Below are 56,495 nucleotides of genomic sequence, written 5' to 3' on the forward strand. Positions count from 1 at the left end.
ACCTGTCCACCGAGCACCTGCTCATCGGCATCGCCGCCAAGGGCGGACGGGCCGGCGAGCTCCTGGAGCAGCAGGGCGCCGGCGCCCGCCGGCTCCAGGACGCCTTCGAGAAGAGCCGCGGCTCGCGCAGGGTGACCACCGCCGACCCCGAGGGCTCCTACAAGGCCCTGGAGAAGTTCGGCACCGACTTCACCGCCGCCGCCCGCGAGGGCAAGCTCGACCCGGTCATCGGCCGTGACCACGAGATCCGGCGCGTCGTCCAGGTCCTCTCCCGCCGCACCAAGAACAACCCGGTGCTCATCGGCGAGCCCGGCGTCGGCAAGACCGCCGTCGTCGAGGGCCTCGCCCAGCGCATCGTGAAGGGCGACGTCCCGCTGTCGCTGCGGGACAAGCGCCTGGTCTCCCTCGACCTCGGCGCGATGGTGGCCGGCGCCAAGTACCGCGGCGAGTTCGAGGAGCGCCTGAAGACCGTCCTCTCCGAGATCAAGGAGAGCGACGGCCAGATCATCACCTTCATCGACGAGCTGCACACGGTCGTCGGCGCGGGCGCCGGCGGCGACTCCGCCATGGACGCCGGCAACATGCTCAAGCCGATGCTGGCCCGCGGCGAGCTGCGCATGGTCGGCGCCACCACCCTCGACGAGTACCGCGAGCGGATCGAGAAGGACCCCGCCCTGGAGCGCCGCTTCCAGCAGGTCCTGGTCGCCGAGCCGTCCGTCGAGGACACGGTGGCCATCCTGCGCGGGCTCAAGGGCCGCTACGAGGCCCACCACAAGGTCCAGATCGCCGACTCCGCGCTCGTCGCCGCCGCGACCCTCTCCGACCGGTACATCACCTCCCGCTTCCTGCCGGACAAGGCCATCGACCTCGTCGACGAGGCCGCCTCCCGGCTGCGCATGGAGATCGACTCGTCGCCCGTCGAGATCGACGAGCTCCAGCGCTCCGTCGACCGGCTCAAGATGGAGGAGCTCGCCCTCTCCAAGGAGACCGACGAGGCCAGCCGTCAGCGGCTGGAGAAGCTGCGCCGCGACCTCGCCGACCGCGAGGAGGAGCTGCGCGGCCTCACCGCCCGCTGGGAGAAGGAGAAGCAGTCCCTCAACCGGGTCGGCGAGCTCAAGGAGCGGCTCGACGAGCTGCGCGGCCGGGCCGAGCGCGCCCAGCGCGACGGCGACTTCGACACCGCCTCCATGCTGCTCTACGGGGAGATCCCGGCCCTGGAGCGCGAGCTGGCGGCCGCCAGCGAGGCCGAGGCCCAGCAGGAGGCGGCGAAGGACACCATGGTCAAGGAGGAGGTCGGCCCGGACGACATCGCCGACGTGGTCGGCTCCTGGACCGGCATCCCCGCGGGCCGCCTGCTGGAGGGCGAGACGCAGAAGCTGCTGCGCATGGAGGAGGAGCTCGGCCGGCGCCTGATCGGCCAGGGCGAGGCCGTCCGCGCGGTCTCGGACGCGGTGCGCCGCACCCGCGCCGGCATCGCCGACCCGGACCGCCCCACCGGCTCCTTCCTCTTCCTCGGCCCGACCGGCGTCGGCAAGACCGAGCTGGCGAAGGCGCTCGCCGACTTCCTCTTCGACGACGAGCGGGCGATGGTCCGCATCGACATGTCGGAGTACGGCGAGAAGCACTCCGTCGCCCGCCTGGTCGGCGCGCCGCCCGGCTATGTCGGCTACGAGGAGGGCGGCCAGCTCACCGAGGCCGTGCGCCGCCGCCCGTACTCCGTCGTCCTCCTGGACGAGGTGGAGAAGGCCCACCCCGAGGTCTTCGACATCCTGCTCCAGGTCCTCGACGACGGCCGGCTCACCGACGGCCAGGGCCGTACGGTCGACTTCCGCAACACGATCCTGATCCTCACCTCGAACCTGGGCAGCCAGTTCCTCATGGAGCCGCTGACCGGTGAGGACGTGAAGCGGGAGCAGGTCCTGGAGGTCGTCCGCGCCAGCTTCAAGCCGGAGTTCCTGAACCGGCTCGACGAGATCGTGGTCTTCTCCGCCCTGGATCAGGAGGAGCTGGCCCGCATCGCGCGGCTCCAGATCGATCGGCTGGCCCGCCGCCTGGCCGACCGGCGGCTCACCCTGGACGTCACGCCCGATGCGCTGGCCTGGCTCGCGCGGGAGGGCAACGACCCGGCGTACGGCGCCCGCCCGCTGCGCCGCCTCATCCAGACGGCCATCGGGGACCGCCTCGCCAAGGAGATCCTGGCGGGCGAGGTCCGGGACGGCGACACGGTCCGGGTGGACCGGTTCGAGGACGGGATCATCGTGGGACGGGCCGAGCAGGGGCCGGCTCGGTAGTCGAAGGCCCCGAGGTGGACGAGGGCGGTGTCGCCGCCCTCGTCCCGCACGGTGACGTCGACCGCGTAGGCGCCTCCGCCTTCGGGGCCCGGCTCGGCCTGGTGGCGCGGTCCGCCCTCCGACACCTCGGCCGAGGGACAGGTTCCGGCCACCCGGCCCGCCACCTCGGACCGGGGCACACCCCCACGGCGATCCGAATTCACGGGCGCGGACGCCGCTCACGGTCCTTCCCGATGCCCCCCATAGGGCGAGATCATGTCAGCCCGCAGCTGATCGCGCCGTGGGGACTTGCCACATACCGCCTGGCATGGGGGAGGATGGCGGGCATCCGTACGAAGGGAAAACCCGGTGAGCATCGACCCGTCCTCGATTCCTAATTTCGGGGCCCAGCCCCAGCCTCAGGCAGCAGGACCGGCGGGCCCCGTCGTTCCCGACCAGGACCTGGTCAAGCAGCTCCTCGACCAGATGGAGCTGAAGTACGTCGTCGACGACGAGGGTGACCTCGCGGCGCCGTGGGAGGAATTCCGCACGTACTTCATGTTCCGCGGCGAGGGCGAGCAGCAGGTCTTCTCGGTCCGCACGTTCTACGACCGCCCGCACGCGGCCGACGACCGCGCCAAGATCCTCGACGCGATCGACGACTGGAACCGGCGCACCCTGTGGCCCAAGGTCTACACCCACCTGCACGAGGAGGAGGACGGCTCCGCCACCCTCCGTCTCATCGGTGAGGCCCAGATGCTGATCGGCACCGGTGTGTCGCTCGAGCACTTCGTGTCCTCCACCGTCAGCTGGGTCCGCGCGTCGATCGAGTTCGACAAGTGGCTCGTCGAGCAGTTCGGTCTGGAGTCCCCGGAGGACAAGCAGTCCGGCGACGGCGACGCCGAGTAGTCACAGGGCCATGCGCGCCAGCGTCAGCACGTAGGGCGCGTAGCCGAACGAGAGCCCGGCCAGGCCCGCGATCACCACGATCGCGGCGCCCGGCCGGGCTCTCGTCATGGCGCCGGCGAGCGGCAGCAGCAGCGGGAAGGCCGGCAGCAGGAACCGCGGCTTCGACTCGAAGAAGCCCGAGCCGCCGACCGTGATCAGCACGAGCACGCCCGTGTAGACGAGGACCGGCAGCGGCGGGCGCTCGACGAACGCGAGCAGCGCGAAGAGCAGCACTCCGGCCGCCGTGATGAGCAGCGCCATGGCGAAGCCGAACTGAGTCGGGCCCTTCAGCATGTCGCGGACGAAGCGCAGTGCGCCCCGCCCGAGGTCGAAGCGGGAGGTCCAGCCGTCCTGGACGGCGAAGTAGCCGCCGAGCAGATCGCCGCGCCGGCCGCCGACCCACAGCAGGTACGAGAGCCAGCCTGCCGGCGCGAGCGCGGCGCCGGCCCACACCCGCGGGGCGGCCCGGCCGCGGGCCCGCCACAGCTCCACGGCCGCGGCGGCGAGGACGGCGGCGGCGATGGCGATCCCGTTGGGCCGGGAGAGCCCGGCGAGCGTGGCGAGGACGCCCGCCCACAGCCAGCGGCGGGTCAGCAGCGCGTACAGCGCCCAGGCGGCGAACGCGGTCATGAGCGGCTCGGTGTACGCCATGGACAGCACGATCGAGTGCGGGAGCAGCCCCCACAGCAGCACCGTGAGGACGGCGGTGGGCCGGCCGCGCAGCCGTTCCGCGACGAGGTAGATCCCCCAGGCCGCGGCGCCCGCGGCGAGCCAGGACAGCAGCAGTCCGGCCGTGCCGCCGGTGACGGGCAGCACGGCCGTGACGGCCCGGACGAGCCCCGGATAGAGCGGGAAGAAGGCCAGGTCGGACTGGACCACCCCGTCCGGCCAGAACAGGGTGCGCCCGTAGCCGTTCGCGGCGATCCGGGTGTACCAGCGCGAGTCCCAGGACTGCGCGAGCAGCGCCCGCGGCGACCGCCCGATGTGCCAGGCCCACAGCGCGAGCACCAGTATTCCGGTGAGCCGGGCGACGGCGAACAGCCCGAGGGCGGGCGCCGCGCGGTGCAGCGAGGCCCGCCAGCGGGGCACCCGCCGGACGGAAGCGACGGCGGGTGCCGGGCGGTCGAGGGTCTCGGCGGACAGGACGCACCTCCGTGCAGCGGAAAACCGGTCGTTACCCGACAAATCGGTTTACCTGACCGGCGCTACGGCGCGGAGGGGGCGCGCGGGTCAGAGGCGGCGGATCACCCGGAGCTTGTCGGTGTAGTGATCGCTCGTCGATCCGTCGAGGATCGACTTGCCGCCCACGTCGCCCATGGTGGGGCCGTCGGGCGACATGCGGCTGGACACGAAGCGGAGCTTGCCGGCCTGGTCGTGACCCAGGTAGATGCCCGTGTGGGAGACGGCGCCGGCGGTGTTCACCCAGAAGAGCAGGTCGCCGATCCGCAGCTGGTCGAGCGACGGTGCCGCGCTGCTCCCCCTGACGACCTCGACCCCCGGGCTGTAGTCGGCCTGGGAGTCCGCCTCACGCGGCAGGTGGCGGCGGGTCACCTTGTCGGGCGTGAGGCCCATCGGGACGCCCATGTGGTAGCCGTACACCATCCGGACGAAGCCCGAGCAGTCGAGACACCGCCGCATGGGCGGGTCCTCCAGCTTGCCCGTCTCGCCGGTCGGGAAGGGCCAGTCGGGAATGTCCAGGTAGTCGTTGAAGTCCGCTCCCACCTCGTGCTCCCCCGCCCCGTTCACCGGGCTGTACCGGGCCCTGCCGAGCACCTGCACCATGCGCGGTGTCCCCGCGGCGTCCGGCACCACGCCGGTGACCGCGGGCGCGTACGGAAGGTACATGGCGGCGTACGCGAGCGCGTCCGGCGAGGTGTCGCCCGCCCAGGCGGTGACCCGCTGCGCCAGCGCGGGCGTCCAGGTGCCGTCGAAGGGCTCCGGCAGCACCCTCACCCAGGTGTCGTGGGTGACGACGGGCGGGTCGGCCCAGGTCGCCTCCTCGACGAGGAAGTCGTAGACCCGGGCCTCCACGCCCGTGGTCGCGCCCGTGGCGGCCTGGGCCCGCACGCCGACGGCACCGGCGCCGAGGGCGGTGTCCGGGTCCGGGTCGCGCACGATGAAGAGCCATCCGGGGACCGGATCGCCGTTCTTCCAGGCGCGGGCCCGGAGCAGGGTGCCGGTCTTCTCGACCTGCACCCACCAGTGGTCGAAGGCCGCGAAGCCGGTGCCGACCGTGACGGCCGGGGCGAGGACGGTGACGTCGTCGTCCAGGGCCTTCTCGAGGACGAGCTGGACGTCCCCGGCCGGGGTGACGATCAGGCGTGCCCGGTAGTGGGTGGAGAGGGCCGACAGGGAGAAGGTGAGGGCGAGCGAGAGGGGCGCGCCGACGGGCTTCTTGTCGAAGGAGAAGCGGGCGCGGGCGCGGACGTCCCCGATCTTGTCGTCGGAGAGGACGGAATGGCGGCTCGGACCGGCCGTCATGAGCTTGATGACGGCGCGGCCTTCCTCCACCTTGTAGTCCCCGATGTTGGCGTCCTTCTCGTCGTCGGGGGACCAGGAGCCGCCGTCAGGAGACATGCCCCAGCCGGTGGTGCCTGTGGTCAGCGTCCGGTCGAACGCGTCCGTGACCGTGCGCTTCTGCTCGGTGAACCAGCGCCTGGGTCCACGCAGCGTCACCGTCCGCGCCCCGGTCGTCAGGGTCGCGAGGACGCCCCCGCCGTCCGAGACCTCCAGACCGCCGGCGATCGTACGGGTCGTCAGCGCCCCGGCCGGGTGGGCCGTGAAATGCCACGGGTCGGTCGGGTCGATCAGCATCGGCAGCCGGGCCGGCGACGGCGGCGCGGGGAGCGGTTCGGCCGGAGGAACGGTCACGGACGGGACGGCCGACGGCGCGGCCGCCGCGGACGGCGCCGCGGCCAACGGCAGCGCCCCGCCGGCCGCCATGCCGGCCAGGGTCGCCAGGGCCGCTCTGCGGCTGGGTGAGAACTTCGGTGCGGACATGCGTGGGTACCCCCCGGTGAACAGAACACCCGATCGGATGATCAAGCGAGGGGGACCCTATCCGCGCCGCCCTGGCCGCCCCCCCCGTCAGCCCGTCTGCAGCCCCTTCAGCCGCTCCACCGCCTCCTCGAGCACATCGGTCCTCTTGCAGAACGCGAACCGCACGAACGGCGCGCCCTCCTCGCGGTGGTCGTAGAAGACCGCGTTGGGGATCGCGACCACGCCCGCGCGTTCGGGCAGGGCCCGGCAGAAGGCGAAGCCGTCGGTCTCGCCGAGGGGGCGGATGTCGGTGGTGACGAAGTAGGTGCCGGCCGGGCGGTGCACGCCGAAGCCGGCGGCGGCGAGGCCCTCGCTCAGCAGGTCGCGCTTGGCCTGGAGCTCGGCGCGCAGGCCGTCGGTGTACGTGTCGGGCAGCCGGAGCGCCTCGGCGACCGCGTACTGGAAGGGGCCGGAGGACACGTACGTGAGGAACTGCTTGGCCGAGCGGACGGCGCTCGTCAGTTCGGGGGTGGCGGTGATCCAGCCGACCTTCCAGCCGGTGAAGGAGTACGTCTTGCCGGCCGATCCGATGGTGACCGTGCGCTCGCGCATCCCGGGCAGGCTCGCGATCGGCACGTGCTCGGCCCCGTCGAAGACCAGGTGCTCGTACACCTCGTCGGTGACGACGAGCAGGTCGCGCTCCTGGGCGAGCTCGGCGATCGCGGTCAGTTCGGCCCGGCTGAGGACGGTGCCGGTGGGGTTGTGCGGGGTGTTGAGCAGGATCAGCCGGGTCCGCTCGGTGACCGCCGCCTTCAGCTCGTCCAGGTCGAGGGCGAAGGCCCCGTCGTGCGGGCGGAGGGTGACCGGGACCCGGGTGCCGCCGGCCAGGGCGATGCAGGCGGCGTACGAGTCGTAGTACGGCTCCAGCGCGATGACCTCGTCACCGGGCTCGACGAGCGCGAGCAGCGCGGCGGCGATCGCCTCGGTGGCGCCGGCGGTGACCAGGACCTCGGCGTCGGGGTCGTAGCCGAGGCCGTAGCGCCGCCGCTGGTGGTCGGCGATCGCGGTGCGCAGCTCGGGGACGCCGGGACCCGGCGGGTACTGGTTGCCGCGCCCCTCGCGCAGGGCCCGCACGGCGGCCTCGCGGATCTCCTCGGGGCCGTCGGTGTCGGGGAAGCCCTGGCCCAGGTTGATCGAACCGGTCCGGGCGGCGAGCGCGGACATCTCGGCGAAGATCGTCGTACCGAACTCCGCGAGCCGGCGATTGAGCAGCGGTCGTGTCATGCCCGCCATCCTGGGCCGAAGCTCTGGACTTGCTCAAGTGCGCTTCGGGTCTGTCCGGGCCGGGAATCCCCCTCGCAGAGAGCCCGTCGAGGCTCCTTCATCGCAGTAATGACGGGGGACGACATGGAATTCTTCGTGATCTTCGGACTCATCGTCCTGGTGGTCGTCGGCTTCTCGGCGGCCGCGGGCGGGGGCTCGCGCAACCGGCGGCGGCGCCGGCGCGGCGGCTGGTCGAGCGGCTCCTCCTCTTCCTCTTCCTCCTCTTCCTCCTCGAGCGGAGGGTGCGGCGGGGGCTCGTCGTGCGGAAGCTCGTGCGGTTCGTCGTGCGGCGGGGGCTGCGGCGGAAGCTGACGGGCCGGAAGCGCGGGAAGGCAACGCCCGTCGTACGCGCTTCCGTTGAGCATGTGTGGGAACCACGCGATCGATTCCGACTGAACAGTTGAACCGTGGGGCCCCCGAGGGGATGGAAACCACGTCAAGTTGGGTAAAAACGCTGTGAGCTGCCCACGGTTCATGATTCCCTCGCTGTCGAGAACATCCAGCCCTCGGACCGTGTGTGGACCCGAGCCGGCGATCCCCACTCCCGGTCGAAACCCTTCACCGGGACGCCCCGGCCCACCCGTCAAACCGTGTTTGCGGAGCCGATCCATGCTCACGACCCTGAAAACCTCCTACACCGATACGCGCGCGGCCGACCTGGCCTGGGCGCTGGGGCGCGACCCGCTGCCCGCGCTCGCCGTGCTCGATCTCGAACTCGCCGGGGCCAAGCTGCAGTTGCGGCTCCTCGGCGCCTCCCACCAGGTGCTCCTGGAGGAGGAGGACCGCAACTGCTCGGAGACCGTGGCCTGCATGCCCGGCAGCAGCACCCCGCTGCCGCTGGGCGTGTCCAAGCGGGTCGGCGAGTGGGAGTACGAGTTCGCGGCCCGCGTCGAGACCCTCACCCAGGGCTCGTTCGCGGGGCGCGCGCAGGAGTTGCTCGCTCTCGTCGCCGACCATCCGCACGGCCTCGCGGGGACCTTCCCCGGCTCGCCGCACGCCTTCACGGCGATGCTGGCGCAGCGCCACGAGGGCCAGGTGCGCTGGCGCACCTGGCACGCCTACCCGCAGGAAGGGCAGCTGGTGGTGACCAGAACCCGGATCGGCGCCCGTATGCCCGTTGTGCTCTGACGCGCCGTACATATGCCTCGGATGCACTCGTGTGGGTGACAGGCGGCGCAACAGCTGTGACGTAGCGTTACGGGCATGATCGACCCGCCCGTGACCATGACCCTGCCGCCCAAGTGGGCGGCGCGGCTGCCCGAGCGGCCGGGCGCGGTGCGGTATCCGGTGCTCGTGGTGGTCTTCGTCTGCGCCGCCTGCGGTCTGGTGTACGAGCTCGAACTGGTCGCGCTCGCCTCCTACTTGATCGGCGACTCGGTCACCCAGGCGTCCGTCGTGCTGTCCGTCATGGTCTTCGCGATGGGCGTCGGCTCGCTGCTCGCCAAGCGGCTGCGCTGCCGTGCGGCGGTCGGCTTCGGGCTGGTCGAGGGCGGTCTGGCGCTGGTCGGCGGCTGTTCGGCGATGGTGCTCTACGCGGCCTTCGCCTGGCTGGGCGACTCCCAGTACGTGCTCGTGGCGTTCTCGCTGGCCATCGGGGTGCTCATCGGCGCGGAGATCCCGCTGCTGATGTCGCTCATCCAGCGGGCGGAGGCGCGCGGTGCCGTGCACCGGCGGGAGCAGCACGACCCGGCCGGCACGGTCGCCGACCTGTTCGCCGCGGACTACGTCGGCGCGCTCGTCGGCGGGCTCGCCTTCCCGTTCCTGCTGCTGCCCTGGCTCGGCCAGCTCACCGGCGCGCTGGTCACCGGCGCCGTCAACGCGGTGGCGGGCGGCGGGCTGGTGCTGTGGCTGTTCCGGCCCGAACTGACGTCCCGTTCGCGGCTGCTGCTCGTCGGTGCCAACCTCTCCGTGCTCGCCGTCCTCGCCACCGCGACCGTCCTCGTCGACGACTTCGAGCAGGCCGCTCGCCGGGCGGTGTACGGCGACAGCATCCGGGTCGCCGTCCACACCGAGCTCCAGGAGGTCGTCGTCACCGGCGAGCGCGGCGGCCCGCCCGACCTCTTCCTGGACGGCCGGCTGCGCGTCGACGGCCAGGACGAGTACCGGTACCACGAGGCCCTGGTGCACCCCGCGATGAACGGTCCGCACGCGCGCGTGCTGATCCTCGGCGGCGGCGACGGCCTCGCCGCCCGCGAGGTGCTGCGCTATCCCGACGTCCGCGAGGTCACCGTGGTCGAGCTCGACCCGGGCGTGGTCCGGCTCGCGAGCACCGCCCCCGACCTGACCGCGCTCAACGCCGACGCCTTCCGCGATCCGCGCGTCACCGTCGCCTACGGGGACGCCTTCAGCTGGCTCCGCGGCTCCCGCCCCGTGCAGGAACGGTACGACGTGGTGATCTCCGACCTCCCGGACCCCGGCATCACCCCGAGCGCCAAGCTCTACTCGGAGGAGTTCTACGGACTCGCGGCCGGCTCCCTCGCCGCCGACGGGCGGCTCGTCGTGCACGCCGGCTCGGCGGACGCCCGCCCCCGCACGTACTGGACGGTCGACGCGACCCTGCGCGCGGCGGGCTTCGCCACCCGCCCGTACGGCGCGGCGGGCCGGGCCTCCGGGCTCACGGCCGGACCCGACCGGGCGGCCCGCTCCTGGGGCACGGCGAAGTGGGGCTTCCTCCTGGCCGCTCCCGGCCCGCGGCCGCCCGCCCTGGCCCTGCCCACCGACGTCCCGCGGCTGCGCTCCCTCACCTCCGGCTCCCTGCTGGCGGCGGAGGACCACATCGAACGCACCCGCACGGAGGACGGCCTCCGCTCGTCGACCCTGGTGCACCCCCGCTACTGAGCGGCACGCGGGGACGGCGGGCCCCGTGGGCCACGGGTACGACGCCCTCCCCCCGCTCCGGCGCCGCCCGTGTGCAAACAGGCGACGGGCGGTCCCCGGCTGAGTAGGCTCGGCTTCCATGGAGCATGAGGTGTTCGTTCCGGTCCCGGCCGAGGTCCTGCGCGCCACGCTGGCGGACCCGGCCCGGGTGGCGCGCTGCGTCCCCGGGTTCCAGCAGGACGCCGACGGGGAGGAGGGCCCGCTCGCGGGTCGCCTGAAGGTCCGCGTCGGTGGCAACACCATCACGTACCGGGGCGCGCTGCGGATCGCCGAGCACGCCGGGCGTTTCGCCGTCGACGGCGAGGGCACCGAGGTCCGTGGCAAGGGCACGGCGACGCTCGCCCTCACCGTCGCGCTCACCCCCGTGGCCGAGGGCACCACGATCGGCTTCGCCGGCCGGGTGACGGCGGCCGGGCGGCTCGCCGACGCGGACGCCGAGGCCCGGGCGGCGGCCGGGGCCCGTCTCCTCGACCGGTTCGCGGAGGCGCTGGCCGCCGTCGCGGACGTGGAGGCCGAGATCGCGGCCGAGGCGGCGGACGCCGAGCTCGACGCGGTGGACCTGGACGGGGTCGACGACGGCGTGGAGGAGCCGGGCGGTGCCTCCGTCTTCGACACCCCGGTCCCGCCGCCGTCCCTGGACCCGCTCGCGGACGAGGAGTTCGCCGACCAGACCGGCGCCGGCCGCCCCGCGGAGGCGGCGCACGCCCGCCGCACCATGATCGGCCGGAGCGCGGAGGAGGTCGACCACGCCCCGCCGCGCGGCCGCTACGCCCCCGTTCCGGCCGCCGAGAACTCCAGCGCCGGCGCGACCCTGCGCTGGATCGCCCCCGCCGCCGCGCTCGCGCTGGCCTCCGCGGTCGTCGTGAGCCGCGCGCTGCGCCGCCGCCGCTGAGCGGGGCCCCGGCCTCGGGGCGCTCGTTCGGATCAGGGCCTAGGGTCGTCCCGTGACCAATCTGACGCGACTGACGGCCGGTGACGCCGAGTTGACCATCGACCCGGAGCACGGCTGCCGGATCGACAGCCTCCGGATCGGAGGCACCGAACTGCTGCTCCAGGGAGCCCGTTACGGCTGCTTCGTGATGGCGCCGTGGGCGGGCCGCACCGGGAACGGGCGTTTCCGCAACGGCGGCACCGTCCACCAGCTCCCGGTCAGCGAGCACGCGGCGCCGCACGCGATGCACGGCACCGTCCGTGACGTGCCGTGGAAGACGGCGTACGCGACGGACACGACGGCGGCGTTCACCACGGAGCTGGCCGCGCCCTGGCCGTACGCGGGCACGGTGACCCAGACCGTGGAGCTGACCGAGGACTCCCTCACGCTCCAGCTCGGTGTCGAGACGGCCGGGGACTCCTTCCCGGCGCAGGCCGGCTGGCACCCCTGGTTCCACCGCACCCTCGACGGCGACTCCCGCGAGGTGGAGATCGCCTTCCACCCCGGCTGGCAGGAGGAGCGCGGCGAGGACCACCTGCCCACCGGCCGCCGGATCGATCCGACGCCCCGCCCCTGGGACGACTGCTTCGGGATGCCGGACGGCGTCGACGTGACCCTCACCTGGCCGGAGCGGCTGGAGCTGAGGATCACCAGCAGGGCCGAGTGGGTCGTGATCTACGACGAGCCGGCCGACGCGGTCTGTGTCGAGCCGCAGTCCGGCCCCCCGAACGGCCTCAACACCCACCCGCGCCTGGTCACCCCCATCGACCCGCTGGAGGTCGCGACGACCTGGCACTGGCGCGGCCTGTGACCGGGCGGCTTTAAGCTCATGAGCATGACTGACGTACGCGCTGAGCTGCTCCAGCAGATCAAGGACAAGGCCGTGGTGCACGGCAAGGTGACCCTCTCCTCGGGTCTTGAGGCCGACTACTACGTCGATCTGCGCCGGATCACGCTCGACGGGGCGGCCGCGCCGCTCGTCGGCCAGGTCATGCTCGAACTGACCAAGGACCTGGAGTTCGACGCGGTCGGCGGACTGACCCTGGGCGCCGACCCGGTCGCGACCTCGATGCTGCACGCCTCCGCCGGGCGCGGCGAGCGCCTGGACGCCTTCGTGGTCCGCAAGGCCGCCAAGGCGCACGGCATGCAGCGCCAGGTCGAGGGCCCGGACATCAAGGGCCGCCGCGTTCTGATCGTCGAGGACACCTCGACCACCGGCGGCTCGCCGCTGACCGCCGTCGAGGCGGCGCGCGCGGCGGGCGCCGAGGTCGTGGCCGTCGCGACGATCGTCGACCGGGCCACCGGGGCCGGCGAGAAGATCAGCACGACCGCCGGGGTGCCCTACCTCTATGCGTACGCGCTCGACGAGCTCGGTCTGGCGTAACCGGAGCCATCGCTTCGAAGTCGTGACCTAGGTCCCGGTTCGGCAGTAAAACCGTCCTGACCTGGTGTTTTGTCGAAGGGCGGGGTGTTTCACGTGAAACACCCCGCCCTTCGTCGTGCCGGGCCTGTGGGAGCCCGCACAAGAGTCTGGAAGGATGGGGGCGACGATGACGTCGCCCCCCAGGTCAGGGACAGCAACGCACACACCCGCACATCACAAGGAGCGGACGAATGCCCATCGCAACCCCCGAGGTCTACAACGAGATGCTCGACCGGGCGAAGGCAGGCAAGTTCGCCTACCCGGCCATCAACGTCACCTCGTCCCAGACCCTCCACGCCGCCCTCCGCGGCTTCGCGGAGGCCGAGAGCGACGGCATCATCCAGATCTCGACCGGTGGCGCCGAGTTCCTGGGCGGCCAGTACAGCAAGGACATGGTCACGGGCGCCGTCGCCCTGGCCGAGTTCGCGCACATCGTCGCCGCGAAGTACGACATCACGGTCGCGCTGCACACCGACCACTGCCCGAAGGACAAGCTGGACGGCTACGTCCGCCCGCTGCTCGACATCTCCGCCGAGCGCGTGGCCCGTGGTGAGAACCCGCTCTTCCAGTCGCACATGTGGGACGGCTCCGCCGAGACCCTGGCCGACAACCTGGCCATCGGCCAGGAGCTGCTCGCCAAGGCCGCCGCCGCCAAGATCATCCTCGAGGTCGAGATCACCCCGACCGGTGGCGAGGAGGACGGCGTCAGCCACGAGATCAACGACGAGCTGTACACCTCCGTCGACGACGCCATCCGCACCGCCGAGGCCCTGGGCCTGGGCGAGAAGGGCCGCTACCTGCTGGCCGCCTCCTTCGGCAACGTCCACGGCGTCTACAAGCCGGGCAACGTCGTGCTCCGCCCCGAGCTGCTCAAGGACCTCCAGGCGGGTGTCTCCGAGAAGTTCGGCAAGGCCTCCCCGTTCGACTTCGTCTTCCACGGCGGCTCCGGCTCGACCGCCGAGGAGATCGCCACCGCCATCGAGAACGGCGTGGTGAAGATGAACCTCGACACCGACACCCAGTACGCCTTCACCCGTCCGGTCGTGGACCACATGTTCCGCAACTACGACGGTGTCCTGAAGGTCGACGGCGAGGTCGGCAAGAAGTCCACCTACGACCCGCGCACCTGGGGCAAGCTCGCCGAGGCGGGCATGGCCCAGCGCGTCGGCGAGGCCTGCGCCGCGCTGCGCTCGGCCGGCCAGAAGCTGAAGTAGGCGGCTGCGTCAGCCTCTGAGACAAGCGGCTGAGGCAGCGCACTTGTACGGGAGGGCCCGGCGCCACGAGAGTGGTGCCGGGCCCGCCGTCGTGTCCGGCTACCTGGAGGATCACCCGTGGTGTTCGACTTCGACCGTGAGACCGACCGGCGCGGGACCTGGTCGGTCCAGTGGGACGGCATAGCCGACCGCTTCGGCGTCCCCGACCTGCTGCCGTTCACCATCTCGGACATGGACTTCGCCTCCCCGCCGGCCGTCCTCGACGCGCTCCGCGAGCGGATCGACCACGGGGTGTTCGGCTACACCGACTGGCGGCTCGGCGAGTTCCGGGAGGCCGTACGCGACTGGTACGGCCGCCGGTACGCCACGACGGTCGACCCCGAGGCGATGGTCTACGCCCCGTCGGTGCTCAACCAGCTCTCCCAGCTGCTCCGGATGTGGACCGAACCCGGCGACGGCGTCGTCGTCCACACCCCCACCTACGACGGCTTCCGCAAGGCGGTCACCGGCCTCGGCCGCGAGCTGCGCGGCGTTCCCGTCGGCGACCTCGACGCCCTCGAACGCGAGCTGGCCCGGCCCGACAGCCGGATGCTGCTGCTCTGCTCCCCGCACAACCCGACCGGCCGGGTGTGGCGCGCGGACGAGCTGAAGGAGTTCGCCCGGCTCGCCGAGCGGCACGGCGCGGCCGTCGTCAGCGACGAGATCCACGCCGACCTGACGGGCGAGGGCCACCGGCACGTGCCGTGGGCGGCGATCGCCGAGCCCGGACGCGGACGGCGCTGGGCGCTGATCACCTCCGGCACCAAGGCCTTCAACTTCCCCGCCCTCTCCGGCTCGTACGGCTTCCTCGGCGACCCCGACGAGCGGGTCGCGTTCGTCCGCCGCATGGAGACCGGCGAGGGCCTGGCCTCCCCGGCGGTGCTCTCGCTCACCGCCCACATCGCCGCCTACCGGCACGGCGCGCCCTGGCTGGACGCGCTGCGCGGCTATGTCGCCGGCACGATGGCCCTGGTCGAGGAGCGGCTGACGGCCGGCCTCCCGGACGTGGATTGGGCCCCGCCGGAGGCCGGCTACCTCGCCTGGATCGACCTGCGGCCCCTGGGCATCGACGAGACCGCCCTCCAGGAGGAGCTGGTGACGGCCGAGCGGGTCGCGATCATGCCCGGCGGGACCTACGGCACCCCCGGCTTCGTCCGCCTCAACGTCGGCTGTCCCCGGGCCAAGGCCGAGCGGGGCGTCGACGCGCTGGTGCGCGCGGCGGCGCGGCTGCGAAGTTGATGCCTCAACGGATACCCGGAGGCGGACCGTCCGAGGCGTGATCTAGGCTGCGTCCACCGCGCTTCGAACTGTGAAGCGCGCGGGATCATGTGGGGGGTCACACCATCGTGCGCAAGCGCACTCTCTCGGCCGCGACGGCGCTCGCGGTCCTTTTCAGCTCCGCGGCGCTGGTCGCGGGCACGGCGGGCACGGCGTCCGCCGACGGCAGCGTGAACCTGCCGCTGTCGTCCGTGGGCGACCTCGTCGTGGACGGCGTCCACCAGAAGGTCTTCGTCAGCGACCCGGCCGGCGGCAAGGTGCTCGTCACCGACTACGCGGGCACGGTCCTGGCGACCCTGTCCGACCTGCCGGGCGTCGCCGGCCTGGAGATCTCCGCCGACTCGTCGCGGGTCTACGCGGCCGTGGCCGGCAAGGGCGAGATCGCGTCCATCAGCACCGAGACGCCGACCGAGGCGGTCTCCTACGACCTCGGCGACGCCGAGAACCCGGCGGACCTGGCGATCGCCGGCGGCAAGATCTGGTTCGGCTACGGCAAGGCCAACGCCGGCAACATCGGTTCGCTGGACCTCTCCGGCGACGCGCCCGTGGTGGCGCTCGCCCAGGCGGCCGGCGGGAACTTCTACACGGCGCCCCTGCTCGGGGCGGACCCGGCCGCGCCGAGTCTGCTCGCCGTGGGCATCCCCGGGCTGAGCCCGGCCACCGGCATCCTCTACGACGTCTCGTCGGGCACGGCCACGGAGAAGGCCCGCCGGTTCGACATCGGCAGCACACTGCGCGAACTCGACATCACGCCCGACGGCAAGCAGGTCGTCGTGTCGAGCGCGGCTCCGTACTACCACCAGGCGTTCTCCACCACGGACCTGTCCGAGGCGACGCGCTACGCCACCACGTCGTACCCGAACGCCGTGGCCATCGCGTCCGACGGCACGATCGCGGCCGGCACCAGCTCGTGGTACGAGAAGGACGTCTACGTCTTCAAGCCGGGCGGCACGACGGTCGTCCACGACTTCGAGACCGGCCCGAACCTCGCCCCCGGCGCGCTCGCCTGGGCGCCCGACAACAGCAAGCTGTTCGCGGTGTCCGAGAGCTCCAACGGCTCGGCCCGACTGAACATCTTCGACGACCCGACCAAGGCCGGGGCGACGGTCGCCGTCAGCGCCCCGGGCTCGGCGTTCGTGCTCAAGCCGCTCACCGTCACCGGCACGGTCACGTCCCCGGTGGCGCTGCCCGCCGACACGCCCGTCACCGTGACCCGCTTCGACCCCGAGAACCCGCAGGGCAAGGACCTCGGCACCCGGACGCTCGACGCGAACGGCGCCTTCTCGTTCGAGGACACGCCGACCGCCGCCGGCAACGTCACGTACAAGGTGGCGTACGCGGGCGACGCCGAGCACGCGGCCGCCACCGGGACCGCGGCGGTCTACGTCATGCTGGCCGGGACGAGCGTCACCGTGAACGCCCCGGCGTCCGCGGCGCTGCTCAAGCCGCTCACCGTGACCGGCACCGCCACGTCCAGCGAGGCGCTGCCCGCGGGCACGCCCGTCGCCGTGACCCGCTTCGACGTCGAGAACCCGCAGGGCAAGTCGCTCGGCACCAAGACGCTCGGCGCGAACGGCGCCTTCTCCTTCGGGGACACGCCGACCGCCGCCGGCAACGTCACGTACCAGGTGACGTACGCGGGTGACGCCGGGCACGCGGCCTCCACCGGGACCGCGCTGGTCAAGGTCGCGGCGCTGAAGCCCGTCCTGACGCTGGACCGCAACGGCACGCTGGTGAACTACGGCACCACCGTCACCTACACGGCCACCCTCGGTCCGACGTACAAGAACCGCGTCGTCGAGATCTGGGCCGACCCGTGGGGCCCGGAGCCCAAGCGGCTGCTCAAGCGCGGCACGGTCAACTCGGCCGGCAAGCTGTCCGCGTCGATGTGGATGAGCCGTGACACCACGGTCACCGCCGTCTTCCCGGGCGACGCCCGCTACTCCTGGGCGCAGGCCAAGTCCGGCGTCTACACCAAGGCCGGTGTCTCGACCTCGCTGTCGCGGCACTACAAGTGGACCAGCATCGGCGGCACCTGGTACCAGACGTACCACCAGACCGCGGACCCGCTGTTCACCACCTGGCACAACGCCTACCCGAACCGCAGCACGCAGCTGGACGTCCAGTTCTGGTACGCGGGCGCCTGGCGGGACCTCGGGGCGGAGTACTTCGAGCTCGACCGGTACGGCAAGTCCTACGTGTCCTTCGACGGCGACGACCTGGCCGGCTACCGCTTCCGGATGCGTTCGGCGTACATCGACGGCGCCTCCGGCGACAACGTGAACGCCACCGTCTACGGCCCGTGGAAGTACTTCAACTTCACGCGCTGACGGCTCCGAGCGGTCGCTTTCACAGAGGCCCCGTCCACCGGTTCCGGTGGGCGGGGCCCCTCCGTTCGCGGGACGATGCTGGCATGGACATCCGGCTCGCCTCGGGGACGGGGCGGTGGATCGTGTTCACCACCGTTCTCGCCTCGGGAATGGCGCTGCTCGATTCCACCGTCGTGAACATCGCCCTGCCCCACATCGGCGAGGACCTGGGCGCCGATCTGGCCGCCCTGCAGTGGACCGTCAACGCCTACATGCTCACGCTGGCGGGCCTGATCCTGCTCGGCGGTTCGCTCGGCGACCGGTACGGTCGGCGCCGGGTGTTCGTGACCGGGGTGGTGTGGTTCGCGGCCGCCTCGCTGCTGTGCGGGCTCGCGCCGAACGCCGGTGTGCTGATCGCCGCCCGGGCCTTCCAGGGCGTCGGCGGGGCGCTGCTCACGCCCGGCTCGCTGGCGCTGATCCAGGCGAGCTTCCACGAGGACGACCGGGCCCGGGCGGTCGGGCTGTGGTCCGGCTTCGGCGGGGTGGGGGCGGCGATCGGGCCGTTCGTCGGCGGCTGGCTGGTGGACGGCCCCGGCTGGCGCTGGGTGTTCCTGCTGAACGTGCCGCTCGCGCTGGTCTGCGTGCCCGTCGCGCTGCGGCACGTGCCGGAGTCCCGCGACCAGACCGCGCACGGCCGTTTCGACGTGCTCGGCGCGGCCCTCGGGGCCGTCGCGCTCGGCCTGGTGACGTACGCGCTGATCGACGAGGCGTGGTGGGCGGGGGCGGCCGGGCTCGTGGTGGGGGTCTGGTTCGTCCTGGTGGAGCGGCGGCGCGGCGAGGACGCGATGGTGCCGCCGTCGATCTTCGGCTCCCGGACCTTCACCGCGGTGAACCTGGTGACCCTCTGCGTGTACGCGGGGTTCAGCGGCTTCTTCTTCCTGGCCGCGCTGCAGCTCCAGGTGGTGTCCGGCTACTCGGCGCTCGCCGCCGGCACGGCGCTGCTGCCGACGACCGTCCTGATGCTGCTGCTCTCCGCGAAGTCCGGCGAGCTCGGCGAGAAGACCGGGCCGCGGCTGCCGCTCACCGTGGGGCCGCTGCTGTGCGCGGCGGGGATGCTCCTGATGCTGCGGGTGGGGGAGGACGCGGACTACCTGACGGACGTGCTGCCCGCGATGCTCGTGCTCGGACTCGGCATGACGACCCTGGTGGCCCCGCTCACGGCGACCGTGCTGGCCTCGGTGGACGTGGCCCGGGCGGGCCTGGCCAGCGGCATCAACAACGCCGCGGCCCGGGCGGCCGGCCTGGTCGCGGTGGCCGCGCTGCCGCTGCTCGCGGGCATGAGCCCGGAGGCGTACCGCTCGGCGGAGGAGTTCGGCGACACGTTCCGGCGGGCGATGCCGATCCTCGCCGGGGTCCTGGTGGCCGGCGCGATCCTGGCCTGGGCCACCCTGCGCACCCCGGCGGAGGCGGCCTGCCACCCGGGCTGCAAGGTGCACTGCGGGGTGACGGCCCCGCCCCTGGAGCCGGGCGAGCCGGGGCAGGGCGCCGCCGCACCGCCGAGGGAGAGCTGAGGCAGACTGGGCCTCATGGCACTCCACGAGAACCTGCTGGGGGGACCGCCCCCCACCCACCTGCCCGACGACCCGGAGCCGCGTGAGCTCCTGGCGTCCGGCGCCGCGCCGGCCGACGTCGCGGCGAAGTACCCGACCTCCTCGCTCGCCTGGGCCCAGCTCGCGGACGACGCGTACGAGGGCGGCCGGGTGATCGAGTCGTACGCCTACGCCCGTACCGGCTACCACCGGGGCCTCGACGCCCTGCGCCGCAACGGTTGGAAGGGCCACGGGCCGGTCCCGTGGGAGCACGAGCCGAACCGCGGCTTCCTGCGGGCGCTGCACGCGCTGGCGCGGGCGGCCGGCGAGATCGGCGAGAAGGACGAGTACGAGCGCTGCACGACCTTCCTGCGCGACTCGTCGGAGACGGCCGCCGACACCCTCGGCTGACCTGCCCGGACACCCGGATCGTCCCCGCCCCGGGGCGGGGACGATCCGGACAGGGCCTCCCGTGGCGTTCGAGCGCGTTCGAAAGGGTCGGTACGATCCTTCGGACCGCATGCAGGGGGGAACTGTCTTGGGGAAGCGTGCCGCGACGGGCAGTCGCAGACGAAACAGGAGAAAACGGTCCTCGAAGGGGCGGCTGCTCCTTCCCGTGCTCGCCCTGGCGCTCGCCTCGCTGGGCTGCGGGGCCGCGCTGGCGCACTTCCGGGGCGGGGACGACGGGCGGGACACCGCCGCCGGCCCGCCGCGGCCGACGGCCACCACCGGGTCCCCGGCCCCGGCTCCGGCGCCGCCGAGCCCGAAGCCCACGCCCTCCCCGAAGCCCAAGCCGAAACCGAAGCCCACGCCGAAGCGGACCGCGGTGCCGCAGGCCGGCGCCGGGAGCTTCACGACCGCCCAGGCCACCGGCCAGGCCGTCGGCAACGGGGGCGAGCTGCGCCGCTACCGCGTGCAGGTCGAGGACGGCATCGAGCTCTCCGCCCGTGAGGCCGCCACCGAGATCGAGCGGATCCTGGCGCACCCGCGCGGCTGGGCCGCGCACGGCCGCGGGCGCTTCCAGCTGGTGACCGAGAACGCCGACTTCGTCATCCGGATCGCGACCCCCGACACGGCCGACAGACTCTGCGCCGCCAACGGGATGAACACCCACGGCGAGCTGAACTGCGAGACCACCTCCGGCGTGGTGGTCAACCTCAAGCGCTGGATGCTCGGCTCCCCCACCTTCGCGGGCCCCGCCCACGAGTACCGGCATCTGATCATCAACCACGAGGTCGGGCACGAGATCGGCATCCGGCAGCACATGGGCTGTCCGGGCCCCGGCCGGCTCGCGCCCGTCATGATGCAGCAGATCAAGGGCTTGAACGGTTGCCGTTCGAACGCTTATCCGTATGACGAAGAAGGGATCTACATCACCGGGCCGATCGTGTCATGATGCGCTTGGAAGGCCGCGCGACGAAGCAGGCCTCCCGAGGGGACCGGGGCTCCCGTGCCGGAACGGCCGAGAGGAGCGGACCGCTACCCGGAAGTTCGTATCAGGAGACAGAAATGTCAGCCTCCCCAGGTTCTCCCGATGCCTCCGGAGCCGGTGCGGTCGCCGAAGACGCGCCGAACCTCGACTTCGCGGGCACCACGCCGTACGAGGACTACGTCCAGGCGGACGTCCTCACCCACCTCCAGCACCTGCGCTCGGACGACCCCGGCGAGATGGTCTTCCTCGTCACCACCCAGGTCATGGAACTGTGGTTCACGGTGATCGTCCACGAGTGGGAGACCGCCGGCCGCGCCCTGCGCGCCGACGACCTGCCCGTCGCCATGGACGCCCTCAAGCGCTCCGTCCGCGAGCTGGAGGCCCTCAACCACTCCTGGCGCCCGCTCGCCCAGCTCACCCCCGCCCAGTTCAACTCCTACCGCGGCGCCCTCGGCGAGGGCTCCGGCTTCCAGTCGGCGATGTACCGGCGCATGGAGTTCCTGCTCGGCGAGAAGTCGGCGTCCATGCTGGTGCCGCACCGCGGCGCCCCCCGCGTCCACGCCGAGCTGGAGAAGGCCCTCCAGGAGCCCAGCCTCTACGACGAGACGCTGCGACTGCTCGCCCGGCGCGGGCTGCCCGTCCCGGCCGAGGTCCTCGACCGTGACCGGGCGCTGCGCTACGAGCCCTCCGCCGAGGTCGAGCGGATCTGGGCCGGGATCTACGCCGACCCCGACCAGAACGCCGAACTCGTGCGCCTCGGCGAGGCCTTGAGCGACGTCGCCGAACTGGTCTGGCGCTGGCGCAACGACCACCTGGTGGCCACCCGGCGTGCCATGGGCGCCAAGACCGGCACCGGCGGCTCGGCGGGCGTGGCCTGGCTGGAGAAGCGCGCGCAGAAGAACGTGTTCCCCGAGCTGTGGACGGCGCGCAGCCATGTCTGAGTCCTTCGAGGAGCGCGCCAGGGCGCTCGACACCGCCGACGAGCTCGGCAAACACCGCGAGAAGTTCGCCCTCGACTCCACCGTCTACCTCGACGGCAACTCGCTGGGCGCGCTGCCCGCGCACGTCCCCGCGCGCATGGCCGACGTCATCGCCCGCGAGTGGGGCGAGCTGCGCATCCGCTCCTGGGACGAGTCCGGCTGGTGGACCGCGCCCGAGCGGATCGGCGACCGGATCGCCCCGCTCGTCGGGGCGGCCGAGGGCCAGATCGTGGTCGGCGACTCGACGAGCGTGAACGTCTTCAAGGCGGTCGTCGCGGGCGCCCGGCTCGCCGCCGAGGGCCGTGACGAGATCCTCGTCGACGCGACGACCTTTCCCACGGACGGGTACATCGCCGAGTCCGCGGCGCGCCTGACCGGTCACCGGATCGTGCCGCTCGACCCCGCCGACATCCCCGGCGCGGCCGGCGACCGCACCGCCCTCGCCCTGGTCAACCACGTCGACTACCGCACCGGCCGGCTCCAGGACCTGCCCGGCATCACCGCCGCGCTCCACGCGGCGGGCGCGCTCGCCGTCTGGGACCTGTGCCACAGCGCGGGCGCGCTGCCGGTCGGCCTGGACGCGCACGGCGTCGACCTGGCGGTCGGCTGCACGTACAAGTACCTCAACGGCGGCCCCGGCGCGCCCGCGTACCTGTACGTCGCCGAGCGGCACCAGGGCCGCTTCGACTCGCCGCTGCCGGGCTGGAACTCGCACGCCGACCCCTTCGGGATGACCCCGGGCTACCGGGCCGCCGAGGGCGCGCTGCGCGGCCGGGTCGGCACCCCCGACATCCTGTCGATGTCCGCCCTGGAGGCGGCCCTCGACGTGTGGGACGGGGTGCGGATCGAGGACGTACGGGCCAAGTCCCTCGCGCTCACGGACTTCTTCCTGGAGTGCGTGCGGGCCTACGCCCCCGAGGGCCGGGTGGTCTCCGTGACCCCCGAGGAGCACACCGCCCGCGGCAGCCAGGTGGCGCTGCGCTGCGCCGAGGCGCCCGCGGTCATGGCGGAGCTGATCCGCCGGGGCGTGGTGGGCGATCTGCGCCGCCCGGACGTCCTGCGGTTCGGCTTCACGCCGCTGTACGTGGGCTTCGCGGACGCGGAGCGGGCGGCGCGGGTGCTCGCCGAGGTCCTCCGCGACATCCCGGCGGAGGCCCCCGTGGCCGCCTCGTCCGCACCGGTGGTCATGCCTCCGGCATAGGTCGGATGATCGCCTGGTCTGTGGGGGCCGTACTCCTGATACGGTCCCCGCAGGTCAGGCCAATCGGCCCTGTCTGAGGAGAGGTTGGAAGCAGCATGCCGGACCCCGCCGCGCGCGATGCCGCCGAAGAAGCATCGGCCTTCTCGCACCCGGCCGTCGCCCCGGACGCCTCCGCCGCGTACGGCGCGCACCCCGACCAGGTGGTCGACTTCTACGCCCCGCGCGACGGACGGCAGAGCGCGCCCCTGGTCGTCGCCCTGCACGGCGGCGCCTGGCGGGCCCCGTACGACCGGCAGCATCTGACTCCTTTCGTGGACTTCCTCGCCCGGCGCGGTTTCGCCGTGGCGAACGTCGAGTACCGGCGCGGCAGCGACATCCCGCGGCAGGGCGGGGCGGCCCCGGTGGCCGGCCGCTGGCCGGAGACCTTCGACGACGTGGCGGCGGCGCTGGACGCCGTGCAGGACCTGGCGGCGCGGCACCTGCCGCAGGCCGACCCGCGCCGGACCGTCCTGACCGGCCACTCCGCGGGCGGGCACCTGGCCCTGTGGGCCGCCGCCCGGCACGTCCTGCCGGCCGGCTCGCCCTGGCGTCTGTCCGCCGCCCCCGCCCTGCGCGGAGTCGTGGCGCTCGCCCCGATCGCCCACTTCGAGCGGTCGGTGGAGCTGGGCGTGTGCGGCGGGGCCGTCACCGAACTCCTGGGCGGAGACGCCCACTTCGAGGCCCGCGCGGCCCACGCGGACCCGGCCCTGCTGCTCCCGACCGGTATCGCCACGACCGTCGTCCAGGGCCGTACCGACGTCGTCGTCCCGGCCGCCGTCGCCGACGCCTACGTGGACGCGGCGGCCAAGGCGGGCGAGACCGTCGGCTTCACCCTGCTGGAGGACGTGGGCCACTTCCCCCTCATCGACCCGGCGGCGGACGCGTGCGCGGTGGTCGCGGAGGAGATCGCCCAGCTCGCCTGGTGACGGGCGGGGGAGCCGCGTAGTCCTCAAGGGGGACCCGCCGGGATCCGTACGCAGCGGGACGACCGCCGGCGCCGCCGCCCGTACGGTGGTCCGCGTGACTTCGACGCGGACCACCGAACCCGACCCGAGCCGCAGCCCCGAGCTCCGCCTGACGCTGAAGGCGCTCGGCGGTCTGCGAGCCGATCTCTTCGACGACGCCTTCGCCTACCGGCCGCTGCCACGGATGGACACCTCGCGCGGCCCGCTCCGGTTCCTGCCGGAGCGGATACGCGACGAGCTCGGCGTGCTGCCGCACCTCGTCGTCGGCTTCACGGCGGTGATCGTCTTCTTCCTCGGCTTCGAGCGGGCCCGGGACTCCATCGGCCCGGTCGTGTTCGTGTACGCCGTCGTGCCGGCCGTGACCGTGCTGGTCACCCTGTTCCGCCCGGTGCTGGCGTTCTGGGCCTCGCTCGCCGCCACCCCGGTCATCGCCTACCTGGGCAGCTACGAGGACGGCTGGCCGTGGGCGCCGAACTCGTTCGCCGCGCAGCTCGTCGTCCTCGTCGTCGTCGCCCTGCGCACCCGGCCGCGCACCGCGGGCTGGATGTGGCTGGTCACCGCCGGGTACGCGGTCTTCGTCTCGCTCTTCCTCAACGGCCCGAGCTTCGACAACGACGCCGTGCCGCTGCTCTTCACCTCCGGCGTCTGCCTGCTGCTCGTCACGACCTCCCAGGTCCGCCGCCAGGCCGCCCGCGAGGTCACCGCCCAGCAGTCCGTGACCGCCGTCGAGCGGTCGAAGCGGACGCTCCTGGAGGAGCGCACGACGATCGCCCGTGAGCTGCACGACGTCGTCGCCCACCACATGTCGGTGGTCGCCATCCAGGCCGAGGCCGCCCCGTACCGGGTGGAGAACCCGCCGCCGGAGCTGGAGCAGGCCTTCGTCACCATCCGCGAGAACGCCGTCGCCGCCCTCACCGAGCTGCGCCGCATCCTCGGCGTCGTACGGGCCGAGGACTACGAGGCGCCGGACGCCCCGCAGCCGACCCTGGCCGACCTGGACGGCCTGGTCGCCAACGTGCGCGAGGCCGGGCTGGAGGTGGAGATCACGGTGACGGGCGCGGTGCGCGAACTGCCGCAGGGCGTGGAGCTGTCCGCGTACCGGATCGTGCAGGAGGCCCTGTCGAACGTGCTGCGGCACGCGCCGGGCGCCGCCGCCCGCGTCGAGGTGAGCCACGTCCTGGGCGGCCTCGGCCTGCGCATCGTGAACGGGGCCGCGCGGGGCCTGGTGAAGCCCTCGCCCGGCGCCGGCCACGGCATCACCGGAATGCGCGAGCGGGTCGCCATGCTCGGCGGCGAGATGACCGCCGAGGCCACCGCCGACGGCGGCTACGAGGTGGCCGTCTTCGTTCCCGTCGCCGCCGGCCGTGAGGAGCCCCAGCCGTGATCCGCGTACTGATCGTCGACGACCAGATGATGGTCCGCGAGGGCTTCTCGGTGCTCCTCGGCGCCATGCCGGACATCGAGGTCGTCGGCGAGGCGGTCAACGGCCGGGAGGCCGTCGCGCAGGTCGCCGCGCTCCGGCCGGACGTGGTCCTCATGGACATCCGCATGCCGGAGCTGAACGGCATCGACGCGACCCGCGAGATCGTCGCGGCGAACGCCGACGCCAAGGTGCTCGTGCTGACCACCTTCGACCTGGACGAGTACGTGTACCAGGCGCTGCGCGCCGGGGCCTCCGGCTTCCTGCTCAAGGACGCCTCGGCCCGGCAGCTGGCGGAGGGCGTCCGGGTGGTCGCGGCGGGCGAGGCGCTGCTCGCGCCGACCGTCACCAAGCGGCTGATCACCGAGTTCGCCCGGTCGGCCGCGAGCTCGCCGCGGCCGTCGGCGACCGCGCAGGTCGGGGAGCTGACCGAGCGCGAGACGGAGGTCCTCGTCCTCATCGCGCAGGGCCTGTCGAACGCCGAGATCGCCGACCACCTCGTCGTCGCCGAGTCCACGATCAAGACGCATGTGAGCCGGATCCTGGTGAAGCTGGGCCTGCGGGACCGGACACAGGCGGCGGTCTTCGCGTACGAGGCGCGCCTGGTGGAGGTCGGCCGGTAGCGTCCGGGCATGGACGCAGCCGACTCCGTAGACGCCGCTTTCGACCCCTGGTCGCCCGGGTTCGTCGCCGACCCGTATCCCGCGTACGAACGCCTGCGCGCCGCCGGTCGCGCCCACTGGTACGCGCCCACCCGCCAGTGGCTGATCCCGCACCACGAGGACGTGTCGGCGCTGCTGCGGGACCGGCGCCTGGGCCGTACCTACACGCACCGCTTCAGCCACGAGGAGTTCGGGCGGGAGGCGCCGGACGCCGCCCACGAGCCCTTCCACACCCTCAACGACCACGGTCTGCTCGATCTGGAGGGCGCCGACCACGCCCGGATCCGGCGTCTGGTGTCGAAGGCGTTCACGCCGCGGACGGTGGAGAACCTGGCGCCGACGGTGCGACGGCTCGCGGCGGAGCTGGTCGGGGGGCTGGTCGCGAACGGCGGCGGCGATCTGCTCGCCACGGTCGCCGAACCGCTTCCCGTCGCGGTGATCGCCGAGATGCTGGGCGTCCCGGAGGACGCGGAGGAGCGGGGCCGGCTGCGGCCGTGGTCGGCGGACATCTGCGGGATGTTCGAGCTGAACCCGTCGGAGGAGACGGCCCGCCGCGCGGTCCGGGCGTCGATCGAATTCTCCGACTACCTCAGGGAGTTGATGGCCCGTCGGCGGAAGGATCCGGGGGACGATCTGATCTCGGGGCTGCTGGGCGTGGCGGAGCTGACCGAGCAGGAGACGATCTCCACCTGTGTGCTGCTGCTCAACGCCGGGCACGAGGCGACCGTGAACACCACGGTCAACGGCTGGTGGACACTGTTCCGGCACGGGGTCCGGCCGGATCCCGATCCGGAGAAGTTGTCCACAGCTGTGGAAGAACTTCTGCGCTACGACACCCCGCTCCAGATGTTCGAGCGCTGGGTCCTCGACGACATCGAGCTCGGCGACGTCGTCATCCCGCGCGGCGCCGAGGTCGCCCTGCTCTTCGGCTCCGCCAACCGGGACCCCGCCCGCTTCGGCCCCACCGCCGACGCCCTCGACCTCGAACGGGCCGACAACCCGCACGTCACCTTCGGCGCCGGCATCCACTACTGCCTCGGCGCCCCGCTCGCCCGCCTCGAACTCGGCGCCGTCTTCGCCGAGTTGCTCCGCCAGGCCCCCGGACTCCGGCTCGTCGCCGAGCCGGAGTGGAAGCCGGGGTACGTGATCCGGGGCCTGCGGGAGCTGCTGGTGGAGGTGTGAGGCCGGGGCTCAGCTCAGCATGTCGCGGCGGCGCAGCCCGGCCAGACCGGCCGTGACCAGGGCGGCGGCGAGGGCCGTGAGGACGAGGACCGGGGTCCAGGCCATCTCCTGGCCGGGGAGCTTGGGCAGGTGCCCGAAGGGCGAGAGGTCCAGGACCGCCTGCGGCAGGTCGAGCGCCGGACCGATCCAGCCGAGGGCCAGGCACACCCCCGCCACGCCCCAGGCGCCCACGGCCGCCTTCGGGAAAGCGCCCCACAGCAGGACCGCGAGGCCCGCGAGGGTCCACACCGCGGGCAGCTGGGCGAGCGAGGCGCCCAGGACCGGTCCGAGGTCCTTGCCGTACGAGACGTAGAGGCCGAAGCCGCTGAGCAGCATGATCAGCGCCGAGCCGGCGAACGCGACCAGCAGGTGCCCGGCCGCCCAGCGGAGCCGGCCGACGGGGGCGGCCAGGAGGGGTTCGGCGCGCTGCGAGGTCTCCTCGCCGTGCAGGCGGAGCACCGAGCCGACCGCGAACAGGGCGGCGACCATGCCGAAGAGGCCGACCATGGTGGCGAGGAAGGCGTCGGTGAGGGCGCCCCGGCCGCCCATCCGCTCGAAGATCTGCCGGGCCTGCTCGTTGTCGCCGACGATGTCGGCCGCGCCCTCGACCATCCCGCCGAAGACGAGCCCGCCGAGCAGGAAGCCCAGCGACCAGCCGAGCAGGGTGCCCCGCTGGAGCCGCAGGGCGAGGGCGCCCGCGGTCGCGAGCCGGCCGGTGGCCGGGCCGGGCCGGGTGGGCAGGAAGCTCATGCCGACGTCCCGGCGGGCGGTGAGGACGTACGCGGCACCCGTCTGCGCCGCGACCGCGGCGGCCGGCAGGAGCAGCACCCACCAGCGCTCGCCGGCGAAGGCGCGGACGTTCTCGGCCCAGCCGACGGGGGAGAGCCAGGTGAGGACGCTGCCGCCGTCCGCCGTTCCGGCGTCGCCGGCCGCCCGGAGGGTGAAGGCCAGGCCGAGGAGGCCGGCCGTCAGGCCCTTCGCGAGCCGGGCGCTCTCGGTGAGCTGGGCGACGATCGCGGCCAGGGTCGCGAAGACCATGCCGGTGCCGCCGATCGCGAGGCCGAGCGCGAGCGCCCCGGCCGCGCCCTGTCCGGCGAGACCGGCGGTGACGATCAGGGCGACGAGGGTGTTGGCGGTGAGCGCGGCGAGGAGGGCGGCGGTCAGCGGGGCCCGGCGGCCCACCGCTCCGGCGGACAGAATCTCCTGACGGCCCGTCTCCTCCTCCTCGCGGGTGTGCCGGACCACGATGATCAGGCTCATGACGGCGGCGAGGACGGCGGCGAAGGTGCCGAACCGCCAGGCGACGAGGCCGCCCAGGGAGTCGTCGAAGACCGGGCCGTAGAGCGAGCGCATCGAGCTGTTGGCGGTCATGGAGGCGGCGAGCTCGGCGCGTTGGGCGGCCGTGCCGTAGAGGCCCTCCAGGGAGCCGGCGCCACTGGCGACCATGCCGCCGGTGACCAGGGCCCAGACCGGCAGCATCAGCCGGTCGCGGCGCAGGGCGAGCCGGGTGAGGGAGCCGGTCCCGGTCAGGCTGACCGTACTCATCGGGCGTTCGCCTCCTCGTCCGCGTAGTGGCGGAGGAAGAGCTCCTCCAGGGTGGGCGGGGTGCTGGTGAGGCTGCGGACGCCGGTCTCGGTGAGCGAGCGGAGGACCGCGTCGAGCTTGTCGGTGTCGACCTGGAGCCGCACCCGCCGGCCGGTCACCTCCAGGTCGTGGACGCCGGGCAGCCGGGCGAGTCCGTTGGGCGGGCCGGCGAGTTCGGCGGCGACGCTGGTGCGGGTGAGGTGGCGCAGTTCGGCGAGCGAACCGGACTCGACCGTACGGCCCTTGCGGATGATGCTGACCCGGTCGCAGAGGGTCTCGACCTCGCTGAGGATGTGGCTGGACAGCAGCACGGTGGTGCCGCGGTCGCGGGCCTCCTCGACGCAGTCCTGAAAGACCTCCTCCATCAGCGGGTCGAGACCGCTGGTCGGCTCGTCGAGGACGAGCAGGTCGACGTCGGAGGCGAAGGCGGCGACGAGGGCGACCTTCTGCCGGTTGCCCTTGGAGTAGGTCCGGCCCTTCTTGGTGGGGTCGAGCTCGAAGCGCTCGATCAGCCGGGCGCGGCGGGCGGTGTCGAGTCCGCCGCGCAGGCGCCCGTAGAGGTCGATGACCTCGCCGCCGGAGAGGTTGCGCCACAGGGTGACGTCGCCGGGGACGTAGGCGATCCGCCGGTGCAGTGCGACGGCGTCGGTCCAGGGGTCCCGGCCGAGCAGCCGGGCGGCGCCGGAGTCGGCGCGCAGGAGTCCGAGGAGGACCCGGATGGTGGTGGACTTCCCGGCGCCGTTGGGACCGAGGAAGCCGTGGACCTCGCCCGCCTCGACGGCGAGGTCGAGGTCGTCCAGCGCCTGGGTGCGGCCGAACGCCTTGCGGAGCCCGGCGATGCTGATTGCCTTCGTCATGCTTCAGAACGTACGCTACTTTCACAAAGTTGTGAACCTGAGGAAGTTGAGGAAATTAAGGAAGCGTATAAAGTCGAGGGATGAGCGAGATGACGACGACCGGTGAGGACAGGGGCGGCGACGCCGCGGACGAGGCGGTCTCCCGTTTCGTGGAGCGCTTCGCCGCCGAGATGACCGCGGCGGGCATGCAGCGCATGGCGAGCCGCGTCTTCGCGGCGCTGCTCGCCTCGGAGACGGCCTCCATGACCTCGGCCGAACTCGCCGAACAGCTGCGGATCAGCCCCGCCGCCGTCTCGGGCGCGATCCGCTACCTCACCCAGGTCGGCATGGTCAGCCGGGAGCGCGACCCCGGCACCCGCCGCGAGCGCTACGTGCTCCACAACGAGCTCTGGTACGAGACCTTCACCCGCCGCGACCAGGTCCTCACCCGCTGGGAGAAGGTGCTCAACGACGGCACCGAACTCCTCGGCGCCGACACCCCCGGCGGCCGCCGCACCGCCGAGACGGCCGAGTTCTTCGCCTTCCTGCACGGCGAGATGGCCGGGATCATGGACCGCTGGCGGACCCGCAAGGCGGCCCGGGACGACGACAGGGCCTAGGAGGCCTGGGCGCGCGCCGCGACCCCGCCGTCGGCCTTCCGGCGGCGCCGCCGCAGCTCGTCCGCGCCGCCGGCGAGCCCGACGAACAGCGTGACCCCGCCGAGCACCTCCAGCGCCCGGGTCTCGACGAAGACGCGCGTGCCCTCCCCGTCGGCGTTGTAGAGGTCGCCCTGCCACGGCCCGTACGAGACGACGTGGCCGGTCTCCCGGACCTCGTCCTCCTCGCCGAACGGGCGCCGCGGGTGCCACGCGCACCGGTACGGCCCCGTCCGCCGGACCCCGTCGAACGGGTCCGTCCACGAGACCGTGCAGCTGCCGTCGGGCAGCCGCGCCTCCACGGTGACCTCGACCCGCGGATCGTCGGCCACGGACGACTCGCACAGCACCGCGAACCCGAGGACGACCCCGCCCACCGCCACGACCCACCGCCACACGCCACGGCGCGGCGGGGTGGGGGCGGGGAGGGGGAGGGCGTCGGTGGCGGGCCGGGCGGGGTCGATGGGGGAGGCGGGGGCGTCGGTGGCGGGCCGGGCGGTGTCGGCGGGGGAGGCGGGGGTGTCGGCGAGCGGCTGGGCGGGGCCGGCAAGGGTGGGAGCGTGAGCGGCGGGCTCGACAGGATCGGCGGGGGCGTCGGCGGCGGGCCGGGCGGGGCCTGCGGCGGCGTCGGCGGGGGGCTGGGCCGGGCCGGCGGTGGCAGTGGCGGTGGTGGTGGCGTCGGCGGCCGGCGGCTTCTCGGTCGGCTGGGACGCCCAGGACGCCGTCGCGCGCCGGATCAGGGCCTCCCGGGCGCTTCCGCGCACCGGCTGCGCCCGGAGCAGGTCGCCGCCGCCGGGCCGGGTCAGGGCCCCGCCGGCCTCCGGGTTGCCGCACCACCACATCTCGCCGTGGGCGTCGGGCCGCACGAGGTGACGACGCCACGGGACCGTCCGTACGGTCAGGGGCCAGGTCTCGGCCGAGGCGGGGTCGCGGACGACCACGGCCGTGGAGCCCGGCACGCGCACGGCGCGCAGGGGCGTCCACGGGCGGGACGTCAGGGCGTCCTCCATGCAGCGGGCCCCAGCCAGGGAACCGAAGCCGATCATGGCGGCGACCAGGCCGAACGCCAGCAGGACGGGGCCTCCGAACCCGACGGGGTGGCCCAGGACGAGCGGGGCGACGGTCCCTCCGGCGCCTCCCACGGCCGCCAGCGTCCCGCAGACGGCCCAACCGCGGGCCCGCTCCCGGTAGCGCGTCAGCGCCTGCTCCGTGTCCGCCGTGCACAGCGCGGCCACGCCGCCGGTCCCACCCATACGAACTCCCCCCGAGCCCACACTCCGGCGGCCGAGCCTATGCGGTGTCCGCCGGGGCGGGCGCGGGAATTGTCAGGCCCCAGGCCCCCGGCCGTACCGTCCAGGTCCGGCGCCGGACCGGGCCCGAGACCGTGCTGTCGGCGCGGTAGCGGAAGTCCGGGCCCGTGACGGTCAGGGTGCGGGCGGTGACCCGGACCGGCGGGGCGCCGGCCGGGGCCAGGGACAGGGCGGCCGCGCCGCCCAGGGCGCGGACCGTGAGGCCCTCCACGGGGGTGTCGACGTCACAGAGCAGCACCCCGTCCGCCTCGACCCGCAGCCGGTGGGTGCGCTCCGCGAGGGCCGTCGGGGCCGGCCGGACCAGGGTGCGCACCAGGGAGCGGCAGGTGTCCCAGACGGTGGGCGGCGCGGGGACGAGACTGCGGGAGGCGGGGACGTCGAGTCGGTCGAGGACGACGCCGTCGCTGTCGTCGACGAGCAGGTCGAGCCGGCGCACCACGCCGTCGAGGACGGCCCGGGCGGCGGCGACCGTGCCGGGCGGCACGCCGAGCGCGTGGGCGGTCCGCAGCCGGTCGGGGGCGCCGATGGGCACGAGCGCCAGCACCCCGCCCGCGAACGGTCCGCCGAGGCCTGGCCCGCCGATGCCCGGCCCGCCGATGCCGGGTCCGCCGATGCCCGGCCCGCCGATGCCGGGTCCGCCGAGGCCCGGCCCGCCGATGCCGGGTCCGCTGATGCCGGCCCCGGCGGCGCCGGCGCCGACCGCCCCGCCGACGCCCGCCGCGGTGACGCCCGCCCCGCCCATGACCGCCCGTCCGGCAGCGGCCTCGCGGTGCAGCAGGGTCACGGTGCGCAGCAGCGCGCGGTCGTCGCCGAGGACGACGGGGCGCCGGGAGCCGCGCCGGGACAGGGCGCGGGAGAATTCCTCCGGACTGTCGGGCAGGCAGATCTTCGCTGCCGCGCCCGCTGACAGCACATCTTTCGCGATCCGTACGGACTCGCCGTCCATTCGGCGGGCGACCGGGTCGACGATGACCAGCAGCTGGTCGTGATCCGACACCTCGGTCCTTCCTCGGGTAGTCTCTTTGTGCAAGAGCCCCTTGCGCTATTGCGCCAGGGGCTTCGTCTATTCCGGGGCACACCGGTGAGGCGGCGTCGGCCCCCTGACCTTGGACATGCCCCGCCCGGAAGGGGTGTACGCCTGTGCCCGCACTTGTGCTGCTCGGTGCTCAGTGGGGTGACGAGGGCAAGGGAAAGGCCACCGACCTGCTCGGTGGTTCCGTTGACTACGTGGTGCGTTACCAGGGCGGCAACAATGCCGGCCACACGGTCGTCGTAGGCGACCAGAAGTACGCACTGCACCTGCTCCCTTCCGGAATCCTCTCGCCGGGGTGTACCCCGGTCATCGGAAACGGCGTCGTCGTCGACCCGGCGGTCCTGCTCTCCGAGCTGAGCGGGCTGAACGAGCGCGGCGTCGACACCTCGAAGCTCCTGATCAGCGGCAACGCCCATCTGATCACGCCGTACAACGTCACCCTCGACAAGGTGACGGAACGGTTCCTCGGTAAGCGCAAGATCGGCACCACCGGCCGCGGCATCGGCCCGACCTACGCCGACAAGATCAACCGCGTCGGCATCCGGGTCCAGGACCTGTACGACGAGTCGATCCTCGCCCAGAAGGTCGAGGCGGCGCTGGAGGGCAAGAACCAGCTGCTCGCCAAGCTCTACAACCGCCGTGCCATCGACGCCGCGCAGATCGTCGAGGAGATGCTCCAGTACGCGGAGCAGATCAAGCCGTACGTCGCCGACACCACGCTGATCCTGAACAAGGCGCTCGACGACGACAAGGTCGTGCTCTTCGAGGGCGGCCAGGGCACCCTGCTCGACGTCGACCACGGCACGTACCCCTTCGTCACCTCCTCGAACCCGACCGCCGGCGGTGCCTGCACCGGCGCCGGCGTGGGCCCGACGAAGATCAGCCGGGTCATCGGCATCCTCAAGGCGTACACGACCCGGGTCGGCGCCGGCCCGTTCCCGACCGAGCTGTTCGACGAGGACGGCGAGGCGCTGCGCCGCATCGGCGGCGAGCGCGGTGTCACCACCGGCCGTGACCGCCGCTGTGGCTGGTTCGACGCGGTCATCGCCCGCTACGCCACCCGCGTGAACGGCCTGACCGACTTCTTCCTGACCAAGCTCGACGTGCTGACCGGCTGGGAGCAGATCCCGGTGTGCGTCGCCTACGAGATCGACGGCAAGCGCGTCGAGGAGCTGCCCTACTCGCAGACGGACTTCCACCACGCGAAGCCGGTCTACGAGATGCTCCCGGGCTGGTCCGAGGACATCACCAAGGCCAAGACCTTCGGCGACCTGCCGAAGAACGCCCAGGCCTACGTGAAGGCCCTGGAGGAGATGTCCGGCGCCCCGATCTCCGCGATCGGCGTCGGCCCCGGCCGCACCGAGACGATCGAGATCAACTCCTTCCTGTAGGAGACGACCACGTCGTGCCCGCCCGTTCCGCGGGGCGGAGCGGGCGGGCACGACACCGCGAGGGCGGCGCCGGTTTCCCGGGCGCCGCCCTCGCGGGCTTTCCGGCCGCCGGCCGTTTCCGTCCGCCGGCCGGGGTTCAGGCCAGCTTCGTGTCCCGGCCCACCTTCTCCCAGGCCGCCAGGTCGCCCCGCACCTGGTCGAGGTGCTGGTAGATCGTGTCGATGGAGTCGTCGCCGAGGGCGAGGCGCAGCGGCTTCTCCTCGGCGTCCAGGGCGGCCAGTACGGCGGCGGCGGCCTTGGCCGGGTCGCCCGCCTGCGTGCCGCCGCCGGTCTCGACGAAGGCACGGGTGGCGCCGACGGTGTCGGCGTAGTCGGCGATGCCGTCCTCGCTGAGGCTGTGGTTGCCGAAGAGACCCGTGCGGAAGGCGCCCGGCTCGACGATGAGGACGTGGATGCCGAGCGGGTTCACCTCGGCGGCCAGCGCCTCCGACATGCCCTCCAGGGCGAACTTCGTCGCGCTGTACGCGCCGAAGCCGGCCATCGACATCTGACCGCCGACGCTGCTCAGCTGGACGATCGCGCCGGAGCGGCGGGCCCGCATGTGGGGCAGGACGGCGCGGGTCAGGGCGGCGGGGCCGAAGACGTGCACGTCGAAGAGCGAGCGCAGTTCGGCGTCACCGGTCTCCTCGACCGAACCGACGTGCGTGCGGCCCGCGTTGTTGACCAGGACGTCGATGCGGCCGTGGCGCTCCGCGATCCCGGCGACCACCCGGTCGACGGCCGCGTGGTCGGTGACGTCCAGGGTGACCGCCTCGACCTGGTCGGGGTGCGCGGCGACCAGCTCGTCCAGGGTGCCGGCGCGGCGGGCGGCGGCGACCACGACGTCGCCGGCGGCGACCGCGGCCTCGGTGAAGGCGCGCCCGAAGCCGCTGTTCGCCCCGGTGATCAGCCAGACCTTGCTCATGTTCTCGGATTCCCCTCGTTCGTCGTGCAACCAGCCTGACTCTTAACGGCGTTGCCCGTCCAAGATCCGTCGTGATAGCCCATGGGCATGACCCTCACGGACGTGCACGGCCGGGATCTGCGCTACTTCCTCGCGGTCGCGGAGGAGCTCCACTTCACCCGTGCGGCCGAACGTCTCTACGTCTCGCAGCCGTCGCTCAGCAAACAGATCAGGGCCCTCGAACGGCAGCTCGGCGCCCCGCTCTTCGACCGGGACCGGCAGGGGGTACGGCTCACCGCGGTCGGCGCCGCCCTGCTGCCGCACGCCCGCGCCGTGCTCGCCGCCTGGGCGGAGGCCGACGGGGCCGTACGGGAGGCCCGGGCGGCGGCCGGTGCCACGCTGGTGGTCGGGATGAGCACCAGCCCGGGGCGGGGCGGGCTGCTCCCCGCGATCCGGTCCCGTTTCACCGAGGCCCGTCCGACGGCGCGGACACGGCTGCGGCAGGTCGGCTGGGAGGACCCGACGGCCGGACTCGCGGACGGCGGCAGCGACGTGGCCTTCGTGTGGCTGCCGCTGACCGGCGCGGAACGCTTCCGCTGGGTCGTCGTCGCCACCGAGCCCCGGCTCGTCGCCCTGCCGGAGTCGCATCCGCTGGCGGCCCGCGAGAGCCTCGACTTCACCGAGCTGCTCGACGAGCCCTTCCTCGCCCTGCCGGACACCGGGCCCGAACTCCGCGACTACTGGCTGGCCCTGGACGCCCGCGGCGGGCGGCCGCCGGTCGTCGGCGCCGAGATCGCCAGCGCCGACGAGACGTACGAGGCGCTGGTCGGCGGCCTCGGCATCTGCCTGGTCGCCACCGGCAACGCCCCGCTCCTCACCCGCGGCGGCGTCGTCACCCGCCCGGTCCGCGGCGTCAGCCCCAGCCGCTTCGTCCTGGCCTGGCGCGCCGACAACACCCGCGAGCTGGTCCGCGACTACGCCCGCGCGGCGGCGGCCGTGGCCCCGGACGCGCCGTGACGCGGGAGGGTCTCTAGTCCTTGTGGAACTCGCCCGGCTCGGCGTCCGTCATCGGATAGACCAGCAGCCGGTCCTCGCCCTGGTAGCGGACGATGTCGAGGTAGCCCGCGAGGCCGCCGGTGGGGCCGCACTCGGGGTCCGAGCCCGGCTCGGCCGTCTGCGGGCCGATGACCAGGGGGGTGCCCGTGCCGGCGAGCAGGGCCGTGAAGGTGCAGTGCACCGACTCGGAGGTGGGGTTCCCCTCCTCGTCGGTGCGCGGATAGCCCTGCTCGTAACGGAAGACGGCGGAGCCGATCGGCCCCTGGGTGAGCGTCACCTCGTCGGTGTAGCGGTCGACGTTCTTGCCGAACACGGTGGGGTCGTTCTTCATCCGCCAGCTGCCGAGGAACTTCGCCGGGAGGACCTCGGAACCGGTCCGCCCCTTGCGGAAGGTGGCCTTCGCGGCGCCGGAGGTCCACTCCAGGACCTCGGGCGAGCGCAGGGTGAGGGTCTGCTGGGCGGAGGGCGTGCAGCGCTGGGCGGGCACGCTGGTGGTGACGTCGGACTCGCCGAGGACGACCTTGTCCTCGTCGGCCGAGACGAGCCGGGAGCGGCCCATGCACAGGCGCTCGTCGGTGACGTGGACGTAGACGGCGGACTTGCTGCCGGCCGCGCCCTGGGTGATCTCCAGCCGGAGGGTCTCGCGGGGGTGGCTGACGGAGCCCTGAAGGATGCCCTCCCAGGCCCCGAGGAAGGTGGCGGGCACGATCCCGGACGCCCGCGCGGCGGGCGTCCCGGTGCCGCCGCGCGCCTTGTTCTCCTGACCCCCCGCACCGCCTCCGGTGCCCGGGCCGGGCCAGTACGTGTACGCCAGTGCCCCGGCCGCCGCGACGACGAGCGCGGTGACGGCGGCGACCAGCACCCCGCGGCGCCGGCGCCGGGGCGCCGCGGGGTGGCCCGGCGGTAGCGGGGTCGCGGGGGTGGGGTCGCCCGCCTCGGCGGCCGCGCTGCCCTCGGCCTCCAGGACCTTGGCGGCGTGCCGGCCGAGCCGGACCAGCACGTCGGCGGGCAGCCAGGGGTCGGTGACCTGGAGGGTGTCGACGAGCTCGGTGGCCGAGGGGCGCCCCTCCGGGTCCTTGGTGAGGCAGGCCCGGATCAGCCCGGCGAGTTCGGGCGCGAGCCCGGTGAGGTCGGGCTCCTCGTTGGCGATGCGGAACATGGTGGCGTGGACGCCGCTGTCGGACGAGCCGAACGGCGAACGCCCGGTCGCCGCGTAGACCAGCACGGACCCCAGGCAGAAGATGTCGGAGGCGGGGGTGACCCGCTCGCCGCGGACCTGCTCGGGCGACATGAATCCGGGCGAGCCGACGACCGCGCCGGTGCTGGTCAGGCCGCCGTCGGTGACGGTGTCGAGGGCGCGGGCGATGCCGAAGTCGATGATCTGCGGGCCGTCGACGGTGAGCAGCACGTTGGACGGCTTCAGGTCGCGGTGCACCAGGCCGGCGGCGTGGACGTGGGTGAGCGCGCGGGCGAGCCCCGAGGCGAGGGTCCGGACGCTGTCGGGCGGCAGCGGCCCGTACTCCTCGTTGACGACGGTGCGCAGCGAGGGGCCGGGGACGTAACCGACCGCGACCCAGGGGACGTCGGCCTCGGTGTCGGCGCCGAGCACGGGCGCGGTGCCGGTGCCGCCGACCCGCTCCAGGGCGGAGACCTCGCGGGCGAAGCGGCGCCGGAACTCGTCCTGGGCGGCCAGCTCCGGGTGCACGACCTTCACCGCGACGGCCCGTCCGCCCGCCGAACGTGCCAGGTACACCCGCCCCATGCCGCCCGTGCCGAGCCGCCCGAGCAGCCGGAACGGTCCTATGGCCACCGGGTCTTCCGCGTTCAAGGGATCCACGTCGAAAGAGAATGCCAGACCCGCCGCCCACCGGCCCGCCTCATCCCACCCCGTGGATCTCCGCGCCCTGGGGGCGGCGCCGGGCGGATGCCGGCGACTGCGGGCGGCCGCCGCCGGCCGCCGCAGGGCCCAGCCGCCGGGCCGCCCGCCGATCCCCCGGCCGGGGCCCGGCCGATCCCCCGGCCGGGCCCCGGAGGCGCGGGGGTCCCGAGGTGGGGTACCCAGACCGCCGCGTCCCTGTTGCCGGGGGTGGCGGGCGTGGGTGTAATGGCGACGAGGGGGCTTCCGCAGAGGAGATTCCCCATGCGTGTCGTCGAAGTCACCGCCTACGGCGGACCCGAGGTCCTGAGTATGGCCCGCCGCCCGGACCCCCAGCCCGGTGAGGTGCCGGGCAAGGTGCGCGTGCAGCTCAAGGCCGCCGGCATCACCATCGGGGACCTCCGGATCCGGGCCGGTCTGTACGTCGACCACATGGGTGGTCTGCGACCTCCCTTCGTCCTGGGCACGGACTTCGCGGGCAAGCTTCTCGATCCGGCGCCCGGCCCCGGGGGCACCCTGCCGGTCGGCACCCGGGTCGCGGGATTCATGCCCTGGTACGAGGAACTGTCGGGTCAGGGCACCTACGCGGAGGTCATCTGGGCGGACCCGGAGTGGTTCGCCCCGCTCCCGGACGACGTGGACTTCACCACGGCCGCGTCCGTCCCGCTGGCCGCGCTCACCGCCCTCCAGGGCATCGAACTGCTGAATCTCCCGCCCGGCGCCGTGCTGCTCGTCACCGGTGCCAGCGGCGTGGTGGGCCGTTTCGTGGTGCAGCTGGGCGCGGCGGCCGGGCTGCGCGTGATCGCCGTCTCGTACGAGGGTGACGAGCACGAGCTGAAGATCCTCGGTGCCAAGGAGTGCGTCCCCCGCGGCGAGGCCCTCGACGTGCTCCGCCAGGTGCGGGAGCACGCCCCGGAGGGTGTCGACGGCATCTTCGACGGGGCCCTGATGGGCACCGTGGCGATGGCCGTCCTGAAGGACCGCGGCGTCTTCGTCTCCTTCGCCCCGGACCGCCTCCCGGAGCCCGAGCGGGACATCCGCGTCGAGTTCGACCGCGCCCGGCCCGACGCGGGCCGTCTGAAGAGGGTCCTGGAGCAGGTGGCGGCCCGGGAGCTCATCACCCGCGTGGCCGACGTCATGCCCCTGGAGGAAGCCGCCGAGGCCCATCGCCGCGCGGAGTCGGGCCACCGGCCCGGCCGGATCGTCCTGATGATCCGCTGACCTCACGCCGTCAGCGCCGCGAACTCCGCGTCGGCCCGCTCGGTGACCAGGGCGAGCACGCGGCCGGCGGCGGCGAGGTCCTCGACGGATATGCCGCCCCAGATCCGGGCCGAGACGGGGGCGGTCGCCGCGCCGATCGTCGCCAGCAGCTCCCGTCCGGCGTCGGTGGGGCGGAGGTGCGCGCCGTCCTCGACGAGCAGCCGCCCGGCCGTCAGCACGTCGAGCGTGGCGCGGATGTCCTCCGGGTCGGCCTTCAGGGAGCCCCGGACCTGGGCGACGAGCTCCTCCGGCGTCAGCGGGGTCTCGGCGGTGACGGCGGCGCGCAGGGCGATCTGCTGCTGGAACGTGGCGCCGTGCCGGGCCAGGACGACCTCCAGGACGCCCCGGGCGGCGTAGTGCGCCAGCCCCAGGGCGCGGGCGTCGGCGAGGGGGGCGGTGGCGGCAGCGGCAGGGGTGGCGGTGGTGGTGTTCGCGGACATGCTCGTTCACTCCTCTAACGTTCGGATTACTAACGTTTCTCGCACGAACGACATTAGATCGTTCGTGCCACTAACGCAAGAGGTAATCTGCACGGCATGACCGAGACCCCCCAGACCGCCGAGATGGACGAGGCGCAGACCCCCGACCGCCTCCGCGGCCTCCCCAGTCGCCTCCTCGCCATGACCGCCGCCCGGGCCGACCGTGTGGTGAGCGAGCGCCTCGCCGCCGAGGACGCGCGCAAGTGGCACTACGCGGTGCTCGCCTCCCTCGACGAGCACGGTCCGACGAGCCAGGCCGGCCTCAGCCGGCGCACCGGCATCTATCGCAGCGATCTCGTCGCCGTCATCAACGAGCTGGAGGAGCGGGGCCATGTCGCCCGCACCCCCGACCCCGCGGACCGCCGCCGCAACGTCGTCACCCTCACCCCGCAGGGCCGCAAGCACCTCAAGCGCCTCGACAAGGTCCTCGCGGACGCGCAGGACGATCTGATGGAGCCGCTGTCCGTCGCCGAACGCGCCCTGCTCGTCGCCCTGTTGGAGCGTGTGCTGGCGCGCTGACCCGCGCTGGGCGGAAAAGTCCGGTCCGGTTCGATCCGGTCCAGACCATTGACAGGTACAGACCAATCGCGCTTTCGTGGCCTTCCCCCCACCGGAAGGACGAGCGCATGCTGCGACGTCTGCTCACCGTCCTCGCCGCGATCTGTACGGTCGTCGGCCTCGCCGTACTCCTGCCCGCCGGCCAGGCGGGCGCGGCGCCCGCCTGCGTGGCCGCCTGGAACTCCACCGGCGTCTACACGGGCGGCATGACCGCCTCGTACAACGGCCACAACTGGTACGCCAAGTGGTGGACCCAGAACGAGCGTCCCGGCACCGCGGACGTCTGGCGCGACGAGGGCGCCTGCGGCGGCGGTGGCGGTACCACCCCGCCGCCCACCACCGGATTCGTGGTGTCCCAGGCCCAGTTCGACCAGATGTTCCCGGGCCGGAACCCCTTCTACACGTACGCGGGGCTCACCGCCGCCCTCGGCGCGTACCCCGGCTTCGCCACCACGGGCAGCGACACCGTGAAGAAGCAGGAGGCCGCGGCCTTCCTCGCCAACGTCCACCACGAGACCGGCGGCCTCGTGTACGTCGTCGAGCAGAACACCGCCAACTACCCCCACTACTGCGACGCCACGCAGCCCTACGGCTGCCCCGCCGGCCAGGCCGCCTACTACGGCCGCGGCCCCATCCAGCTCTCCTGGAACTTCAACTACAAGGCCGCCGGTGACGCCCTCGGCATCAACCTCCTGGCCGACCCCTACCGTGTCGAGCGCGACGCGGCCGTCGCCTGGAAGACCGGCCTCTGGTACTGGAACACCCAGAACGGCCCCGGCACCATGACCGCCCACAACGCCATGGTCAACGGCGCCGGCTTCGGCGAGACCATCCGCTCCATCAACGGCTCCCTGGAGTGCAACGGCGGCAACCCGGCCCAGGTGCAGAGCCGGGTGACCAGGTATCAGCAGTTCACCCAGATCCTGGGCGTCCCCGCCGGGGCGAACCTGTACTGCTAGCCAAGTCGCGGACGGCCGGCGCGACACCCCGGGCGAGCCGGTGTGACATGCCCACGGCCGATGGTTAGGTTCCGAGTCGATCAACGACCGAAGGCCACGGGGGAGCCTGCGGTGGTGCGGTGTCATGCCCGCGTGCGGGCCGTGCCGGCCGGTCTCTCCCGTGCCGTCACCGAAGGAACACGATGGCCCTCAGCAGCAAGATCCGCCGCCTGGCCGCCGCCGGGGCGGCGACGCTCGCCGTCGCCGCCACGAGCCTGGTCGGCGCCTCCTCCGCCTCGGCGGACGAGATCTACTCGGGCTACACCCTGAAGAACCACGAGACCGGCCTGTGCCTGGAGTCCAGCGGCGAGAGCACCACCGCCGGCGCCCGCGTGACCCAGTGGGAGTGCAACGGCGGGCTGCACCAGCTCTGGTACGGCTCGAAGGACGCCTACGGCCGGCCCACCCTGGTCAACTCGTACAGCGGTCTCTGCCTGGACATCTCCGGCGCGAGCCGGGACCGGGGCGCCCCGCTGATCCTCTGGTACTGCAACAACGGCTGGAACCAGGTCTGGGACGAGCAGGGCCTGGCCTACGTCAACCCGACGACCGGGCACGCCGTCGACGTGCCGCAGGGCACCCACGAGTGGGGCGTCCAGATGATCGCCTGGCCGTTCAACGGCAACGACAACCAGCGCTGGGGCTACTACCCCAGCACCGGCTGGTAGTCCGGGGCTCCCCCTCACTCCGGCGTTCGGTCCAGCGCGTCCAGCGCCTCGGAGAGCCGCTCCGGGACCCGGACGTTCTCGTCGGACGCCTCCCGGCCGCCCAGCTCCTTCGTGAGCCGGGCGGCCGGTTCCGCGTGGCCCGGGTCGACGCGGCGATCGGAGACTGCCGTGAGCGGCCCTACGGAATCCGTCGCCGAACGCGCTCCCGGCAATCTGTCTCGTTGCTCCGGGTCTCGGTGGACAAGATGGCCATGGCCCGCTCCACCTGCGCTTCCTTACCCTCGGAGCCATGACCCCTCATGTCGAACCCGACCCCCGTACCGGAGCGGCCGTCAAGGCCGCCGACCGGGCGCACGTCTTCCATTCCTGGTCCGCCCAGGGCCTGATCGACCCGCTCGCCGTCGCCGGCGCGGAGGGTTCGTACTTCTGGGACTACGACGGCAACCGCTACCTGGACTTCACCAGCGCGCTCGTCTACACCAACATCGGCTACCAGCACCCCAAGGTCGTCGCCGCGATCCAGGAGCAGGCCGGCCGGCTCGCCACCTTCGCGCCCGCCTTCGCCGTGGACGTCCGCTCCGAGGCCGCACGCCTCATCGCCGAGCGCACCCCGGGCGACCTGAACAAGATCTTCTTCACCAACGGCGGCGCCGAGGCCGTCGAGAACGCCGTCCGCATGGCCCGGCTGCACACGGGCCGCCACAAGGTGCTCTCGGCCTTCCGCTCGTACCACGGCGCCACCTCCACCGCGATCAACCTGACCGGCGACCCGCGCCGCTGGGCCTCCGACACCGGTTCCGCGGGCGTCGTGCGCTTCTGGGCGCCGTTCCTCTACCGCTCGCCGTTCTACGCCGAGACCGAGCAGCAGGAGTGCGAGCGCGCCCTCGCCCACCTCGAGGACACCATCGCCTTCGAGGGCCCGCAGACCATCGCCGCGATCATCCTGGAGACCGTCCCGGGCACCGCCGGCATCATGACCCCGCCGCCCGGCTACCTGGCCGGCGTGCGCGAGATCTGCGACAGGTACGGCATCGTCTTCGTCCTCGACGAGGTCATGGCCGGCTTCGGCCGCACCGGCGCGTGGTTCGCCGCCGACCACTTCGACGTCGTGCCCGACCTGATGACCTTCGCGAAGGGCGTCAACTCCGGCTACGTGCCGCTCGGCGGCGTCGCGATCAGCGCCGAGATCGCCGCCACCTTCGAGACCCGCCCCTACCCCGGTGGCCTCACCTACTCCGGGCACCCGCTGGCCTGCGCCGCCGCCGTCGCCACCCTTCAGGTGATGGAGGAGGAGAAGGTCGTCGAGCACGCCGCCCACATCGGCGAGAACGTCATCGGCCCCGCCCTGCGCGAGCTCGCCGAGCGCCACCCCTCGGTCGGCGAGGTGCGCGGCCTCGGTGTCTTCTGGGCCCTCGACCTGGTCAGGAACAAGGAGACCCGCGAGCCGCTCGTCCCGTACAACGCGACGGGCGAGGCCAACGCGCCGATGGCCGCCTTCGGCGCCGCGGCGAAGAAGAACGGCCTGTGGCCCTTCATCAACATGAACCGCACGCACGTCGTCCCGGCCTGCAACGTCTCCGAGGCGGAGGTCAAGGAGGGTCTCGCGGCCCTCGACGCGGCGCTGTCGGTCGCCGACGAGCACACGGTCTGAGGCCTCCGGCGTCACACCGTGTGACCTGATCGGCCCTCTCCGCGGTCTGGACTAGGGTGTCCGGGAGCCGGACGGAGGGGGCCGACCACTATGCCCGCGAGCGGAGCTGTCACCCGCAACACCCTGCGGCAGCAGATCGCGGACGCGCTGCGTGACGAGGTCCTCGCGGGGCGTCTCCAGCCCGGTGAGGAGTTCACCGTCAAGCAGATCGCCGAGCAGTACGGCGTGTCCGCGACGCCGGTGCGCGAGGCCCTCGTCGACCTCTGCGCGCAGGGGCTGCTCGACTCCGACCAGCACCGGGGCTTCCGCGTGCACCAGTTCTCGGTCGACGACTACCGGGGCATGGTCGAGGCCCGGATGCTCGTCGTCGACGGCATCTTCCGCCGCCACGCCCCGCACCCCGCGCCCGGCGAACCCGACCTCTCCTACGGGGTCGCGCTGGTGTCGATCCGCCGCCGTGGCGAGGCGGCCGCCCGCGCCGCCCGGGCCGGTGACCTGGACGTCCTCATCGGCTACGACATCCGCTACTGGCGCGAGCTGGGCCGGCTGGTCTCGGCGAACGACCACATCGCCGACTTCCTGCACCGGCTGCGCGTCCAGGCATGGGTCTTCTCCGTGCCCTACCTGCGCTCCGACCGCGATCTGGTGGGCTGGCTGTGGAGCGGCCACGTCGACCTGGTGGACGCGATCACCCGCGGCGACGCGGAGGGCGCGGTCGCGGTCGTACGGGACTACAACACGCGCTCGCTGGAGTGGGCGGACCGGCTGGACCGGCGTTCGGGCCGTACGGGTTGAGGAGGCCCTTCCGGGGGCAGGCACCCAGCGGGTGTGCGGGGCGTGCGGGCCCGACTACCCTGGCCGTCCCTGCACCCGAGCCCGTAACTGACGGAGAGCGAGCCTCCCTTGGCCTGTGACCTGTGGCTGGTCCCCCTCGTCGACGTGCTGTGCCACAGCCCCGACAACCCCTTCGCCGAAGAGATCGCCGTCTACGACCACGCGCTGACCGCGGCCGGCCTGCCGACCGTGCCCGTCTACGCGTACATGCCGGGGCTCTCCGGGGACGTCGCTCCGGTCGCCGGCTTCGACTACGAGGCCCTGCACTTCCTGCGCCGCGCCTACCTGCTCCAGATCTGCGGGCTGCCCGTCGAGCCGGTCGGCGAGCTCGGCGGCGACTACGAGCAGCTCCTGGAGATGTTCGAGTCGACGGCCCAGCAGTCCCACCTGGTGTGGCACTACGACCACGCCGGCGCCTACGTGCCGGTCGACTTCCCCGTGCCGCTGTCCAACGACGAGCTCCTGGAGGGCGGCGGCCCGCTCGGCTCCTCGCAGGGGCTGCTGCGCGAGCTGGAGTTCGTCGCGCCCGCGATCGGCATCGACCCGGCCAACCCGCCGGCCGCGCCGCGCCCGCCGGAGCGGCCCACCGCCCTGGACGAGCCGGCGGCCCCGGTCCCCTACCAGGACGACAGCCCCTTCGCCCGGGAGCGGCACGTCTGGCTGGGCCTGCACGCGGCGGCCACCCGGAGCCTCGGCCAGGGCTCCATGATCATCCTCAGCTGAGCCACCGGCCCCCGCACCGCCGAGCCAACGCCCCGGCCCGCACCCGCACCCGCACCCTCACCCTCACCCGAGCGAGGCGTCGCCCCCCTCCCGCACGGGTACGCATCCGGCCAGGGGCCCGCCGTACCCGTACGGGACCACCCGTACGGGCCTCAGCGCGGCTCCGGCGGCCGCTGCCGCGGCATGTTCGGGCGGGTGCCCGGCGGCAGCGGGAAGCGGCCGGAGGGGTGGCCGCTCTCGGGGCGGGCCGGGGTCGTGCCGACCGCCTGCAGGGCCAGCGGCGCCGGGCCCGAGCGGAACTCGACCATCCAGTCCGCCGTCTCGGCCCGCACCAGCTCCGTCACGTCCTCGGAGAAGCGGCGCAGTACGCCCAGACAGCGCTCGGCGGCCTCGCTGGCCGTGCCCTCGGTGGGGCCGAGGACCTCGCGCACGCTCTCCGACGCCCAGTCGAACTGCAGGGCCTGCAGCCGCCGCTGCACGGCCTGCGCGGTGGCCACGTCCCTTATCCAGCCCGAGGTCAGGCCGAAGTAGCGGTCGCAGGCCAGACAGGCCGCGCCCAGCAGCAGCGACAGATAGCCCCAGCCGGCGGTCCCCTCGGCCGCGCCGGTCAGGTCGAGGAGCGGCAGCGCGGCGCCCGCGATCACCCCGAGGGCCGTGCCGACGCGCAGCGCGCGGGCGCAGCGGCGTTTCCAGACGCGGTCGGAGAGATACCACTCGGCGGTGCGCAGCGCGTTGGACTCGACCCAGCGGTAGAGCTCGTCGAGGCGCTCGGCGGGCTCGCCCCAGTCGCCCAGCGGGAAGGGCGAACCGGTCAGATCGCGGTGCGCGGCCGGACCTCCGGGCCTGCCCGGGCCTTCGGGATTCCCCGGCTGCGGCTGCATGTCCGGCTGCTGGCTCACCGGGGAACTCCTCTGTTCAGCTCAGCGCTCGTGTCCTTCTGTGACGTGCGGTGCACGTGGTGCCTGCCCTTCCTACCGCCGAATGGTGGGCTGTGGGCCCGGAATCCCGGGATTTCCGCCCGCAAGAGGGTGTTGATCAGGTAGAGGAGCCCGCAGTTTCTCACTCGAAAGTGTTGTGTCGGCACCCCGGTCGGGGACCACGTAGGCTCGGCTCAGCGACATCCGCATCCGCATCAGCATCCGCGTACGCAGACCAGCAGGAGTGAGTGACCGTGATCCCCGGTGGTGGCCAGCCCAACATGCAGCAGCTCCTCCAGCAGGCCCAGAAGATGCAGCAGGACCTCGCCCGCGCGCAGGAGGAGCTCGCGCGGACCGAGGTCGACGGCCAGGCGGGCGGTGGTCTGGTGAAGGCGACCGTGACCGGCTCGGGCGAGCTGCGCGGCCTGGTGATCGACCCGAAGGCGGTCGACCCGGAGGACACCGAGACCCTGGCCGACCTGATCGTGGCCGCCGTGCAGGCCGCCAACGAGAACGCGCAGCAGCTCCAGCAGGACAAGCTGGGCCCGCTGGCGCAGGGCCTCGGCGGGGTGCCGGGGCTGGGCTTCTGACCCCGCGGCTTTCCCCCGTACACCTTCTAAGGCTGGTTTCCAGCCACTACCGTAAGAATCAAGCACTCCCGAGAAGGGCGTTCCGTTGTACGAAGGCGTGGTTCAGGACCTCATCGACGAACTGGGCAGGCTGCCCGGCGTCGGTCCCAAGAGCGCGCAGCGGATCGCCTTCCACGTCCTCCAGGCAGAGCCCACCGACGTGCGACGGCTCGCCCAGGCGCTCCTGGAGGTCAAGGAGAAGGTCAGGTTCTGCGCGGTCTGCGGCAACGTGGCCCAGCAGGAGCAGTGCAACATCTGCCGCGACCCGCGCCGGGACCTGACCGTCATCTGTGTGGTCGAGGAGCCCAAGGACGTCGTCGCCATCGAGCGGACCCGTGAGTTCCGCGGGCGCTACCACGTGCTCGGCGGCGCGATCAGCCCCATCGAGGGCGTCGGCCCGGACGACCTGCGGATCCGTGAGCTGCTCGCGCGGCTCGCGGACGGCACCGTCACCGAGCTGATCCTGGCCACCGACCCGAATCTGGAGGGCGAGGCCACCGCGACCTATCTGGCGCGGATGATCAAGCCCATGGGCCTGAAGGTGACGCGTCTCGCCAGCGGTCTGCCGGTCGGCGGCGACCTGGAGTACGCCGACGAGGTCACCCTGGGGCGTGCCTTCGAGGGGCGGCGGCTGCTAGATGTATGACGACGAACGGGTCCGTGCGCACGACGGCGCACTCTCAGGGAGGCTCCTCGATGTCTGACGCCACGCTGCACTCCATCACGCAGGACCCGGACGACTTCGCCGTCCAGATCGCGGACTCGATCGAGAGCTTCATCGTCGCGACGACCGAGGTCGCCAAGGGCGACGAGCCCGACAGCGCGGTGCCGTTCCTGCTCCTGGAGGTCTCCCAGCTGCTCCTCGCGGGCGGCCGGCTCGGCGCGCACGAGGACATCGTCCCGGACGAGCGCTACGAGCCCGACGCGGGTCCCGACATGGACATGGACGACCTGCGCGAGCGCTTCGCGGTCATGCTGGAGCCGGTGGACGTCTTCTCGGAGGTCTTCGACCCGTACGAGCCGCGCAAGGCGCCCGTGCCGGCCCGGATCTCCGACAATCTCGCCGACATCGTCACCGACCTGCGGCACGGCCTCGCCCACTACCGGGCCGGCCGGACGAGCGAGGCGCTGTGGTGGTGGCAGTTCTCGTACTTCTCCAACTGGGGCCCCACCGCCTCCGCGACCCTGCGCGCGCTGCAGTCGCTGGTCGCCCACGTCCGCCTCGACCAGCCGCTGGCGGCGCTCGACGGGCTGGACACGGACGAGGACCTCACGGAGGACGATCTCGCCGAGGAGGCGGGGCGCGTGATGGCGGCGGAGCTGGGCGGGCTGGGCCGGCGCGAGGGCTGACGGGGCGGGGGAGACACCGCTTACAGGCGGCCCGCTTCCACGATGCGGCTCAGGAAGCGGCGGGTGCGGGCGTGGGTGGGCGCGCCGAAGACCTCGGCGGGGGTGCCGCGCTCCAGGACGACCCCGTTCTCCAGGAAGCAGACCTGGTCGGCGACCTCGCGGGCGAAGCCCATCTCGTGGGTGGCGATGACCATGGTCATGCCCTCCTCCTTGAGGTCCCGGACGACGTTCAGGACCTCGCCGACCAGCTCCGGGTCCAGCGCCGCCGTCACCTCGTCGAGGAGCAGCAGCCGGGGCCGGCTCGCGAGGGCGCGGGCGATCGCCACGCGCTGCTGCTGGCCGCCGCTGAGCCGGTCCGGGTACTCGCCGGCCTTGGCGCCGAGCCCGAGCCGGTCGAGCAGCTCGCGGGCCCGGTCCTCGGCCTCCCGGCGCTCGGCCTTGTGCACGCGGCGCGGGGCGAGGGTGATGTTGTCGAGCACGCTCATGTGCGGGAAGAGGTTGTACGCCTGGAAGACGACGCCGATCCGGCGCCGTACGGCGTCCGCGTCGACGCGCGGGTCGGTGATCTCCTCGTCGTCCAGGAAGATCGCGCCGTCGTCGATCTCCTCCAGGAGGTTGGCGCAGCGCAGCAGGGTCGACTTGCCGGAGCCCGAGGCGCCGATGAGCACGGTGACCGTGTGCGGGGGGACGGCCAGGTCGACGTCACGCAGGACGACGGTGGACCCGTACGTCTTGCGGACGGACTCCAGGCGGAGGACCGGGGGCGGCGTCATACGGTGCCTCCCTGCGACTGGCGCCGGTTCATGCGCGCGGTGACCCAGTCGGTGAACCGGGTCATGGGGATGGTGAGCACGACGAAGACCAGTCCGGCCACGACGTACGCGGTGTAGTTGAAGGTCTTGCCGGCCAGGATCTGCGCCGCGTACACGGCGTCGACCGCGCCCGCGATGGACACCAGGCCGGTGTCCTTCTGCAGCGAGACGAGGTCGTTGAGCAGCGGCGGCACGACCCGTCGTACGGCCTGTGGCAGCACGACGAAGCGCATGGTCTGCGCGCTGGACAGGCCGAGCGAGCGGGCCGCGGCCCGCTGGCTGGGGTGGACGCTCTCGATGCCGGCCCGGAAGACCTCGGCCATGTACGCGGAGTACGTCAGCACGAGGGCCGTGCCGCCGAGGACCACCGGGTCGGTGGGGACGCCCTGGAGGCGCAGCGCGGGCACGCCGAAGATCACCACGAGCAGGCAGATGATGAGCGGCAGGCCGCGGAAGAAGTCGACGTACGCGGTGGCGAGGGCGCGCAGCGGGAACAGCGCCGGGCCGCGCAGGGTGCGGGCGACGGCGAGCAGCAGGCCGAGGACGAGCGTGACGGCGCCGCAGACCACGAGCAGGCGCAGGTTGAGCCAGAGGCCGTCGATGACCTGGGGCAGCGCCTGGCGCGCGTACTCCGCGCTGAAGAAGGTCTCCTTGGTGCGCGGCCAGCCGGGGGAGCCGGTGATGACGAGGTACAGCACCACCAGGGTGACGGTGGTGCTGAGGGTGGCGACCGCGGTCGCGCGGCGGGTGCGGGAGCGCTTGTACCGCTCGCGCTCGATCCGCCGCGCGGACGGGGTGTAGGCCTCCTCGGGCGCGTCGTGGGACGTGTCCCGGGGCGCGTCCTCGGACGCGTCCTCCTTCGTGACGGTCACTTGAGCACCGGCGCGCCCGCCGCCTCCGACAGCCACTGCTTCTCGATGGCGGCGAGGGTGCCGTCCTTGCGGAGGGCGTCGACGGCCTGCGAGACGCAGGAGGTCAGCGCGGAGCCCTTGTCGAGGACCAGGCCGAACTGCTCCTGGGCGCCGCCGGTGGTCTCGAACTGGCCGACCACCTTGGCCTCGGGGACCTCGGCGCCTGTGATGTAGAAGGCGGTGGGCAGGTCCACGACGATCGCGTCGACCTGGCCGTTCTTGAGGGCGGCCTTGGCGAGGTCGTTCTTCTGGAAGACGGCCGGCTGCTGCTCCGGCTTGATCTGCTGGTTGATCACGTCGAGGCTGGTCGTGCCGACCTGCGCGCCGAGCTTGGCGCCCTTGAGGTCGGTGAGGCTGCTCGCCTTCGCCGCCTTGGAGTCCTTGAGGGCGATGACGGCCTGGCGGACGTCGTAGTAGCCGCTGGAGAGGTCCACGGCCTTGCGGCGGTCTTCGTTGATCGACACCTGGTTGATGTCGAAGTCGAAGGTCTTCTCGCCGGGCGCGAAGGCGTTGTTGAAGGCGACCTTCTGCCAGACGACGTCGCCCTGGGCGAACCCGAGCTTCCGGGCGACGGCGTAGGCGACGGCTGACTCGTAGCCCTTGCCGTTGGCCGGGGCGTCGTCCTGGAACCAGGGGGCGTACGCGGGCGTGTCGGTGCCGACGGTCAGCTTGCCCTTGGCCTTGGTGGCGAGCGTGCCGGGGGCGCAGGACGCGGGCTTCCCGGCGGCCGAGGCGGAGGCGGACGGCCCGCCGGTGCTCTCCGGCTGCGGCGCGCAGCCGGACGCGGCGAGGGCGACGAGGACGGAGGCCGCTGCCAGGGTGAGGCTGTGACGAGGACGCATGACCCGGAGGTTGGCACCCGTACGGGCGTCTGTCCAGGTCACAAAGCTGCCGTCTCGTATGCCGAAACGTTTGTTGAGGGGGTGTGACGGGGGCGTTGCGGGGCGGCCGACCGTGCGGGTGATCACTTCCTGAGCCACGTATCTCAGCATGCGGTATCCGGGTGGCGTTTCAGCGTCCCTCGTTAGACTGAGCCGACCGCAGTGCCAGCTGTGGCAAGGACTGAGCGAGGAGCGCACGTGGGCCTTGTCGTGCAGAAGTACGGAGGCTCCTCCGTTGCCGATGCCGAGGGCATCAAGCGCGTCGCCAAGCGGATCGTGGAAGCCAAGAAGAACGGCCACCAGGTGGTCGTCGTGGTTTCCGCGATGGGCGACACGACGGACGAGTTGATCGATCTCGCCGAGCAGGTATCCCCGATGCCGGCCGGCCGTGAGTTCGACATGCTGCTGACCGCCGGAGAGCGGATCTCCATGGCCCTGCTGGCCATGGCGATCAAAAACCTGGGCCACGAGGCCCAGTCGTTCACGGGCAGCCAGGCCGGTGTCATCACCGACTCGGTCCACAACAAAGCGCGCATCATCGACGTCACGCCGGGCCGTATCCGTACGGCGCTCGACGAGGGCAACATCGCCATCGTCGCCGGCTTCCAGGGCGTGTCCGCCGACAAGAAGGACATCACCACCCTGGGCCGCGGCGGCTCCGACACGACCGCCGTCGCCCTGGCCGCCGCGCTCGACGCCGAGGTCTGCGAGATCTACACGGACGTCGACGGCGTGTTCACGGCCGACCCGCGCGTGGTGAAGAAGGCGAAGAAGATCGACTGGATCTCCTTCGAGGACATGCTGGAGCTCGCCGCCTCGGGCTCCAAGGTGCTGCTGCACCGGTGCGTCGAGTACGCACGCCGCTACAACATCCCGATCCACGTCCGCTCCTCCTTCTCGGGGCTGCAGGGCACGTGGGTCAGCAACGAACCGACAGGGGATCTGAAGGTGGAGCAGGCCATCATCTCCGGTGTCGCCCACGACACCTCCGAGGCCAAGATCACGGTCGTCGGCGTGCCGGACAAGCCGGGCGAGGCCGCGGCCATCTTCCGGGCCGTCGCCGACGCCGAGATCAACATCGACATGATCGTGCAGAACGTGTCCGCCGCCTCCACCGGGCTCACGGACATCTCCTTCACGCTCCCCAAGGCCGAGGGCCGCAAGGCCATCGACGCCCTGGAGAAGACGAAGCCCGTCATCGGCTTCGACTCGCTCCGCTACGACGACCAGATCGGCAAGATCTCCCTGGTCGGCGCCGGTATGAAGACGAACCCCGGGGTCACCGCGGACTTCTTCAAGGCGCTGTCCGACGCGGGCGTCAACATCGAGCTGATCTCCACCTCGGAGATCCGCATCTCGGTGGTCACCCGCGCCGACGACGTCAACGAGGCCGTGCGCGCCGTCCACACCGCCTTCGGTCTGGACAGCGACTCGGACGAGGCCGTCGTGTACGGCGGCACCGGCCGCTGACCGCCGGAACCCTCCGATGAGCGGCAAGCCGACGCTCGCGGTCGTGGGAGCGACCGGGGCCGTCGGTGCGGTGCTGCTCCAGATGCTCACGCACCACGCGGACGTCTGGGGCGAGATCCGACTCCTCGCCTCCTCCCGCACGGCCGGCCTCCCCCACGCTCTCGACTCCGTTCGAGCAGGGGGGACCCGGAAGCTGTCCGTGCGGGGGGAGGAGAGCGAGGTCCTCGCGCTGAGCGAGGAGAACCTGACGGGCGTCGACCTCGCCCTCTTCCTCGTGCCCGGCGACGTCGCCGCGCGCTGGGCGCCGATCGCCGCCGCCAAGGGCGCGGTGGTCGTGGACACCTCCGCGGCGTTCCGGGCCGACCCCGACGTGCCGCTCGTGGTGCCCGAGATCAACCGGTCCGCCGTGCGGATCAGGCCGCGCGGCATCGTCGCGAGTCCCGGCTGCACCACCCTGGCGCTGATCGTCGCCGTGGGCGCGCTGCACGCCGAGTTCGGGCTCGCGGAGCTCGTCGTGACCGCCCAGCAGGCCGCCAGCGGCGCCGGCCGGGCGGGGACGGGCACGCTGCGCGAGCAGCTGGCCCTGGTCACCGACGGCGAGCTCGGCACGCACCCCGGCGACGTGCGGCGCGCCGTCGGCGAGCGCACCGGGCCCTTTCCCGGGCCGCTCGCCCTCAACGTGCTGCCCTGGTCCGGGGCGCCGGCCGCCGACGGCTGGTCCTCCGAGGAGCTGGCCGTGCGCGAGGAGACCCGCAAGATCCTCGACCTGCCGGGGCTGCGGGTGGCCGCCACCTGCCTCCGGGTGCCGGTCGTGACCGGGCACTCGGCGTCCGTGCACGCCCGCTTCGAGCGCCCGGTGACCGTCGCGCGCGCCCACGAGATCCTGGCGACCTCGCCCGGTGTGGTGCTGTACGACGACCCCGCCACGGGCGACTTCCCGACGCCCGCCGACGTGGTGGGCACCGACCCGACCTGGGTGGGGCGGGTGCGGCGGTCGCCGGACGACGAGCGGGACCTGGAGTTCTTCGTGTGCGGGGACAACCTGCGCAAGGGGGCGGCGCTGAACGCCCTGCAGATCGCCGAACAGATCGCGGGGGAGATCGCGGGCGAGGTCGCGCCGGGAGCCGCCGGAGCGGGCGGCTGAACGAGCGGGCCCGCGACTGGCCGGATCTCGCCGTCCCGACCTGCCCGGGTGTCCGGAAATCGGCATCGCCTCCCCGTTGAAGTTTGTAGGATCCGTGAAAGCCCTGTGAGCAAATCGGCTTCAGATGGCTCTTGATCAGGTCATATGTCCTGGACGACGATGCTGTTCCGTCCCCTCTGCAACCGGTGGTCGGGCGGAAGCGTCTTCGCGTGCACCCAGGACCATGTGACGTGGAGCACGCCGCACACAGCGGGGCATCGGGGAGAACGGGTACGCAATGAGGGCATACGACGCGCCGTCAAAACCGGTGCCGTACGCGTACAACCCTGACGGGGGGAAGCGTGTCCAACAGGCGTGGCAGAGGTACTCGACATCGCGGCGGTCATCCCGTTGCACGGCACCGTGGTGCGCCCGCTCAGGCGGCCGCGCCCGGTCGGCGGCATCCCGGTGATCGCGCCCGTGCCCACCAGGACCCGACCGGCCGCCGTGAGCGGCATCCCGGCGCCCCGCGAGGGCGCTGACGACACGATGGCTGCCGGCACCACCGTCGACCACCTCACCGAGACCTACCGCGCCCACTACCGTTCGCTGCTCGGTCTCGCCGCGCTCCTCCTCGACGACACTGCCTCCTGCGAGGACGTCGTACAGGAGGCCTTCATCCGGGTCCACTCGGCGCGCGGCCGGGTGCGGGACCCCGAGAAGACCCTGGCCTACCTGCGCCAGACCGTGGTCAACCTCTCGCGGTCCGCGCTGCGCCGACGCATCCTCGGCCTCAAGCTGCTCTCCAAGCCCATGCCCGACATGGCCAGCGCGGAGGAGGGCGCCTACGACCAGCTGGAGCGGGACGCGCTCATCAAGGCCATGCGCGGCCTCCAGCGGCGGCAGCGCGAGGTCCTGGTGCTGCGATACTTCGCCGACATGACGGAGGCGCAGGTGGCGGAGACGCTCGGCATCTCCCTCGGGTCGGTCAAGGCGTACGGCTCCCGCGGCATCGCGGCGCTGCGCGTCGCCATGGAGGCCGCGTCATGAGCGGGCCGCCGGCCGGGCACGACCGGCAGGACCGGCCGGACGGGTACGGCCGGCAGGACGAGCACGACCAGCACGGTGACCGGGACGATCTGAGTGGACGCGGGATGGTGAACGAAGCGCCGGAGAACGGCACGCCCGACGAGCTGGCGCTACGGCGGCTGCTCCAGGGCGCGGTGTCCGGTCTCGAACCCTCCGACGGCGCGCTCGAACACCTGCGCCGCGCCGTGCCCGCCCGCCGGGCGCGCAAGCGGCAGGCGGTCGTCGGTATGGCCGCCGCGGCCGTGCTGGTCGGCACCGCCGTCCCGGCCCTGGTGCACGTGGCCTCCTCGGGCGGGATCTCCGCCGACAAGGCGATCAACGCCGGGCACGGCGAGCAGGCCCAGGGCGGCACCGGCACCGAGACCGGCATCGAGGGCGGTCAGAAGACCGCCGACCCGCCCGTCGGTACGGCGGCGCCCAGCCCCGGCGGCTCCGCCGAGGGGGCCGGGAAGCCCACCGCGTCGGCGCAGGACCCCGCCGGCGGCACCGGCGGGGGCAGCACCCCGTCCGGCGGTGCCCCGGACGCGCGGCCGGTCTGCGCGGCCGACCAGCTGGGCATCAGCTCGGTGCAGACGGGAGCGCCCGACGCGAGCGGGAAGGTCTACGGGACCTTCCGTATCGCCAACGTCTCCGGCCGCGACTGCCTGGTCGGCGGTGCCGGCCGGGTCGGCTTCGCGGCGCGCGGCGCGGCCGACGCGGCGAAGATCGCGGTCGTGGCGCACACCCCCGGGGACGCGGCGAGCGGTCTGCCCGACCCCTCGCAGGAATCGGCCTCGCTGATCCTGACCCCGGACAACGCGTACGAGGTGCGGTTCGCCTGGATCCCCAGCGAGACCTGCCCCACCACGGGCACCACGCCGACGCCGACCCCCAGTCCCACCGGCGGCGGCTCCTCGTCGAGCGGCGGGGCCACCGGCTCGACGGGCACCGCCCCGGGCGAGAACGCGGCCGGCCCCCAGCTCGTGACGGACGGCACCCCGGCGGACGGCAGCGTCGAGGTCACCCACACCGCGGACCCGGGCGGCCCGGTGGCGGCGGCGACCATTCCCAACGCGTGCGCGGGCACGATCTACCGGACCGGGGTCCTGGACGCCTCCTGAGGCCGGACTCGGGTCCTGGACACCTTCCGGGGTCGGACCGGGGCCCTGGACGCCTCCGCAAGTCGGACCGGGGTCGGACCGGGGTCGGACCGGGGTCGGACCGGGGTCTGGAGCTCCTTCTGAGGGCTCCTCCGGAGTCGGACCGGGATCCTGGAGCACTCCTGTCCTGAGCGGACCCCGGGCCCGCTGCGGGCTCAGGGGCCCACGGCGGGTTCTAGAGCCCGAGGGCGGCGTCCCGTGAGGCCTCCAGCTCGCGGCGCAGCAGCCGGAACCACATGAAGACCACGAAGCCGGCGAAGACGAACCACTCGGCCGTGTAGCCCAGGTTCTGGAAGGCCTTCATGTCCAGGCTCGTGCCCGCGGCGGCGGCCGGCGGCACCGGGGTCAGCCCCGCGGGCGAGTGGGTCAGGGTGATCCAGGCGTCGTAGACGTCGTCCTGCACCACGTTCACCAGCGAGGCGGCGCTGATCATGCCGAGCTGCCCCTCGGGGAGCCCGCCGGCCGCGTTCACGCCCTTGCCGCCCGCATTCTCCGAGGCCTGCAGCGCGCCCGTCACGGTGACCTCGCCAGACGGCGGGGCCGGCGCCTTCGCGCCCGCCGGCAGCCAGCCGCGGACCACGGGGAGCGCCTTGCCGCCGTCCGTCTTCAGGAGCGTGAGCACGTACGCGCCGGAGCGCCCGTCGAGCTCGCGGCCGGGCACCAGGAACTGCTGCCCGAACCGCCCGCTGGCCCGGGCGATCCGGCCCGAGGTCTCCTGGTCCACCGGCAGCAGCGAGTCCAGCGCCTCGGCGGGCCGGGCCTCCGGGTCGGGACGCCGCTCGGCCTCCTGGTGGGATGCGACGCGGTCCTCGAACTTGCCCATCTGCCAGGTCCCCATGAACACGCAGAACGGGATCGCCAGCAGCACGAAGACGTTGATCCCCCACCAGCGGGGCGTTCTCAGGAACCGGTACACACCCCCACGGTACGCAAGCGGGCTCACGCCTCCGTCGGCCGGGTCCCCGGTGTCCCCAGGTGCCGGGCGGCGAAGTCGAGGTCGAGCGCGACCTGCTTGATCCGCTCGTCCACCACCAGCGAGCCGTGCCCCGCGTCGTACCGGTAGACCTCGTGCACGGCGCCCCGCGCGGCCAGCCGGGCCACGTAGTTGTCGATCTGGCGGATCGGGCAGCGCGGGTCGTTGACCCCGGCCGAGATGTGCACCGGGGCCTTCACCGCGTCCACGTACGTCAGCGGCGAGGACGCGGCGAAGCGCTCCGG

At 73.0% G+C, this 56,495-nt stretch carries 53 protein-coding genes (2 of these 53 cut by a window edge); 36 read left to right on the forward strand and 17 right to left on the reverse strand.

The window, feature by feature from the left end:
- A protein-coding gene (clpB, locus tag ACIGXE_RS11570) for an ATP-dependent chaperone ClpB (protein ID WP_399745938.1) crosses the window boundary here: on the forward strand, nt 1–2,291 show its 3' portion. Its footprint begins 316 nt before the window's first position; 2,291 of the gene's 2,607 nt are visible here — the last part of the coding sequence; its start codon lies off the left edge, out of view; it ends in the stop codon at nt 2,289–2,291.
- 348 nt (nt 2,292–2,639) lie between these two features.
- The gene (locus ACIGXE_RS11575) at nt 2,640–3,179 is read left to right on the forward strand and encodes a YbjN domain-containing protein (RefSeq protein WP_399745940.1); all 540 of its coding nucleotides are present in this window, start codon (nt 2,640–2,642) and stop codon (nt 3,177–3,179) included.
- Here the strand turns inward: ACIGXE_RS11575 and ACIGXE_RS11580 are convergent, their stop codons facing one another.
- The 3 genes from ACIGXE_RS11580 to ACIGXE_RS11590 form a co-directional block, all read right to left on the reverse strand.
- Nucleotides 3,180–4,307, reverse strand: a complete 1,128-nt coding sequence (locus tag ACIGXE_RS11580; RefSeq protein WP_399745942.1) for a glycosyltransferase family 39 protein — start codon at nt 4,305–4,307, stop codon at nt 3,180–3,182.
- A 141-nt stretch (nt 4,308–4,448) separates the two neighbouring features.
- Nucleotides 4,449–6,218: an NlpC/P60 family protein gene (locus ACIGXE_RS11585; protein ID WP_399745944.1), complete on the reverse strand. Its 1,770-nt coding sequence runs from the start codon at nt 6,216–6,218 to the stop codon at nt 4,449–4,451.
- An 87-nt stretch (nt 6,219–6,305) separates the two neighbouring features.
- The gene (locus tag ACIGXE_RS11590; RefSeq protein ID WP_399745945.1) at nt 6,306–7,490 is read right to left on the reverse strand and encodes a pyridoxal phosphate-dependent aminotransferase; all 1,185 of its coding nucleotides are present in this window, start codon (nt 7,488–7,490) and stop codon (nt 6,306–6,308) included.
- 639 nt (nt 7,491–8,129) lie between these two features.
- Here ACIGXE_RS11590 and ACIGXE_RS11595 point away from each other — a divergent pair.
- The 17 genes from ACIGXE_RS11595 (at nt 8,130) to ACIGXE_RS11675 (ending at nt 27,061) form a co-directional block, all read left to right on the forward strand.
- Nucleotides 8,130–8,648 (forward strand): DUF2617 family protein, encoded by a 519-nt coding sequence (locus ACIGXE_RS11595; RefSeq protein ID WP_399745947.1) that lies wholly within the window; start codon nt 8,130–8,132, stop codon nt 8,646–8,648.
- A gap of 75 nt (nt 8,649–8,723) precedes the next feature.
- Nucleotides 8,724–10,358: a polyamine aminopropyltransferase gene (locus ACIGXE_RS11600; RefSeq protein ID WP_399745949.1), complete on the forward strand. Its 1,635-nt coding sequence runs from the start codon at nt 8,724–8,726 to the stop codon at nt 10,356–10,358.
- Nucleotides 10,359–10,476: 118 nt separating this feature from the next.
- On the forward strand, nt 10,477–11,289 hold the full coding sequence (locus ACIGXE_RS11605; RefSeq protein ID WP_399745951.1) for an SRPBCC family protein: 813 nt from the start codon (nt 10,477–10,479) through the stop codon (nt 11,287–11,289).
- Between the two features lie 52 nt (nt 11,290–11,341).
- Nucleotides 11,342–12,139: an aldose 1-epimerase gene (locus ACIGXE_RS11610; protein WP_399745953.1), complete on the forward strand. Its 798-nt coding sequence runs from the start codon at nt 11,342–11,344 to the stop codon at nt 12,137–12,139.
- Nucleotides 12,140–12,163: 24 nt separating this feature from the next.
- Nucleotides 12,164–12,712 carry an orotate phosphoribosyltransferase gene (pyrE, locus tag ACIGXE_RS11615; RefSeq protein WP_391105962.1) on the forward strand — a complete coding sequence of 183 codons (549 nt, stop codon included), beginning with the start codon at nt 12,164–12,166 and terminating at the stop codon, nt 12,710–12,712.
- Nucleotides 12,713–12,942: 230 nt separating this feature from the next.
- Nucleotides 12,943–13,965: a class II fructose-bisphosphate aldolase gene (fbaA, locus tag ACIGXE_RS11620; protein WP_365349290.1), complete on the forward strand. Its 1,023-nt coding sequence runs from the start codon at nt 12,943–12,945 to the stop codon at nt 13,963–13,965.
- Nucleotides 13,966–14,085: 120 nt separating this feature from the next.
- The gene (locus tag ACIGXE_RS11625; protein ID WP_399746355.1) at nt 14,086–15,243 is read left to right on the forward strand and encodes a MalY/PatB family protein; all 1,158 of its coding nucleotides are present in this window, start codon (nt 14,086–14,088) and stop codon (nt 15,241–15,243) included.
- Nucleotides 15,244–15,350: 107 nt separating this feature from the next.
- Nucleotides 15,351–17,612 (forward strand): Ig-like domain repeat protein, encoded by a 2,262-nt coding sequence (locus ACIGXE_RS11630; protein WP_399745956.1) that lies wholly within the window; start codon nt 15,351–15,353, stop codon nt 17,610–17,612.
- 83 nt (nt 17,613–17,695) lie between these two features.
- A complete protein-coding gene (locus ACIGXE_RS11635; protein ID WP_399745958.1) occupies nt 17,696–19,162 on the forward strand; it encodes an MFS transporter in 1,467 nt (488 codons plus the stop codon).
- 15 nt (nt 19,163–19,177) lie between these two features.
- Nucleotides 19,178–19,591, forward strand: a complete 414-nt coding sequence (locus tag ACIGXE_RS11640; protein WP_399745960.1) for a DUF3151 domain-containing protein — start codon at nt 19,178–19,180, stop codon at nt 19,589–19,591.
- A 109-nt stretch (nt 19,592–19,700) separates the two neighbouring features.
- Nucleotides 19,701–20,576 (forward strand): DUF3152 domain-containing protein, encoded by an 876-nt coding sequence (locus ACIGXE_RS11645; RefSeq protein ID WP_399745962.1) that lies wholly within the window; start codon nt 19,701–19,703, stop codon nt 20,574–20,576.
- A gap of 113 nt (nt 20,577–20,689) precedes the next feature.
- A complete protein-coding gene (locus ACIGXE_RS11650) occupies nt 20,690–21,553 on the forward strand; it encodes a tryptophan 2,3-dioxygenase (RefSeq protein ID WP_399745964.1) in 864 nt (287 codons plus the stop codon).
- A complete protein-coding gene (gene kynU, locus ACIGXE_RS11655; protein WP_399745966.1) occupies nt 21,546–22,793 on the forward strand; it encodes a kynureninase in 1,248 nt (415 codons plus the stop codon). The genes ACIGXE_RS11650 and kynU overlap by 8 nt, the downstream gene beginning before the upstream one ends.
- A 95-nt stretch (nt 22,794–22,888) precedes the next feature.
- Complete coding sequence (locus ACIGXE_RS11660) at nt 22,889–23,758, forward strand: alpha/beta hydrolase (protein WP_399745968.1); 870 nt, start codon at nt 22,889–22,891, stop codon at nt 23,756–23,758.
- A gap of 85 nt (nt 23,759–23,843) precedes the next feature.
- Nucleotides 23,844–25,181: a sensor histidine kinase gene (locus ACIGXE_RS11665; RefSeq protein ID WP_399745970.1), complete on the forward strand. Its 1,338-nt coding sequence runs from the start codon at nt 23,844–23,846 to the stop codon at nt 25,179–25,181.
- Nucleotides 25,178–25,840 (forward strand): response regulator, encoded by a 663-nt coding sequence (locus ACIGXE_RS11670; protein ID WP_399745971.1) that lies wholly within the window; start codon nt 25,178–25,180, stop codon nt 25,838–25,840. The genes ACIGXE_RS11665 and ACIGXE_RS11670 overlap by 4 nt, the downstream gene beginning before the upstream one ends.
- Nucleotides 25,841–25,849: 9 nt before the next feature.
- Nucleotides 25,850–27,061: a cytochrome P450 gene (locus tag ACIGXE_RS11675; RefSeq protein WP_399745973.1), complete on the forward strand. Its 1,212-nt coding sequence runs from the start codon at nt 25,850–25,852 to the stop codon at nt 27,059–27,061.
- Nucleotides 27,062–27,070: 9 nt separating this feature from the next.
- Here the strand turns inward: ACIGXE_RS11675 and ACIGXE_RS11680 are convergent, their stop codons facing one another.
- The gene (locus tag ACIGXE_RS11680; protein WP_399745975.1) at nt 27,071–28,645 is read right to left on the reverse strand and encodes an ABC transporter permease; all 1,575 of its coding nucleotides are present in this window, start codon (nt 28,643–28,645) and stop codon (nt 27,071–27,073) included.
- A complete protein-coding gene (locus ACIGXE_RS11685; RefSeq protein WP_399745977.1) occupies nt 28,642–29,541 on the reverse strand; it encodes an ATP-binding cassette domain-containing protein in 900 nt (299 codons plus the stop codon). Before ACIGXE_RS11685 ends, ACIGXE_RS11680 begins: the two co-directional genes overlap by 4 nt.
- An 80-nt stretch (nt 29,542–29,621) precedes the next feature.
- On the opposite strand from ACIGXE_RS11685, the gene ACIGXE_RS11690 reads away from it, so the two are divergent.
- Nucleotides 29,622–30,140, forward strand: a complete 519-nt coding sequence (locus ACIGXE_RS11690) for a GbsR/MarR family transcriptional regulator (RefSeq protein WP_399745979.1) — start codon at nt 29,622–29,624, stop codon at nt 30,138–30,140.
- Here the strand turns inward: ACIGXE_RS11690 and ACIGXE_RS11695 are convergent.
- Both ACIGXE_RS11695 and ACIGXE_RS11700 read right to left on the reverse strand, forming a co-directional pair.
- The gene (locus ACIGXE_RS11695; RefSeq protein ID WP_399745981.1) at nt 30,137–31,429 is read right to left on the reverse strand and encodes a hypothetical protein; all 1,293 of its coding nucleotides are present in this window, start codon (nt 31,427–31,429) and stop codon (nt 30,137–30,139) included. The two genes, ACIGXE_RS11690 and ACIGXE_RS11695, sit on opposite strands and share 4 nt — an antisense overlap.
- 37 nt (nt 31,430–31,466) lie before the next feature.
- A complete protein-coding gene (locus tag ACIGXE_RS11700; protein WP_399746357.1) occupies nt 31,467–32,432 on the reverse strand; it encodes a diacylglycerol kinase in 966 nt (321 codons plus the stop codon).
- A 194-nt stretch (nt 32,433–32,626) separates the two neighbouring features.
- On the opposite strand from ACIGXE_RS11700, the gene ACIGXE_RS11705 reads away from it, so the two are divergent.
- On the forward strand, nt 32,627–33,910 hold the full coding sequence (locus tag ACIGXE_RS11705) for an adenylosuccinate synthase (protein ID WP_399745983.1): 1,284 nt from the start codon (nt 32,627–32,629) through the stop codon (nt 33,908–33,910).
- A 136-nt stretch (nt 33,911–34,046) separates the two neighbouring features.
- Here ACIGXE_RS11705 and ACIGXE_RS11710 read toward each other — a convergent pair whose 3' ends face one another.
- Entirely contained in the window at nt 34,047–34,874 is an 828-nt protein-coding gene (locus ACIGXE_RS11710) for an oxidoreductase (protein WP_399745984.1), read from the reverse strand.
- 87 nt (nt 34,875–34,961) lie between these two features.
- Here ACIGXE_RS11710 and ACIGXE_RS11715 point away from each other — a divergent pair, with 87 nt between their 5' ends.
- Entirely contained in the window at nt 34,962–35,870 is a 909-nt protein-coding gene (locus ACIGXE_RS11715) for a LysR family transcriptional regulator (RefSeq protein ID WP_399745986.1), read from the forward strand.
- A gap of 13 nt (nt 35,871–35,883) precedes the next feature.
- Here the strand turns inward: ACIGXE_RS11715 and ACIGXE_RS11720 are convergent, their stop codons facing one another.
- Nucleotides 35,884–37,746, reverse strand: coding sequence for a serine/threonine-protein kinase (locus tag ACIGXE_RS11720; protein ID WP_399745988.1), 1,863 nt, complete (start codon nt 37,744–37,746; stop codon nt 35,884–35,886).
- Between the two features lie 303 nt (nt 37,747–38,049).
- Here ACIGXE_RS11720 and ACIGXE_RS11725 point away from each other — a divergent pair, with 303 nt between their 5' ends.
- On the forward strand, nt 38,050–39,006 hold the full coding sequence (locus ACIGXE_RS11725; RefSeq protein ID WP_399745990.1) for an NADP-dependent oxidoreductase: 957 nt from the start codon (nt 38,050–38,052) through the stop codon (nt 39,004–39,006).
- Between the two features lie 2 nt (nt 39,007–39,008).
- Here ACIGXE_RS11725 and ACIGXE_RS11730 read toward each other — a convergent pair whose 3' ends face one another.
- Complete coding sequence (locus ACIGXE_RS11730; RefSeq protein ID WP_399745992.1) at nt 39,009–39,485, reverse strand: MarR family transcriptional regulator; 477 nt, start codon at nt 39,483–39,485, stop codon at nt 39,009–39,011.
- A 96-nt stretch (nt 39,486–39,581) separates the two neighbouring features.
- Here ACIGXE_RS11730 and ACIGXE_RS11735 point away from each other — a divergent pair, with 96 nt between their 5' ends.
- The 3 genes from ACIGXE_RS11735 (at nt 39,582) to ACIGXE_RS11745 (ending at nt 41,748) form a co-directional block, all read left to right on the forward strand.
- Complete coding sequence (locus ACIGXE_RS11735; RefSeq protein WP_399745994.1) at nt 39,582–40,043, forward strand: MarR family winged helix-turn-helix transcriptional regulator; 462 nt, start codon at nt 39,582–39,584, stop codon at nt 40,041–40,043.
- 107 nt (nt 40,044–40,150) lie between these two features.
- The gene (locus ACIGXE_RS11740) at nt 40,151–41,041 is read left to right on the forward strand and encodes a glycoside hydrolase family 19 protein (protein ID WP_399745996.1); all 891 of its coding nucleotides are present in this window, start codon (nt 40,151–40,153) and stop codon (nt 41,039–41,041) included.
- A 182-nt stretch (nt 41,042–41,223) separates the two neighbouring features.
- Nucleotides 41,224–41,748, forward strand: a complete 525-nt coding sequence (locus tag ACIGXE_RS11745) for an RICIN domain-containing protein (protein ID WP_399745998.1) — start codon at nt 41,224–41,226, stop codon at nt 41,746–41,748.
- 14 nt (nt 41,749–41,762) lie between these two features.
- On the opposite strand, the gene ACIGXE_RS11750 is transcribed toward ACIGXE_RS11745, so the two are convergent.
- A complete protein-coding gene (locus ACIGXE_RS11750) occupies nt 41,763–41,960 on the reverse strand; it encodes a hypothetical protein (protein ID WP_399746000.1) in 198 nt (65 codons plus the stop codon).
- Between the two features lie 77 nt (nt 41,961–42,037).
- On the opposite strand from ACIGXE_RS11750, the gene ACIGXE_RS11755 reads away from it, so the two are divergent.
- The 3 genes from ACIGXE_RS11755 (at nt 42,038) to ACIGXE_RS11765 (ending at nt 44,956) form a co-directional block, all read left to right on the forward strand.
- Nucleotides 42,038–43,399, forward strand: a complete 1,362-nt coding sequence (locus ACIGXE_RS11755; protein ID WP_399746002.1) for an aspartate aminotransferase family protein — start codon at nt 42,038–42,040, stop codon at nt 43,397–43,399.
- Nucleotides 43,400–43,489: 90 nt separating this feature from the next.
- Complete coding sequence (locus tag ACIGXE_RS11760; RefSeq protein WP_399746004.1) at nt 43,490–44,194, forward strand: GntR family transcriptional regulator; 705 nt, start codon at nt 43,490–43,492, stop codon at nt 44,192–44,194.
- A gap of 108 nt (nt 44,195–44,302) precedes the next feature.
- The gene (locus ACIGXE_RS11765; RefSeq protein ID WP_399746006.1) at nt 44,303–44,956 is read left to right on the forward strand and encodes a hypothetical protein; all 654 of its coding nucleotides are present in this window, start codon (nt 44,303–44,305) and stop codon (nt 44,954–44,956) included.
- Between the two features lie 152 nt (nt 44,957–45,108).
- Here ACIGXE_RS11765 and ACIGXE_RS11770 read toward each other — a convergent pair whose 3' ends face one another.
- Nucleotides 45,109–45,837: an SLATT domain-containing protein gene (locus ACIGXE_RS11770; RefSeq protein ID WP_399746358.1), complete on the reverse strand. Its 729-nt coding sequence runs from the start codon at nt 45,835–45,837 to the stop codon at nt 45,109–45,111.
- A 290-nt stretch (nt 45,838–46,127) separates the two neighbouring features.
- On the opposite strand from ACIGXE_RS11770, the gene ACIGXE_RS11775 reads away from it, so the two are divergent.
- The 3 genes from ACIGXE_RS11775 to ACIGXE_RS11785 all read left to right on the forward strand — a co-directional run bounded on the left by ACIGXE_RS11775 (nt 46,128) and on the right by ACIGXE_RS11785 (nt 47,852).
- A complete protein-coding gene (locus tag ACIGXE_RS11775) occupies nt 46,128–46,463 on the forward strand; it encodes a YbaB/EbfC family nucleoid-associated protein (RefSeq protein ID WP_399746360.1) in 336 nt (111 codons plus the stop codon).
- Between the two features lie 85 nt (nt 46,464–46,548).
- On the forward strand, nt 46,549–47,148 hold the full coding sequence (gene recR, locus ACIGXE_RS11780; protein WP_132915978.1) for a recombination mediator RecR: 600 nt from the start codon (nt 46,549–46,551) through the stop codon (nt 47,146–47,148).
- 50 nt (nt 47,149–47,198) lie between these two features.
- Nucleotides 47,199–47,852: a DUF5063 domain-containing protein gene (locus ACIGXE_RS11785; RefSeq protein WP_399746008.1), complete on the forward strand. Its 654-nt coding sequence runs from the start codon at nt 47,199–47,201 to the stop codon at nt 47,850–47,852.
- A 20-nt stretch (nt 47,853–47,872) separates the two neighbouring features.
- On the opposite strand, the gene ACIGXE_RS11790 is transcribed toward ACIGXE_RS11785, so the two are convergent.
- From ACIGXE_RS11790 to ACIGXE_RS11800, 3 genes are read right to left on the reverse strand one after another with little or no spacing between them, the layout of a single operon-like run.
- Nucleotides 47,873–48,625, reverse strand: coding sequence for an amino acid ABC transporter ATP-binding protein (locus ACIGXE_RS11790; protein WP_399746010.1), 753 nt, complete (start codon nt 48,623–48,625; stop codon nt 47,873–47,875).
- Nucleotides 48,622–49,536, reverse strand: coding sequence for an amino acid ABC transporter permease (locus tag ACIGXE_RS11795; protein WP_399746012.1), 915 nt, complete (start codon nt 49,534–49,536; stop codon nt 48,622–48,624). The genes ACIGXE_RS11790 and ACIGXE_RS11795 overlap by 4 nt, the downstream gene beginning before the upstream one ends.
- Nucleotides 49,533–50,417, reverse strand: coding sequence for an ABC transporter substrate-binding protein (locus ACIGXE_RS11800; protein ID WP_399746014.1), 885 nt, complete (start codon nt 50,415–50,417; stop codon nt 49,533–49,535). Before ACIGXE_RS11800 ends, ACIGXE_RS11795 begins: the two co-directional genes overlap by 4 nt.
- A gap of 237 nt (nt 50,418–50,654) precedes the next feature.
- Here ACIGXE_RS11800 and ACIGXE_RS11805 point away from each other — a divergent pair, with 237 nt between their 5' ends.
- From ACIGXE_RS11805 to ACIGXE_RS11820, 4 genes are all read left to right on the forward strand, one after another.
- Nucleotides 50,655–51,926 (forward strand): aspartate kinase, encoded by a 1,272-nt coding sequence (locus ACIGXE_RS11805; RefSeq protein WP_376626790.1) that lies wholly within the window; start codon nt 50,655–50,657, stop codon nt 51,924–51,926.
- A gap of 16 nt (nt 51,927–51,942) precedes the next feature.
- Complete coding sequence (locus tag ACIGXE_RS11810) at nt 51,943–53,070, forward strand: aspartate-semialdehyde dehydrogenase (RefSeq protein ID WP_399746017.1); 1,128 nt, start codon at nt 51,943–51,945, stop codon at nt 53,068–53,070.
- A gap of 354 nt (nt 53,071–53,424) precedes the next feature.
- Nucleotides 53,425–54,099: a SigE family RNA polymerase sigma factor gene (locus tag ACIGXE_RS11815; RefSeq protein WP_399746019.1), complete on the forward strand. Its 675-nt coding sequence runs from the start codon at nt 53,425–53,427 to the stop codon at nt 54,097–54,099.
- Nucleotides 54,096–55,238, forward strand: a complete 1,143-nt coding sequence (locus ACIGXE_RS11820) for a hypothetical protein (protein ID WP_399746021.1) — start codon at nt 54,096–54,098, stop codon at nt 55,236–55,238. The genes ACIGXE_RS11815 and ACIGXE_RS11820 overlap by 4 nt, the downstream gene beginning before the upstream one ends.
- Before the next feature lie 214 nt (nt 55,239–55,452).
- Here the strand turns inward: ACIGXE_RS11820 and ACIGXE_RS11825 are convergent, their stop codons facing one another.
- Together ACIGXE_RS11825 and ACIGXE_RS11830 are read right to left on the reverse strand one after the other, a co-directional pair.
- On the reverse strand, nt 55,453–56,193 hold the full coding sequence (locus ACIGXE_RS11825) for an SURF1 family protein (protein ID WP_399746023.1): 741 nt from the start codon (nt 56,191–56,193) through the stop codon (nt 55,453–55,455).
- 23 nt (nt 56,194–56,216) lie between these two features.
- On the reverse strand, nt 56,217–56,495 hold the 3' portion of the coding sequence (locus tag ACIGXE_RS11830) for a prolyl oligopeptidase family serine peptidase (RefSeq protein WP_399746025.1). 1,593 nt of this gene lie beyond the right edge of the window; only the last 279 of its 1,872 coding nucleotides appear in the window; its start codon lies off the right edge, out of view — the gene reads right to left on this strand; it ends in the stop codon at nt 56,217–56,219.

Source organism: Streptomyces sp. NPDC053431 (assembly GCF_044544925.1).
Lineage (GTDB): Bacteria > Actinomycetota > Actinomycetes > Streptomycetales > Streptomycetaceae > Streptomyces.

Coding starts and splice junctions, on each gene's coding strand:
- ACIGXE_RS11725 (WP_399745990.1), top strand. CDS start 38,050: ATGCGTGTCGTCGAAGTCACCGCCTACGGCGGACCCGAGGTCCTGAGT.
- ACIGXE_RS11755 (WP_399746002.1), top strand. CDS start 42,038: ATGACCCCTCATGTCGAACCCGACCCCCGTACCGGAGCGGCCGTCAAG.
- ACIGXE_RS11600 (WP_399745949.1), top strand. CDS start 8,724: ATGATCGACCCGCCCGTGACCATGACCCTGCCGCCCAAGTGGGCGGCG.
- ACIGXE_RS11680 (WP_399745975.1), bottom strand. CDS start 28,645: ATGAGTACGGTCAGCCTGACCGGGACCGGCTCCCTCACCCGGCTCGCC.
- ACIGXE_RS11660 (WP_399745968.1), top strand. CDS start 22,889: ATGCCGGACCCCGCCGCGCGCGATGCCGCCGAAGAAGCATCGGCCTTC.
- ACIGXE_RS11635 (WP_399745958.1), top strand. CDS start 17,696: ATGGACATCCGGCTCGCCTCGGGGACGGGGCGGTGGATCGTGTTCACC.
- ACIGXE_RS11650 (WP_399745964.1), top strand. CDS start 20,690: ATGTCAGCCTCCCCAGGTTCTCCCGATGCCTCCGGAGCCGGTGCGGTC.
- ACIGXE_RS11745 (WP_399745998.1), top strand. CDS start 41,224: ATGGCCCTCAGCAGCAAGATCCGCCGCCTGGCCGCCGCCGGGGCGGCG.
- ACIGXE_RS11810 (WP_399746017.1), top strand. CDS start 51,943: ATGAGCGGCAAGCCGACGCTCGCGGTCGTGGGAGCGACCGGGGCCGTC.
- ACIGXE_RS11585 (WP_399745944.1), bottom strand. CDS start 6,218: ATGTCCGCACCGAAGTTCTCACCCAGCCGCAGAGCGGCCCTGGCGACC.
- ACIGXE_RS11820 (WP_399746021.1), top strand. CDS start 54,096: ATGAGCGGGCCGCCGGCCGGGCACGACCGGCAGGACCGGCCGGACGGG.
- fbaA (WP_365349290.1), top strand. CDS start 12,943: ATGCCCATCGCAACCCCCGAGGTCTACAACGAGATGCTCGACCGGGCG.
- ACIGXE_RS11790 (WP_399746010.1), bottom strand. CDS start 48,625: ATGACGCCGCCCCCGGTCCTCCGCCTGGAGTCCGTCCGCAAGACGTAC.
- kynU (WP_399745966.1), top strand. CDS start 21,546: ATGTCTGAGTCCTTCGAGGAGCGCGCCAGGGCGCTCGACACCGCCGAC.
- ACIGXE_RS11675 (WP_399745973.1), top strand. CDS start 25,850: ATGGACGCAGCCGACTCCGTAGACGCCGCTTTCGACCCCTGGTCGCCC.
- ACIGXE_RS11740 (WP_399745996.1), top strand. CDS start 40,151: ATGCTGCGACGTCTGCTCACCGTCCTCGCCGCGATCTGTACGGTCGTC.
- ACIGXE_RS11800 (WP_399746014.1), bottom strand. CDS start 50,417: ATGCGTCCTCGTCACAGCCTCACCCTGGCAGCGGCCTCCGTCCTCGTC.
- ACIGXE_RS11605 (WP_399745951.1), top strand. CDS start 10,477: ATGGAGCATGAGGTGTTCGTTCCGGTCCCGGCCGAGGTCCTGCGCGCC.
- ACIGXE_RS11730 (WP_399745992.1), bottom strand. CDS start 39,485: ATGTCCGCGAACACCACCACCGCCACCCCTGCCGCTGCCGCCACCGCC.
- ACIGXE_RS11715 (WP_399745986.1), top strand. CDS start 34,962: ATGACCCTCACGGACGTGCACGGCCGGGATCTGCGCTACTTCCTCGCG.
- ACIGXE_RS11760 (WP_399746004.1), top strand. CDS start 43,490: ATGCCCGCGAGCGGAGCTGTCACCCGCAACACCCTGCGGCAGCAGATC.
- pyrE (WP_391105962.1), top strand. CDS start 12,164: ATGACTGACGTACGCGCTGAGCTGCTCCAGCAGATCAAGGACAAGGCC.
- ACIGXE_RS11645 (WP_399745962.1), top strand. CDS start 19,701: ATGCAGGGGGGAACTGTCTTGGGGAAGCGTGCCGCGACGGGCAGTCGC.
- ACIGXE_RS11690 (WP_399745979.1), top strand. CDS start 29,622: ATGAGCGAGATGACGACGACCGGTGAGGACAGGGGCGGCGACGCCGCG.
- ACIGXE_RS11710 (WP_399745984.1), bottom strand. CDS start 34,874: ATGAGCAAGGTCTGGCTGATCACCGGGGCGAACAGCGGCTTCGGGCGC.
- ACIGXE_RS11785 (WP_399746008.1), top strand. CDS start 47,199: ATGTCTGACGCCACGCTGCACTCCATCACGCAGGACCCGGACGACTTC.
- ACIGXE_RS11700 (WP_399746357.1), bottom strand. CDS start 32,432: ATGGACGGCGAGTCCGTACGGATCGCGAAAGATGTGCTGTCAGCGGGC.
- ACIGXE_RS11685 (WP_399745977.1), bottom strand. CDS start 29,541: ATGACGAAGGCAATCAGCATCGCCGGGCTCCGCAAGGCGTTCGGCCGC.
- ACIGXE_RS11640 (WP_399745960.1), top strand. CDS start 19,178: ATGGCACTCCACGAGAACCTGCTGGGGGGACCGCCCCCCACCCACCTG.
- ACIGXE_RS11590 (WP_399745945.1), bottom strand. CDS start 7,490: ATGGCGGGCATGACACGACCGCTGCTCAATCGCCGGCTCGCGGAGTTC.
- ACIGXE_RS11735 (WP_399745994.1), top strand. CDS start 39,582: ATGACCGAGACCCCCCAGACCGCCGAGATGGACGAGGCGCAGACCCCC.
- ACIGXE_RS11595 (WP_399745947.1), top strand. CDS start 8,130: ATGCTCACGACCCTGAAAACCTCCTACACCGATACGCGCGCGGCCGAC.
- ACIGXE_RS11770 (WP_399746358.1), bottom strand. CDS start 45,837: ATGCAGCCGCAGCCGGGGAATCCCGAAGGCCCGGGCAGGCCCGGAGGT.
- ACIGXE_RS11695 (WP_399745981.1), bottom strand. CDS start 31,429: ATGGGTGGGACCGGCGGCGTGGCCGCGCTGTGCACGGCGGACACGGAG.